The sequence below is a fragment of the Melioribacter sp. Ez-97 genome, assembly GCF_051488665.1.
In the GTDB taxonomy this organism is placed as follows: Bacteria; Bacteroidota; Ignavibacteria; order Ignavibacteriales; family Melioribacteraceae; genus Melioribacter.
In genome coordinates, this window is record NZ_JBPSEG010000004.1 from 115,344 (window position 1) to 173,014 (window position 57,671).

Genomic DNA, 57,671 nt, shown 5'->3' on the forward strand with positions numbered 1-57,671 from the left:
GACGTATGACGCCGTTCGGATCGATCAGAAATACCGCTCTTACCGTATTGGTTCCCTTGCCGGGATGCACCATGCCAAAGGCTTCGGCTACTCTTCCCATATCGTCTGCGATTATAGGGAAAGGAATTTTAACTCCTATTTTTTCTTCGATCCATTCGACCCATTTAATATGCGAGAAAACCTGGTCGATTGAAAGTCCGATTAATTCGGCGTTGAGTTTTTTGAATTCTTCGCTCCTCTTTGCAAAAGCTACGAATTCCGTCGTGCACACCGGGGTAAAATCCGCAGGGTGACTGAAAAGAACAATCCACTTGCCTTTGTAATCGCCGGGAATATTTTTAACGCCGTGCGTTGTTTGAACCGTAAGTTCGGGCATCTTGTCGCCGATCAAAGGGATTCCGCTTTTTACCTGTTCCATTTTTCCTACCTCCTTAATTGTTCATTAACGATTTAAGCATCCAAATATTTTTCTGGTATTTCTGCGCCAGTCCGTATAAAAGTCCCGCAGTGACTTCGTCTTTGTACTCGTTCTGAATTTTTGCCGCGCTTTCGAGTATCCTGTTTGTCGTTTGCTCGTAGTCATTTGTAAAAGTGCGAACCATTTCCTCTGCTTCGGGATAATAATTTTCTTTTTCGGAAATATTCGAAAGCTTAAGAAATTCGCTCAACGTTCCGGGTGCATAATCTCCCACGGCTCGTATTCTTTCAGCCACCTCATCGATATCGTCAGCCAATTCATCGTACAATTTTTCGAACAGTTCATGAAGTCGGAAAAAGTGCCCGCCTGTTACATTCCAGTGATAGTTTCTGGCTTTTGTGTAGAGCACAAACTGGTTTGCCAGGATTGTCTTGAGAGCTTCAGCGATTTCCACATTCACGTTGTTTGCCACTTGAGTTGTCATTTTTTTCCTCCGTTTGTTTGTTTATAAATAAAATCACTGTTATTTATGCAAGATGAGTGCCAGAATTTTCCATTTTATAACTCGTTTATTTACAACAAGTTATAATATCCCGCATTTTCTTTGTTGTCCCAACAACTATATTTAGTTATATTTACAAACGATATTTCGTTTTTCACTAATAATCGGTGTGTGCTTATGAACGATCTGAAACTAAATACTATCAGCTATTTAACGCCTGCGGTTACAATGGATATACTGCTGGAAGCCATTCAGGAGATAGTGCCATATGAACTCGCGGTTATATCGAGCCGCGAAGGAGAGGACAAATTGAAAGTGCGTTACGCAAAAGGACCTCTTGTAACCGACGAAATCTACAATTTCGAAATCGATCTTAAAAAAAGAACCGACATCAGGGATGTTCTGATTTCCGGGAACGTAAAATTGGTGGAAGAATCAAAGGATCCTCATCACGACGACACTTATAAAGGAGTTATCGATTTGCCGTTAGGTCATTCATGCATGCTGGCTCCCTTAAAAATTAACGGCGAAATACTCGGTTTGATGACGCTCGATCATCGACAGTGCGACATGTTCACTCCGATGCGGGTCAATCTCACTAATACATTGTCCAAACTGATCTCCCTCGCCCTTGCACAATCGATAATGAACGATTCACTGTTGAATGAAAAACAAACTTTGATTTACGAAAGAAATTCTTTATTGGGCGACGTATCGTCGATACTCGAAGGCTTGGTGGGAAAATCGCAAAAGTGGCTGCAAGTAATCGAAAAGATTAAACTGGTCGCTCCTACGGAATCTCACGTAATGATACTTGGCGAAACCGGAACGGGCAAAGAACAAGTTGCAAAAGCAATACACGCGCTTTCGAACCGGTCAGACAAGCCGTTCATCACGCTCAACTGCTCGGCGCTAAATTACAATTTGGCCGAGAGCGAATTATTCGGTCACGAAAAAGGCGCTTTTACCGGCGCCGTATCACAAAGACGCGGACGATTTGAACTTGCAGACGGCGGCACTCTCTTTCTCGATGAAATTGCCGACCTGCCTTTCGAAATACAGCCCAAATTATTACGCGCCATTCAGGAAGGCACTTTCGAAAGATTGGGCGGCGAAAAGACAATCAAATCCGACGTAAGGATTATTTGCGCTACAAACGCGGATTTGCTCGAAAAAGTTAAAGAAGGGAAATTCCGGGAAGATTTGTATTACCGCTTGAATGTATTTCCGATAAAACTTCCGCCACTCAGAGAACGAAAGGATGATATATTCTTACTCTCCAATCATTTCATCGAAAGATTAGGAAAGAAGCTAAACAAAACAAATATAGTTCTTTCCGAAGAAGCTTTAAACAAACTGAAGAATTACAGCTGGCACGGCAACGTTCGGGAACTTCAGAACACTCTCGAACGGGCAATTATTTTGTGCAATTACGGAGTAATAAAACCCGAACACATAATATTCGAATACGAAGAAACCGGTTTCGATGCTCCCGAAAGCGGCGATTCGATATCTTCGTTCGACGAAGAAGTAAAAAAGATTATAATCAGAGCGCTCCGAAAATCGAAAGGGAAAATATACGGCGCAGACGGCGCAGCCGCCATATTGAAATTAAAACCGACCACCTTGCAAAGTAAAATGAAGAAGCTCGATATTTCTTAATCGGCTATATTTAATTTGCTCAGTTTCGAGTGAAGCTCGGGAATCATCATAACCGCAGCGGAGCCGTACCACGGCTTTATTTCCATTTTGAGCGTTCCGGCTTTAACGGCAGGGTCGGATTCGGTCAGTCTCCTGGCTTCCTCCATCGACTCTACGTCAAAAATGAAAATTCCTCTCAGGTCGCCGTTATCCAGGAACGGACCAGCTAATATCAGCTTTTTTTCTTCGGCGAGTTTTGTGATGTTTTTAAGATGAGCTTTTTGAATTTCGTTTCGTTTGGATTCGTCTTCAATTTTTACATCGCCGCGGTAGAGAAACACCATTACATATTTTTTCATTCCGTATTGATCTGCTCCGAGCCGTTTTGCCAAAACGGAATCGTATGCGTTGTTTTGAGCCGTAGTTTTAACCGAAGCCACCGATAAAACAAGAGCGATTATTACCGGCAGAAGATTCGAATTTTTCATTGCGTATCCTTATAATGTTTAGCCGGCAATTTACGCAAAATTTCCGAACTATACTCCGGCGTAATGTCTCTTTGGGGTTCGGCAAGCATTTCGTAGCCAACCATAAATTTCTTTATCGTAGCCGACCTCAAGAGAGGCGGATAGAAATGCATATGGAAATGCCATTCTTTATGTTCCCTGCCGTCCGTTGGCGCCTGATGAAGCCCCGCCGAATACGGGAAAGAGACTTTGAATAAATTATCGTATTTGGTAGTAATTGTTTTGAGAATGTCTGCGAAATCTCTTTTTTCCTTTTTTTTGAACTGCAAAATATTGGAAATCGGTCTGCGGGATACAATCAGAGTTTCGTAAGGCCAGACAGCCCAGAACGGCACTAAAGCGACAAACGAATCGTTGCTATAAACCAAACGTTCCTTTTTACGTAGTTCAAGTTTCAGATAATCCTGCAGCAAAGTTCTTTCATGCTTTTTAAAATATTTCCTGAATTGTTTTAATTCTTTGAGAGGCTCGTTTGGAATATCTTCCTGCGCCCAGATCTGGCAATGAGGATGCGGATTGCTGTTCCCCATTATTTTTCCTTTGTTCTCGAATATTTGAACGTACTTTATAAACGGTTTGCTTCCGAGGAATTCAAATTCATTCTGCCAGACAGAAATTACTTTTTCGATATCTTCCTTATTCATCTCGGCCAAAGTTAAGTCGTGCCTGGGCGAGAAATTTACGACCCTGCAAATCCCTTTTTGACTTTCGGCTACGAGCAGATTTTTTTCGTTATGGTCAAACTTCGGGGCTTCTTCCAATAAAGCCGAGAAATCATTTGTGAAAACAAAAGTCGATTTATAATCCGGATTTCGTTCACCGTTTGCCCTTACGTTGCCCGGGCATAAATAACATTGCGGGTCGTATTGGGGTCTTTTGTCTTCCTGAGTTTCCGATTGCTCGCCCTGCCAGGGTCTTTTTGTTCTGTGCGGCGAGCAGAGCACCCACTCGCCCGTCAATATATTCAATCTTCTGTGCGGATAGTCAGTCAAATTTGTATTCTTCATAACTCGATAATTTCCGTTCCGTTGTTTATTGAAGTTACATAAACTTCGGCTTCGATACCGAATTTCTTTTTATAATTTTCTTTTACTAATTGCCATACGGAATCGACATAATTATTTTTGATCAGATTAATCGTACAGCCTCCGAATCCGCCGCCCATCATTCTGGCGCCGTATACTCCCTCCCGGCCGGAGACCAATTCAACAAGATAGTCGAGTTCAGGACAACTTACTTCGTACTCCTTACTAAGGCCCTGGTGCGAGCCGTACATGTATTGTCCGAATTCGCTTAGATTATTATTGTTCAAAGCTTCGCATGCATTCAACAGTCGTTGGTTTTCCTCAATCACATATTTACATCTTTTATAGATAACCCCGTCGAGTTTATCCCGGTTTTCTTCCAGCATAGCGGGAGTGACGTCTCTGAGCGATTCGACATGCGGATATTGTCGTTTAATAATATCTACGCCTGAAGAACATTCCTGCCTTCTTTGATTATATTCTGAGGAAGCCAATGAATGCGAAACATTTGTGTTAAAGAGCACAACCGAAACATCGTCGAATTCAAACGGGAAATATTCATAATCGAGGCTGCGGCAGTCAATTCTTAATACGTTGCCTTTTTTGCCGAAGATATTAATGTACTGATCCATAATTCCGCATTGAACGCCTACGAATTGATTTTCCGCTCTTTGAGCCAGCTTAACCAAATCCAGTTTATCGAATCCAAGATTAAACAAACTGTTGAGCGCAAAAGCCAGTCCGGCTTCAATTGCCGCCGAAGAAGAAAGTCCCGCTCCGATCGGTATATTCCCCCCGAACACACAATCGAACCCCATTATTTCTTTGCCGGATTTATTAATCTGGTCGACTACCCCGATTAAATAGTTAGCCCAGCTTTTTTCCGATTTGCCAATATTGTTAACTTCAAATTGCCATCCTTCATTTAAATCAAAGGCAAACAAATTTACTTTCTTGTCGTCTCTCGGTTTAATAGCATAATAAACCGCTTTATCGATTGCCGCAGGGAGAACAAAACCCATATTGTAATCGGTGTGTTCGCCAATGAGATTAACTCTTCCAGGCGATCTGACTATTACAGGTTCACCCTCGAAGAGCTCGTTGAATTTTTCTTTAATGGAATCAATCATTTTCAGACACTCTGATTTTTAGTTTTGAAAAACATTACAGCGCCGAATATAACCATCACTGCGCCCCACCAGAGAGAAGGGTGAGTTTCTTTCAGAACCGTATTGACCGTCTCCGGATAAAGAGCCTGATAAATACCGTTCAGAAAAATTATTCCGCCCATTATTAAAAGTATTAATCCAACAAAATACCATATCGGTTTCATGATCTGTCTCCTTGGTTTTTACCAAAAGATTACATTTAGAATAATCAAAACAATTAACGAAATGACTGCATAGAACTCGGGCTTTTTGGTAAGAGGAATATTTTTGTCAATTTTTTCCTCAGTTAATCCTTTTACCAGACCGACCAGTTCCTCTTTCGGTTTTTTCTTAGTAAACAAACTGATAACCACAGTCAGGACGGCGCAAATAAGCCATGCCCACCAGGCTCTCCAGAAATTTGCAGCCATATCGCTCTGAACGCTCGACATGGTTATTATACTTTCGTTGAACCAGTCGAATTTTACGCCCATATACATAAAGAAAGAAGAGAGCATTCCTACTACCAATCCCCAGAAAGCGCCGTTTGGGGTAATCCACCAGATAAACATACCGAGCAGCATAGTGGCAAAGAGAGGAGCGTTTACCCACGAAAAGATTGCCTGCATATAATCCATTATACTCGGAAAACTTTTTGCCCAATAAGCGGTTCCCAATGAAATGATAACTCCGACAATGGTCGATACTCTTCCCATCCAGAGCAGGTGTTTGTCGGAAGCGTTTTTATTCAGTACGGATTTATAAATATCGTAAGTCCAGACGGTATTGAATGCGCTGATGTTGCCTGCCTGACCCGCCATAAAACCGGCAAGTAAAGCGGTTACGCCGAGACCGACCAAACCGCTCGGATAATATCGGGCTATCAACAAAGGCAGAGCCGAATCGTAATTGACCTGTCCCCCGTCTTCCAATAATTTAAATCCGCTAGAAGGATCGCTTGACAGCGCAATAGCAACTAGACCTCCTAAAATTACTATAAACGGAAGCGCCATTTTAAAAAAGGAAGCTAAAATCGGAGTCATGCGGGCGGCTCTTAAATCTTTGGCAGAAAATGCTCTTTGCACTACGAGGAAATCCGTCGTCCAGTACCCGAACGACAAAACAAATCCAAGTCCCAGCACAATACCAGCCCAATGAATTAGCATACCGTTTTGAGTCGGATCGCCGGAAGTAGACCAGAGCGTATTCATCGATTCCGGCAGTCTGTTCAAAATATCGTTCACGCTGCCGATTTCAATTATTCCCATAACGGAAACAAGAAACAGTCCGAACCAGATCAAGAAAAATTGGATAATTTCCGTAAAAATTGCCGACATCAATCCGCTCAGCGAGACATAAGCGGCAACCGTAACGGCGGAAGCCCACATACTGACATCCCAGTTCCATCCCAGAAATGTATGAAGCACAAGAGCCATGGCATAAAGATTAATACCTGAGACGAGCAGAGTCATTATGGCAAAAGAAATCCCGTTAATGACTCTGGTTTTTTCGTCAAAGCGAAGCTTCAGATAACCGGGTATCGATTTAATTTTACTGCTGTAGTAAAAAGGCATCATATAGATACCGAGAAACAGCATAGCCGGGACAGCGCCAATCCAATAAAAATGAGCTACATACATGCCGTATTTGAAAGTATTGCCCGTCATGCCGAGCAATTCAAGGGCGCCGAGATTAGCCGAAAGGAATGCGAGTCCCGCAACCCACGAAGAATTTTTTCGTCCGGCAAGAAAGAAATCTTCTTCGCTCGTAGTAAATTTTTTCAGGTAAAAACCGATTCCGATAACGAAGACGAAATAGATAAGGATTATAATCCAGTCGATAAAGGAGAGCCCGATTGCTTCCATATTATTACCTTTTATTTATTAGAATATAAATTCCGGGAACAGATAAAGATGAAGAAAGAACAAATTCAAGAGTCAAAATAAAGTAATAAAAACGAATAATGCAAACGTTTGCAGAAAATGATAAAAATTTTTTATGTCGATTTTCTAACGATTAATTCAGCATCCAATACCACCAAGGAAGGCTTTATGACTTCTTTTGTGTTTTCAATCAGATCTATCAGAATTTCCGCCGCTTTTTTGCCCATTTCAAAAGACGGCTGGTCAATCGTTGTCAACGGAGGATCGACCAATGTAGTTATTTTGTTGTTCGAAAATCCGACAATACCGATATCGTCGGGTATTTTCAATCCTTCTTCTTTTATTCTTTGAAACGCTCCTACCGCAACCGGATCGTTTACGGCAAAAACCGCATCCGGTACGTTCCCTCTTTTAATTAATTCGTCCATCGAAGCATAACCGTCGTTTTCGTGCATTCCGCCGTGAACTATGTATTCTTCTTTAATCGGAACGTTTGCATATAAGAGCGCTTCCTTATATCCTTCCAGACGCGCTTTACAAATTTCGAGCGTTTTAGGACCGGCAAGATGAGCTATTTTCCGATATCCCCTTTCAATTAAGTGCATAACGGCTTTGAACGCGCTCTGCTTATCGTCGATAACTACTTTGAAAACGTCGAGCTCGTCGATTACGCGGTCAAAGAAAACAAGCGGTATTCCCCTGTCGATAAGCGCCTGAAAATGCTCGCCCGATTTTGTACTCTGCGATATCGACACAATCAAACCGGCTACCCGTTGTTGTACCAGAGCTGTAGTATTGACCACTTCCCTTTCAAAACTCTCGTTCGACTGCGATACGATAATGGTATATCCTGCATGATAGGCTACTTCTTCAATGCCGCTGATTGCCGAAGAAAAAAAGTCGTGCTTGATTTCCGGCACTATAACTCCGATTGCATTTGTTCGTTTGGTCTTCAGGCTCTGAGCAATCTGATTCGGAGTATAATTCAGCTCTTTGGCTGCTTTTCTGACTTTTTTCTTGGTCTCCTCTTTAACATCGGGATGATCGCTCAAGGCTCTCGAAACAGTCGAAGGCGAGATTCCTAATTTCCGGGCAATATCGTTTATTGTAGTATGTTTCATTGAAAACTTATTCAATCAATACTACAATAATATGCGTTATCGACTTTATTATCAAACGGGAAATTAAAAGAGTGGCTGCGGACACAATAATCCGCAGCCCATTGAAATGATTATTTTGCAAGGTTCATTTTGCGTGTGAACTGATATTGTCCGGCAGTCATTCTTGCAAAGTAGATGCCGCTTGTTACCTTTTTACCGAAATTATCGGTGCCGTTCCATTCAACTGTGTATTTGCCTGGGTTCAACAATTCGTGGTCAATAAGTCTTTTGACTTCCTGTCCCATAATATCGTAAACCACTACGGACACTTTTTCGTTTTTAGGTATGGCAAATTGGATTTTTGTGGACGGATTGAAGGGATTCGGATAATTTTGCGACAATTGATAATCCGAAGGAATCGAACCGTCTGATTCGATTAATCCCGTAACGCTGTGCGGATCGCCGTGGCACGGTTCGCAATCCATCTGAGTCATCACTGTACCTACCATAGCAGCCGGAGCGTGACATGTCTGACATTGAGCGGCGTATTCATTTGTAACGTATGTAGATGTAAAAGTACCGGCAAAATATGCGTTCAAAATCTCAGCTGTCTTGGCTGCAATATCGCCCGCTATACGAGCGCATCTTTCTTTTCTTTCGATGTCTCCAACTTTCTTCTTTGCAACCATACACCACTGAGAGACGGAAGCGTGACAGAGAGGACTTCCTCCCACGGATTGCGGAAGGGCTCCTTCGTATTTTTTATCGATATAATCGGCTTGATTTGCGGCGTCTGTCGGAAGATTTTCCGTACAGTACCAGCCCCATAACTCGTTAATTAATTTTCCTGAGTCGGCTTTTGAAACGACGAGACTTATAAGAGCGGCTCCGCCGTTTATAGTACCGCAAAGACTGCCCCAGCCGGCGCCTCCGCCTCGACCGAAAAGCATAACTTCGATCGGCATGTTTGTCCAGGGGTCGCCGATTTTTTCTCTTAGCGCTTCAACCAGACCGCCGAATACGCCGGAACAGCAGTCTTTGTCATTCCAGTAAAGATGATGAGCCCGGAGGCGTACATCTTCCGGATCCAACGCTTCATAAGGCCAGGGCCAGGTTGCGTCTTTGGGACTTGCTAAAATTTTTCCTCCCGAAAGCGCATTCAAACCGGCGACTCCTGCAATTGCTCCGATTGCATATTTGGAGGTGTTCGACAGAAATTCTTTTCTTGTTAATTCTTTCGGCATAACGTTTCTCCTTTTAATTGTTTAGTTTGATGTACGGTTCTATTATTTTTATTACGTGAAGCAGTCTGTTATCGGAATTCATCTTTAGTGCGTTTTTAAAATTTTTAATCGATTCTTTAGCATCGCAATAGAGCCAGAGCATTCCGAGCTGAAGATATTTTTCATACTGATTTTTTGTGGGTATTTCGTCTTTTTCGATTTTATTTACCAGATGCGGACATGGGCAATCTTCCCAATCGGGTCGCGTGTTAACGATAATTTCAACGTCTTCATTTATTAAAAAATAAAATTGGTTGAAGGCTTCTTCAACTTTTCCCACCTGGGTCAGACAAATAATCAGCTTTTTTCTGATTAATTTGTTGCCGGGATCTTTATCCAATGCTTTTTCCAGCTCGTTTAGAGCCGAATAGTAATCCCGGATCATAAAATGATAATTTCCAAGCATCTCACTCATGCCTAAAATCAATACAAAAGGCTTGCCAAAAAAACACCCGTTTAATACGATATTAAGATGCTTTTATGCCCGTGGATTGTGTTGCATTTGCAACACTTTTTAGTAAGTCTTTTTTATCGCTTGACTTATGCAATTGCAACAGAATGTTGCGTTTGCAACTCTTTTCAGGTAAGATTACTCTCTTTCATCCAGCGCCAGAGAGTTGTACGGTTGATTCCAAGAAGGCGGGCTACTTTCGACTTGTTCCAGTGATTTTCTTCCAAAAGTTGTAACAGACGCGCCGGACTTACATTCTGAGTTTGCTTTTTGCCGCATACGGTTTTACCGTCGAATATAAATTCGGGAAGCGAACAAATCGTTATCGATTCCTCGCTTTTCGTACGGATTACCGCATACTCGATTACATTTTCGAGTTCCCGGATATTTCCCGGCCAATGATACGCCATTAAAAGTTCGAGCGCGTCTTTATCGATTCTTTTAATCTCCTTTTTGTACAAAAAATCATATTTTTTAAGAAAATGAGTAGCCAGGAACGGAATATCTTCTTTACGTTCTCTTAACGGAGGAACTTCAATCGGAATTACATTCAACCTGTAATAGAGGTCTTCTCTGAATTTGCCGGCTTTAATAGCTTCTTTAATATCGACGTTCGTAGCGGCAATGATCCGCACATCTACTTTGCGAGTTATCGATTCGCCGAGACGCTCGAAAGTGCCTTCCTGTATTACCCTCAGCAACTGCGCCTGCATTTGGATCGGCATTTCGGCTATTTCGTCGAGGAAAATTGTGCCTCCGTCGGCAATTTCGAATCTGCCTATTCTGTCTTTTACGGCGTCTGTAAATGCGCCTTTGGCGTGCCCGAACAATTCGCTGGCAAGCAATGAGGGCGGCAATACGGCGCAATTTACTTTAATGTATTTTTCATTTTTTCTTTTACTCGTAGCCTGAATTGCATTTGCAATCATTTCCTTGCCCGTGCCGGTTTCGCCGGTAATCAACACGCTGGCGTCTGTATATGCAATCTCCTGTATCAAATTAAAAATGTTGGTCATAATATGACTGTTACCCACGATACCGTAGAAATGCTCGCAATTATCGTACTTGCTATCGAGAAGGTAAGAAAGGTCGCGAAACGTTACCACTCCTCCAACGGGGTTATTGTTTTCGTCTTTTAATATTCCCACGTTCAATTTAACGTTTACAAAAGCGCCGTCTTTTTTCTTAATTCTCGATTTCAAATCGAACAGGTTTCTTCCGCTCGATAAAGCTTCCGCTATGGGACATCTGCCCGTACACAGATCGGATTGAAATACCTGTTTGCACATTCTGCCTTTTACTTCATCCGTATTAAATCCGGTAATTCTTTCGGAAGCCTTATTGAAATAATTAATAACGAAATTTTTGTCGACGGTAAAAACGCCTTCTGCGAGGAAATCCAATATTTCTTCTTTTCTTCTCAGCATAAAATCACCCCTTCAAGCTTATAGATAAAAAGTGTCTTTTGTCTTTTTTTAACAAAAATATAAAATTCCCTCCTTGAAGTAAATAAAAATCGGTATGAAGGGATTCATTTTTAAACTAATGCGAATAACGTTCTGTCAAATGAACGAATATTTTCTTACCGCTGTTTATTTTTCTCGAAAGGAGCATAAAATGAAAAAAATAATAATTCTTCTGTTTCTGAGCATTACTCAGATTATTGCACAAAACGGGGGTAAATTAACCGGACAAGTGCTCGATGCGCAGACAAGAAATCCTCTTGAATTTGCAAATCTGGTTTTGTTCAACGCCTCGGATTCCACCCAGTATTCAGGAACTGTAACCGACAGGAACGGAAACTTTCTTATAGATAAAATAAAACCCGGGAAATATTATTTACGCATCAGTTTTATCGGCTACGACAATCGCTTCATAAACGACCTTACAATCAAACCGAATACCACGCTCGATTTGGGAATAATCGAAATTTCGCCCCGCACAGTCGGCATCAACGACGTTGTAGTAAGCGGCGAACGAGCTCCTATTTCTTACGAAATCGACAAAAAAGTTATTAATGTCGGTCAGAACATTGTTGCAGCTTCAGGCACCGCCGTGGATATTTTGGAAAATGTACCTTCGATCACTGTAGACGTAGAAGGCAACGTAAGTTTACGAGGAAGCACAAACTTTCGCGTTTTGATTGACGGACGTCCTTCGATATTGGATCCGAATGAAATATTACAGCAAATTCCCGCAAGCGAAATAGAAAACATCGAAATTATTACGAATCCCTCTGCTAAATACGACCCGGAAGGCACGGCAGGCATTATTAATATTGTTATGAAAAAGAATAAGAATATCGGTCTGAGCGGATTGGTCGAACTCAACGGCGGCTTGAAAAACAAATACGGCGGCGAAATAATAACCGATCTTAAAAGCGACAAACTCGATATAAATCTCGGATTAAATTATAACAAAAGAAATTTCGGAATCGACCAGAATCAAAACAACTGGACTAACCGAAACGATATTTATACGTATTATAACTCAATCGGCGCATCAAACAGAAACAGAGAATATTACGGAATAAGAGGTTCGATTTCTTACGATTTCGGCAATAAGAAAATTCTGACTTTAGGAGGCAGAGTCGGCAGCCGCTCGTTCGGAGGCAATTCTAATCTTTATTATACTCAGTGGAACTCTTTGAACACGATTCCGGAAAGCTATATTAGCAGTTCAAACAGAAAGAGAAGCGGCAATTATTATTCGCTCTTCTTTAATTACATCCATAATTTTGCGGAAAAAGGTCATCAGCTTACAGCCGACATCAGCTTCGACAGCGACGATTCCGACGAAGAATCCCAAAACAATCTCGTCCTCGAAAACAAAATAGTTGAAGGAAAAATCAATACCGAAGCCGGTCCGGGCAAAGAATTTACCGCTAAGCTCGATTATACTCTTCCGCTCGGCGGCGACAGAAAATTCGAAGCGGGATATCAGGGACAAATCGATATTTCTGACGAATCGATCGGACTGCTGAATTATAATCCGGTCACTTCAAATTATGATTTCATTGAGGAGTACAGCCATACCACCAAATATAACCGGAACGAATCGGCTATCTATTCGTTGTTCCAGGATAAAATCGGAACATTCGGATACCAATTCGGATTGAGAGCGGAATATACGGGCAGGTCTGTCGAAATTCCCGACAGCAGTCTTGAATTCACTCTCTACAGATGGGACTTTTTCCCGTCGCTTCATATTTCGTACGAAATTTTCGAAGGCAACGAAATTATGACAAGCTATACGAGGAGAATAAATCGTCCGAGAGGATGGGAATTCGAGCCGTTTTATACATGGATGGACGCATATAACGTTAGAATCGGAAATCCTTCCCTTCTGCCCGAATACATCGATTCTTACGAACTCGGTTATCAAACTTTGATCGGCAATACGGTATTCTCGGTTGAAACTTATTACCGCGTCGTAAAGAACAAGAAAGAACGCGTGCGATCGGCTTTTTCGGATAACGTTACTTTGATGAGCGTGCAAAATGTCGGCACGGATTACTCGTTGGGAACCGAACTCTTTTTCAATTTCGATTTAATCAAGAACTGGAATATAAACCTGATGGGCAATCTCTATAATTACCGGATTGAAGGAAGGCTGAACGACATACCATTCGAAAGGAGCAGTTTCAACTGGAATGTCCGATTCAACAATTCCATCAAACTTACTACGAGCACCACTCTTCAATTCAATTTGATTTACAACAGTCCGAGCGTTTCTTCGCAAGGCAGGCGCGAAGCTTTTATGTTTACCAACCTTGCATTGAAACAGGAGTTTCTCAATAAAATGCTGAGCGTAACGCTTCAGGTAAGAGATTTATTCGGCACCGCCGAATTTGAGATGCTGGAAGAATCCCATGATTTTTACAACTACAGCCATTTCAAACGGGAATCGCCTATCGTCATGCTCAATCTTCGTTTCAACATAAACAATTACAAAAACAACCGTCGCGAAAATCAGGGCGAAGACATGCCGCAAAACGGCGGAGTGTCGGATGATTTTTAGAATTCAGGCTGTCCCGTTTTGACGGGACAGCCTCATTCTATTCTTTCCAGTCGATTTTATAGAGATCGAGTCTTCTGTCGTTCCAATTCCTGGTAGTCCCCTGCAGCCTTGCTTTCCTGAGCAGTTCGATATCCACGTCGTGAATAACCACAGTTTCCACATTTGGCGTGCATTCGGCGGCAATGCCGTCGCGTGCAAAAACAAAATCCGAAGGAGTAAGAATTGCCGATTGAGCGTATTGAATATCCATATTTTCAACTTCCGGCAGATTTCCCACAGTTCCCGCCATAGCCACAAAGACTTGATTTTCAACGCAGCGCGCCTGGGCGCAATATCTTACGCGTAAGTACCCTTTTCTTTCGTCCGTACAAAATGGGACGAATATTATATCCGCTCCTTTTTCGGTGGCAATCCTGCCAAGTTCCGGGAACTCTACGTCGTAACAAATTTGGATTGAAATTTTACCGGCGTCGGTTTCGAAGACTTCAACTTTGTCGCCGGGTTCTACGCCCCACCATTTCCTTTCGTTCGGCGTTATATGAATTTTATATTGTTTGCCAATTTCTCCGTTTCGCTTGAAGAGAAACGAAACGTTATAAAGGTGATCGTTTTCATTTACAAAATGCGACCCGCCGATAATATTCACGTTGTATTTGATTGCCAGATTGGTAAAAAGTTCGAGATATTGCGGAGTAAAATTGCTAAGTTCGCGGGCGGCCAATCCCGGTCTTTTATTATCGATGAACGACAGGAGTTGAGTAGTAAGCAGTTCGGGGAATAAAACAAAATCGCTTTTATAACCCGACGCCACGTCTACGAAGTATTCGCACTGGCGGGCAAACTCGTCGAAGTTATTTATCTTTCGCATTCTGTATTGAACCACGCATATTCTTACAGGCTGCGAACTGTAATATTTCTTTTTCGACGTAGGCGAATAATTGAGATTCGTCCATTCCAGAAGAGTTGCGTAACCCGCCGATTCTTTATCCGTATTCAGGTATTCAGGTATCAGTCTTTTTAATACAAAGCCGTTTGATAATTGGGTGGTTAATACGGGGTCGTAAATCACCTTTCGCGATACCCTGTCGACGTATTCTTCGATTGAAATTTTATCTTTGAAATCATTGTAGCCGGGCACTCTGCCGCCTATAACGATTCTTTTAAGATTTTTTTGCCGTGCCAATTCCTTGCGCGCTTCGTACAAACGACGGGCTAATTTCATTCCCCTGTACGCAGGGTCTACCATAATTTCGATGCCATAGAGCGTATCGCCCTGCGGATTATGGTTGGTTATATATCCTTTGCTGCTGATATCGAACCAGCTGTGCTCTTCGTCGTATATATCCATATCGATAATTAAACTCGAAGAAGAAGCGATTAATTTTTTCTTGTACTCGATAACAATCTGTCCTTCCGGGAATATTCGCAGCTGACTTTCTATTTGTTCCTTTGTCCACGGCTTCATTCCCGGAAAAGATTTTTTTTCCAATTCAACCAGATTGTCGTAATCCTCCAACCTTAAATTCCGGATTATAATTTTTTTCTGAAATTGGTCAAGATTCTTTATAGTCATTTTTTCCTCCTTTATCCTGTATTTCTCAAACCTGAAGATATTCCGTTAACAGTAGCGCGGAGCAGGTTCAATATTTTTTTCTTTTTATCGCCTTGTAATTTTTTGTTTCTGTACAACTTTAAAAATCTGATTTGAATAAAACTTACCGGGTCAATATATGGATTGCGCAGCAGAATTGATTGCTGTAATATTTTGTTTGAACCGAGGAGTTCTTTTTCGCGCGTGATTTTCAATACGGCAGTCACGGATCTTTTATATTCTTCCTCAAAAGAATTAAAAATCTTTTGGTTGGCTTTGTTTTTATCGCATAGTTCGCCGTAATACTCGCTCGCTATCATCACGTCTGTCTTTAACAGAACCATCTCGATATTCTGAATCAAGGTTTTGAAGAAATTCCAAGAGTTATATATTTCCGACAATTCTTTCCAGGTGGTTAGACCTTCGTCGACCGCTTTGTTGATTGCATAGCCGAATCCGTACCATCCCGACAAAGTTTGGCGGTTCTGAGTCCATGCAAAAACCCAGGGTATTGCTCTTAGATTTTTAATGTCGTTTCCTTTTTTACGCGACGCCGGACGCGACCCGATTTCGATATTCTCTATTACGTCTATCGGCGTGGCGGTTCTGAAATACTCGATGAAGTTTTCCGATTCAATCAGAGAACGGTAGTATTCAAACGCGTAACCGGAAATTTTGTCGAACAGATTATTATATCTGAATAAATACTCCGGTTGTTTCTTTAATTCCGTATATAGAGTGGCAATCAAAACTGCCGACGAAAAATATTCGAGGCTTCTGATAGCCAGTTGAGGAACAAGGTACTTAAAAGAAATCATTTCGCCCTGTTCGGTAATCTTAAGTCTGCCGTTTACCGTGCCTCTCGGCTGCGAAAGAATCGATTGAAATACGGGTCCGCCTCCTCGCGAAATACTACCGCCGCGACCGTGAAACAGAATCAATTCGATATTGTTTCTGTCGCAAAGGGTTTTCAAATTGACCTGGGATTTGAACAATTCATAGTTCGAAGTCAATATGCCGCCGTCCTTGTTGCTGTCCGAATAACCGAGCATTATATATTGGACATTATTCCTGCATTCGAGATGATTTCTGTAAGCTTTGTTATCGAACAATTCTTTCATAATATTTGTCGACGACCTCAGATCTTCGATAGTTTCGAAAAGGGGCAATACATCCAGCTGAGAACTCAATATTTTATTATTCCTCACTTTAATAACGCCGGCTTCCTTTGCCAGCAGCAAAGCCGATAGTACATCGCTTACGCTGCTGCAATTGCTTATTATATAGTCCTTACTGCTATTTGCCGAAATATTCTCGTGCGACCATTTAATCAAACTGATTTCTCCAAGCACTTGTTTAGTAAGCTGCTTAAGCTCGGTATTAATCCCGATTAACGGTCTGTCGTTCAAAATTTCTGCGGTAAGGATTTCCGATTTTTCTTTATCGCTTAGGCGCAAGTATTTATTCGTAACACCGCTTCTTTTTAAAATGTCGTCGACGGCGTTTCTTATCAACGACGAGTTTTGTCTTATATCGAGCGTGGCAAGCTGAAATCCGAAGGTTTCAACACGTCTTATTACCGGCGTCAAAAAGTTTTCGGCAATCTCTTTACCTCTGTTATTTTGAAGGCTTTTACAGATTAAATAGAGGTCATCGAGGAGCTGCTTCTCGCTTTTGTACGAATACAACTCCTTGCTCAGCGTGCGTTTCAGCCTTTCTTTTATTATCAGAAAATACGCTCTGTATATTTCGCTCGGATTTCGGTCTATCGAATCACGAATTTCTTTGCCAAGTTTATTCTTAAACTTAAGCACGTTACTTATGAGAGCCGGCTCCGCGCCGGTAATCTTGTACGAAGCGCTGATTATTTCATACAATTTATTAATATCGTCTATGTACAAATTCAGTATTACCGACTTCTGGTAGTTGAAAGTATATTTTGTTACTTCTTCGGTTACAAACGGATGTCCGTCGCGGTCGCTTCCCACCCAGCTGCCGAATTTCAAAATAGGTTTAGTCGATAGTTTTTCGCCGAAATTTTCGTTTAATTTATAATCGAGTCGCGCATAGAATTCCGGCAGCACATTATATATGATATTTTTCAGAAAAAAGATTATTCTTTCTATCTCGTCATAAACCGTAATTTTGGAAGACCTGATTTCTTCGGTTTGCCAGAGCAATGTAATTGTCGTATAAATTTGCTTTTCAATTTTTTTGTATTCGAAACTGTCCCGGCTGACCTTTTCTCTCATCAAGAGAAGTTTTGTGATTTCAAGAATCTTTCTGAGAATTGTTTCGCGCGTCGCTTCAGTCGGATGAGCGGTAAATACCGGCGATATTTCCGTTTTTTCGATTACTCGTTTAAACAGTTCAATCTCAATATGTTCGTGTTCTATTACCTCGATTAATTTATTCCAGGTATCGCCGTTGTTTTCCTTTTCTCGCTTTAATATTTGGAACACCTCGTCGGCGGCGTTTACGATTAGAAAATAGATATAAAACGCCTTGACAACTTTGCGCGCTTTGCTTTCGTCCAGGGAGGCAACAATCCTCTTAATTTTTTTCTTTGCTTCGCGCGAATTGCCCGACCTGAATTCTTTCGACAACAGCCTCAAATTTTCGACGGCGTTAAATATTTCCCTGCCTTCCTGTTCTATTAAAATATTTCCGAGTATTGTTCCCAGCTCTTTAATATTGCGACGCAAATTATCGTCTATTATAATTTCTTCTTTCCTGAGCATGCAACTCCTGCTTTATTAATTTTGTTTTATAATTTAAAATAATTATTATGCAAATAAAATCGAGAGCGTACAAATGATCCCTATATCCGACAATATTCCTTCAAGGCATTTTCCCATTATAAACTGGACGTTAATAGCTCTAAACATAATAATTTTCTTCTTTACGTTAAGTTTAGGAAGAGACGCCGAAATATTTGTAAAACTCTTCGGCGTTATACCGTACCGCTTTATTAACGATTTTGATATATACGAAATTTCCACGATATATACATCAATGTTTTTACACGGGGGATGGGCGCATATTTTCAGCAACATGCTGGCGCTTTATATATTCGGAGACAACGTTGAAGACCGCCTCGGTTCTTTTCGTTATTTAGTATTTTATTTGTTGACCGGTACGGCGGCGGCTCTTCTTCACATCTATTTAAATCAGGATTCCGTCGTGCCGACCGTAGGGGCAAGCGGAGCCATAAGCGGCGTTATGGCGGCATATATACTTCTTTATCCCCGCGCCAAAGTAATTACTCTATTCCCGATTTTATTTATACCGTTTTTTATCGACATACCCGCGCTTGTTTATACGGGCGTTTGGTTCATCACGCAATTCTTCAGCGGACTGTTGTCGATTGTTTCGAACACCGCCGCTTTCGGAGGAGTGGCTTATTGGGCGCATGTAGGAGGATTTGTGGCAGGAGCGGTATTGTTGCCCTTTATGCTGAGGAACAGAAGAAAAAGAAGAACATATATAGACGAATTTTATCCATGGTAAGAAAGGAGGAATAAATGGATTTCCTTGCTCTCTTTTGGTTATTTTTAATCATCTCTTCAATCCAACCTTTAATAAGAAAAAAGATGCTCGATTCGGCGCGCATAAAACTGCTCGAATTAATCGAAAAACAACGGGGCAGCCGCGTTATAGCGCTCATTCATCGACAGGAAACTCTGAGCATGCTCGGCTTCCCGCTTATGAAATATATCGATATCAACGATTCGGAACAGATATTACGCGCAATTAAATTAACCGACAAAGACGTTCCGATCGATATAATACTTCACACGCCGGGAGGACTTGTGCTTGCCACCGAACAGATTGCAAACGCTCTCAAAAAACATCCTGCAAAAGTGACGGTCTTTATTCCCCACTACGCAATGTCGGGCGGAACGTTGATCGCTCTCTCCGCGGACGAAATAGTTATGGACGAAAACGCCGTACTCGGTCCGCTCGATCCACAGATAGGAACCAAACCTGCGGCGTCGATACTAAGCATTTTGGATAAAAAGCCGATCGATAAAATCGACGACGAAACATTAATTTTGGCGGACGTATCGCGTAAAGCCATCAATCAGGTCAAAAATGTAATCCTCAAATTGATCGAAGGCAAAATTAATAACGCGGAAGAAGTCGCGGAAAAATTATCGTCGGGAACCTGGACTCACGATTATCCGATAACAGTCGAGGAAGCGGTCAATCTCGGTTTGCCCGTTTCAACCGAAATGCCCAATGAAATTTATCAACTGATGGCTCTTTATCCTCAAACCGCACAGAGGAGACCGTCGGTCGAATATATTCCTTTGCCCAGAACAAAAAGCGAAAAAACTCCGGAATAATAATTTCATGGAGACATTTTCAATTTGACGCGTCTAACGTGTCACACTAAAAATAAAAAGAGGAACTATGAAAAAAATTACCCTGACATTGTTTTTAATGTGCGTTTTTTCGATTGCCGCATTCGCGCAGGTCGACGCACGCATGTTTCAAAATCCCGACGTATCGGAGAATCAAATTGTTTTTTCTTACGGCGATGATTTATGGATTGTAGATAAAAACGGAGGCACAGCTCACAAATTGACTTCCCCGAAAGGGATGGAAATGTTCCCGAGATTTTCTCCCGACGGAAAAGCAATCGCATTTATGGCAAATTATTTCGGCAACATCGACATTTTTATAATTCCCTCAACGGGAGGCGCTCCTGAAAGAATCACAAATCACGGGTATACCGACAGATTAATTGATTGGTATCCCGACGGCAAAAGTCTGATTTTTGCCTCGATGATGAACAGCGGGAGGGAACGATTCAATCAATTCTTCAAGGTGAGCAAAGAAGGCGGTTTGCCCCAACAGCTTCCTGTACCGTACGGCGAAATGGCTTCGGTTTCCCCCGACGGTAAAAAAATAGCGTACACTCCCCGTACGCGGGCATTCAGAACTTGGAAAAGATACAGAGGGGGAATGAACGCCGACATCTGGATTTTCGACCTCGAAAAGAAAACCGCCGAACTGATAATCGAAGGAGATTCGAACGATGAATTCCCGATGTGGCGCGGCGATAAGATTTATTTTCTTTCCGACAGAGGCAGCGAAAAGAGATTCAATATCTGGCAATACGACATTCCCACAAAAGCATTAAAACAAATCACCAAATTCAAAGATTTCGACATTCATTTTCCGGCGCTCGGTCAAGACGAGATTGTCTTTGAAGCCGGCGGCGCAATTTATCTCTTGAATCTGAACGACGAATCGACGCGAGAAGTTAAAATAAAAGTCGTTACCGATAATATTACGCTCCTGCCCAAAGAAGAAAACGTATCGAAATACCTGAGCAACGGCGATATCGCGCCCGACGGCAACAGAGTTCTTCTGGAAGCGCGGGGCGAAATCTTTTCTGCCCCCGTAAAAGAAGGCGTTACTTATAATCTTTCCAATTCTTCAGCATCCGCCGAAAGATATCCGGCATGGTCTCCCGACGGTAAATATGCCGCATACTGGAGCGATATAAACGGCGAGTATAATCTAGCGCTTTATGATTTTGAAAATCCCGGCAAGACTAAAATATTGACCGACTTCAAAGACGGTTACCGTTATAATATTTATTGGTCGCCTGACGGCAAAAAGTTGGCTTTCATCGACAAAGCGATGCAAATTTATATCTATAACATAGATAAGGACAAAACAATAAAAGTCGATAAATGCAATTACCTCTATCAGGGAGGACTCGACAATTTCAAATTAAACTGGTCGCCCGACGGCAAATGGCTTGCATATGCAAAAGATCTGACTAATAGGAGCAGCGCTCTGTTCTTATTTAATCTGGAAAGCGAAGAAACGCGGCAATTAACCTCGGGATTCTACTCTGATTTCAATCCCGTCTTCGATCCGGAAGGCAAATATCTTTTCTTTATGACCAACAGGGAACTGAATCCGATTTACTCCGACCTCGACAATACCTGGATTTATTCCAATACTACAAAACTTGCCGTAGCGGCTCTCTCAAAAGATACAAAATCTTTAATGGCCGCTAAGAACGATACTACTGCCATTAAAAAAGAAGAAAAAGATAAAAACGACAAAGAAAAAGACGACAAAAAGAAAGACGATAAAAAAGATGAAAAGTCGAAAGACGTAAAGATCGACCTTGCCGATTTTGAAAACAGGGTAGAGCTGCTGCCGGTCGAAGCGGGGAATTTTTCTAAAATCGCCGCTGTCAAAGGAAAATTAATATTCCATCGTTTCCCGAACACGGGTTCGTCTTCAAAAAACAAACCGCTTAAATATCTCGATTTGGAATCGATGAAAGAAAAAGATATAGTCGACGATGCGGACGATTTTAAAATAAGCGCCGACGGCAATAAAATACTCGTCGTTAAAGACAGAGGCATTTATGTTATTGACGCTAAAGAAAATCAAAAACTCAGCGACCGCGTTTCCACGGACAATCTTGTTATGAATATAAATCCGAAAGAAGAATGGAAACAGATATTCAACGAGGTCTGGAGATTCGAACGCGACTTCTTTTACGATCCGAATATGCACGGAGTAGATTGGGAAATGATGAAGGAGCGTTACGGTAAATTAATCGACAATTGCGTAACGAGAGGAGACGTAAATTATGTTATCGGCGAACTGATTTCCGAATTAAACGCCTCGCATACATACCGAGGCGGCGGCGATATGGAATATCCCGAGTCGAAAGACGTTGGGTATCTGGGCGTCGATTGGACGGTTGATAACGGCAGATTTAAGATAAAGAAGATTATCGAAGGAGCTCCATGGGACGCTGAAATACGTTCGCCGCTGAGTCTTCCCTCTCTAAAAGTTAACGAAGGGGATTATATCCTTGCGGTTAACGGAGTAGAACTCGACACTAAAAAAGCTCCGTGGGAAGCGTTCACCGGACTTGCGAATAAAACAGTCGAGCTTACCGTTAACGACAAGCCGACTTTCGAAGGTTCCAGAAAAATTTATGTTAAAACGCTTTCCGCAGAAAACCGGCTACGGCATCTTGCATGGATTGAATCGAATCGCAAATACGTCGACAAAAAAACAAACGGCAAAGTCGGTTATATCTACGTTCCAAATACAGGCATCGAAGGACAAACGGAACTCGTTCGTCAGTTCATGGCGCAATTCGATAAAGACGGTCTTATAATCGATGAACGCTTTAACAGCGGCGGACAAATACCGGACAGATTTATAGAACTGCTCAATAGAAAACCGTTGGCATATTGGGCGGTTCGCGACGGCAAAAATTGGAAGTGGCCTCCCATCGCGCATTTCGGTCCTAAAGTTATGTTAATCAACGGCTGGAGCGGTTCGGGCGGCGATGCGTTCCCGGATTATTTCCGTAAAGCCGGTTTAGGACCTCTGGTCGGAACTCGCACCTGGGGCGGTTTGATCGGAATTACCGGAGCTCCAAGACTTATTGACGGAGGCATTGTAACAGTTCCAACTTTCAGAATGTATGACCCTGACGGCAAATGGTTTAGAGAAGGGCACGGCGTAGACCCGGACTACGAAGTAATCGACGACCCTGCATTACTGTCGAAAGGTATCGACCCTCAACTGGATAAAGCTATTGAAGTGATTATGGATTTAATTAAGAAAAATCCGGACAAATTCCCCAAGCAACCGCCGTATGAAAAAAGATAATTTAAGAAAGGGCTGCTTAATTGGCAGCCCTTTTTCTTAATTTATTCTTTATCTTTTCTCCCATTCTTTCGAATACAATATAAAGAACCGGAATTACAATCAAAGTAAGAAGCGTTGTCGTTAATAAGCCGCCGATTACGGCCCTTGCCAACGGAGACCATGTCTCCGCTCCGGAACCGAGTTCGATTGCGAGAGGAACCATTCCCAATATAGTTGTCATAGCCGTCATCAAAACGGGACGCATTCTTGTCTTGCCTGCTTCTTCAACCGCTTCGAACAGTTCCATGCCTTCCTTTCTGAGTTGATTGATATAATCAACCAATACAATTCCGTTATTGACTGCAATTCCCACAAGCATAACAATTCCGACAAGAGCCATAACGCTCAACGACGTTCCGGTAATCGCAAGAAAAATAATAACTCCGATAATCGACAACGGCACGGTAAACATTATAATTAACGGGTCCACGAATGATTCGAATAACGACGCCATAATCATATAAACGAGTAAAATAGCGGCAATAAAGGCGAGTCCCAAATAAAAGAACGCTTCCTGTTGATCTTCAGCCGTACCGCCGATAATAACCTGGTATTCGGACGGGATCGGAGTACGTTGAATAATATCGTTGATTTTGCCGACGGCGGTGGAAAGATCGATGCCCGAGAGAGCGCATCCCACCGACACAAATCTGCTTTGATTTTCCCTGAATATCGTAGGAGTCGATTCTTCTTCGGTAATCTCCGCCACGTCTTTCAATTTGATTCTTCCGCCCGCTTGCAGCATTATTTCCATATTTTCAAGAGCGTCTTTCCTTTTACGATATTTCTTGTCGTATTGAACGTAGATATCGTATTCGTCGCCTTTCTCGCGGTATATCGCCGCCACTCTTCCCTGAATAGCAGTCGATATATTTCCCGCAACCATCAGATTTGTCAAGCCGAAATCATTCAGGATTTTTTTATTCAAATGAACCTGTAATTCGGGCGTGGTTTCTTTAGTATTTAAGGCTATGTCTACCAGACCGTCGATTTTTTCCATTTCGGATTTGATCTGATTGGCAATAGCTTTTGCGCCGTCAATATCGAACCCGATTATTTTCACTTCGATGTCTTTTTCGGTAGTAAAAGATCCGCCCTGTTGGAAAGCATAAGTAATGCCCGGAATTTCGTCGAATTTTTCTCTCAATTTGTCTTCGATTTCGAATTGGGATATTTTTCTCTCTTCAACGGGCTTTAATCTCACAAAGAGCTCAATTGTGCTGGCGGTTGTTCCGAAAGCGCCTATGCCTTCGCGGGTTCCGAAAAAGAGCGATACTGATTCGAGATCCTCAGGTGCAACCGTTTCTTTAATTATTTGTTCAATATTATGCGCATATCTTCTCGTTACTTCAATCGAAGTGCCGGAAGGCGATTCTATCAAAACATTAATCAAAGCTTCGTCGCTTCTCGGCAAAAATTCGCCGCCCAATAATCCTGAGATGGAAAGAGATAATACAAATAAGACAGTAACAGAAGCTAATACGGTTTTTCTATGATTGATCGACCAGTGAAGCCATTCTTTATATTTCATGGACAAATTTTCGAGCATTACTCCTACTTTATCTTTCCACCTCTTCCATATGCCGTTCTTTCCGGTATCAAGATTTATTTTTAATAGTTGAGAAGACATTAAAGGAACGAGCGTCAACGCCACAAGCAGAGAGACAACCAAACTGAATGTAATCGTTAAAACCATATCTTTAAATAATTGTCCCGTAATGTTGGGAACGAACAGCACGGGAAGAAAGACGCTGATGGTAGTAAGCGTGGAGGCTGTGATTGCAATTCCAACTTCTTTAGCGCCGAGTTCCGCTGAAGTTTCCGCGTCTTTGCCCAATTCCCTGTGACGGTAAATATTCTCCAGCACTACTATCGAATTATCCACTAACATTCCGACAGCCAGAGCCAGACCCGCCATCGAAATAATATTTAATGTCAGGTCGGCTGCATACATAACGGCAAACGTTGTTACTATCGACATGGGTATCGATATTCCCATTATTATACTGCCGCGCAAATTTCTCAGGAAGAAATAGATTACGATAAACGCCATAACGAATGCAATAAAAGCTGTATTCCTGAGATTGTTTACCGCCCTCAAAATAAAATCCGACTGATCCCACAAAACGGTGAATTTAGTTTCCTGCGGAAGGCGTTTTGTAATTTCCGGCAAAGCTTCGGCAATTCTCCTGCTTGTGAGAACCGTATTTGCGTCGGATTGTTTGTAAATCATTACCATAACGCCTTCGGTGTAGTCCGAACGCACTTCCGTAGCATTTTCTTTATAGCCGTCGATAACGTTCGCAACGTCTTTTACATAAACCGGCGTTCCGTTTTTGTATGTGACAATCGTATTTTTAATCTGATCTATTGAAGTGTACTCGCTGAATACCCGCAGGTTGTAACTTTTATTTTCCGTTTCGATATTCCCGGCGGGCTGCAATCCGCTGCTCGTTTGTATAGCCATTAAAACTTCGTTCGGCGATAGATTGTATGCCGACAAATAAACCGGATTCATATTGACATTGATCTGTCTGCGCAAGCCTCCCTGAGTAACAACCGAGGCAACTCCTTCCACTCTTTCGAGAAGCGGCTCGATAACATCCTCGGAAAGTCTGCGAAGCTCCGCCGGACCGAGATAGGGAGAGCTTATGTTGATAAAACTAACGGGCATCATCGAGGGATCGAAAACAAAAACGAGCGGTTCTTCCGCATCATCGGGCAAATATTCTCTTATATAATCGAGATTTTTCCTGATATCGTTTTCCGCCTTGTCCATATCCGTGCCGTACTTAAACTCGAGAGTTACTATTGAAGAACCTTTGAATGATTGCGAACTGACTTTCTCTATATTTTTTACGGAAGAAACCGTCTCTTCGATAGGTCTGGTAATTAAATTTTCAATATCTTCCGGACCGACGCCGGGGTAATTGGTAATTACACCCGCTATCGGAAAAGTAATATCGGGAAAGAAGTCGATTTTCAACTGCGAAAACGAGAAAAAACTAAAACCGATAATTACGCTGTAAATCATTACGAGCGTAACTTTTCTCTTTAATGAAAATTTTGTCAACGTCATTTGTAGTCCTTATTTAATTACATTAACTTTTTGACCGTCCTTAACAATATTCTGTCCTACAACAATTATCGTATCTCCTACGGACAAGCCTCCTGTTATTTCGGCTCTGCCCGCCTCTTCGATGCCTTTCGTAACTTCTTTTAATTTTGCCGTACCGTCTTCAACGATAAAGACAAAATACTTTTTAACCGTATTTTGCAAACCTGTTTCCAAATTTGTTTGAACAATTGTCTGAGGCAACAACGCCGATTGAGGAACCGTTATAGCGTCATCTTTCTTTTCCACTTCAATATTTATTTCGGCAAACATCCCCGATTTTAATTCTCCAGTACCGTTATTCAGTTCAACTTCCACTTCGACGCTTTTGGACAATTTATCGAGCGCATAATCGATCTTAGCGACAGTTCCTTTAAATTCTTTATCATCTAGAACGGGAACCGAAACCATTACGGATTGGCTCAATTTTACCCGGTAGATGTCTCCTCCCGTTACGAATACTTTCGATTTCATTTTATCCGGACCTATTACCCGCGCCAGCTGTTGACCCGCTCCGACCATCTGATTTTTTTCGACGTAGACGGAAGCTACTATTCCGTCGACAGGCGACTTGATATAACAAAACTGTAATTGTTCTTCGGCAAGTTTTGCCTGCGCTTCCGCTTGCTCCAGCAATAGCCTGGCGTTCTTAAAGTTTGTTTTAATCTGGTCGTACTGTTGAGAAGAAATTGCTTTTTCTTCATACAGTTTATTTTGACGCTCGAATTCCTTTTCGGTTAATTCAAACTGGGCTTTTGCCGAGTTCAGCGCCGCTGCAGCCGCATTATAATTTTGTCTTTGAATGTTGTCGTTTAATTTTATTAACAGATCTCCCTTCCGGACTTTTTGACCGGGTTTTGCGACAATCTCCTCGACGGTTTCATTCACTTTACTTATCAATACCGCGTCGTCATTTGATTCGAGAGTGCCTGTAACTTTTATATAACTCGATATCGATGAAGGCTTTGCAATATAGACTTTTACAGGAACGGATTTTTCTTCTGCAATTTGTTCTTCCTGAGTGCAGCTTACGCCCGCAAACAAGATAATTGCAGCAAATAATAATGATAGGTGTTTCATTTCATCTCCGAACTAATTTAATTTAATATCTTGGTAAGAATTCCCGCCGATTTCAAAATCGACAATTGACTTATGTTATACTTATAAATACCTTCAAGGTATTCCGTTTTGCTCTTGCTGTAGAGCAATTGGGCGTTTAAAACGTCGAGCTGATTGGACATCCCCTGTGAATAAAGGAGTCTTGCAATACGAAGCGATTCCCGCGCGTGTTCCAATGCGTCTTTAAGATTTTTCAGATTTTTTTCCGATTCGAGAAAATTATAATAGCTTTGTTCGACATCCAACTGCACGGCATACTCCGTCTGTTTTTTCAATATGTCAATTTTATCCGAGTTTATTTTCGCAATCTGCCAGTCGAGAATTCTTCTTCCGCCTTCAAAGAGAGGCACATCCACGGTCAGCACTATCGATTTCGAGCGGATATAATCTTTCCACCGAACTTTCGAGTTTTCCATCGGAGCCGCGTGATCGACGCTTGCGGCGAGCGAAACAACAGGACTGAATTTACTTAACGCCAATTTTTCGCCCACCGAACCGGCATCCGCCTGATAATTTACGATTTTCAGTTCAGTGCGATTTTCATTTGAAAGAGATTTTAAATTTTCGAGCGAAATATCTTCCAGTTCATTCAATACGTTTTTTATTTCGAGAGTATCTCCAATTACAAGCGAATCGGCAAGCGGAATATTCAAAAGACTTTTCAGGCGCTGTTTGGAAAGTTTATAACCGGTCAAAGCGGATTCAAGTGCAGGCAGAGTCGAAGAGTATTGGGAACGCGCCCTTTGCAAATCGAGTTCGGTAGCGGCGCCGACGTTATAAAATTTCTTTACCTGCTCAAGATTTTCGTAAGCGACTTTAACGGCTTCTTCCGCCGTATGTATCAATTCCTTTGCAAGCACAATAGAATAGTATGTCGCAACGGCGTCGTAGACAACCGATTCTTCTTTTCCCTTCAGCTCTTCTTTTAAAGACTTCCTTAGAGTTTTTTGCAAGTCGTAATTAAACCACCTTGCCCCTCCCGTAAACAAAGGCAGCGAAGCGACTATCGAATGTTGAAAATTATAAGGAGTGCCCACTGTGAATCTTTGACCCATAAAGACAAATACGGGCAATTCGATGTTACGCTGAAATATTCCCTGGTAGCTAAGCGATGGTAGAAAATTGGATAACGATTTCCATGTTTCCAGTTTCTGGATATTATAGTCGAGTCTTTTGTTCTGCAGTTCCAAACTGTTTTCTTTTGTAATTTCGACAACGTCTTTCCAGCTCAAATAGACTACATTTTTCCCGCCCTGCGCCAAAAGAACATCTGCCGATAAAAAGCCCAGCATTAATCCTACGACAAGGCATGTTACTTTTTTCATTCGTTTCTCCCTTTTAATAGGAAATTTCAATTCACAAAAGTTAGACGATTTACAGCATGAAGAGTTCGCATAAATTGACCAAATGGTCAGTCATAATTAAGTACATTTATTATTATTCTCAAGTACGTAAAAATTTATTGTTTTCGAGCGGGGAATAAAATATATTTTTGGTTGGAATATCGGTCAATTTAAAAAATGCCGCGCACAAAAGAACAAAACGAACAAATAAGAGCAAAAACGAAGCAACTGATTATCGACAAAGCATTGGAGCTTTTTTCCGAGAAAGGTTTTGCCGCTACTACGGTAGAAGACATCGCAAAATCCGCCGGCATATCGAAAGGGCTAATTTATAATTATTTCGAAAGCAAGGAAGCTATTCTCGACGCCCTGTGGAGCGAGGTATACAAAATTGCGGAGGTCATCGACTCCGAATTGAAAAAGTTTAAGAGCCCGTACGACAAAATAAAATATTTCATTAATTTTACATTCGATTTCCTCGTAAAAAACGAAAGCTTCTGGAAATTGTACGTTTCAATCGCCATGCAGCCCAATATGCTGAAAAAAGCCGAACGTATAACTATCGAAATTTCAAAAAAAATGATGCCAAAAGCTTTCGAAATATTCAAGGAAGCCGGATTCAAAAATCCCACGGAAGAAGCTTACTTCTTCAGCACTTCGCTTGACGGAATTGCGCTCAATTATTTCTTCGACAAAAAGAATTTCCCTCTCGAAGAAATGCGTAAATTTCTGCTGGATTATTATTCGGAAAAATCAATACGCAAAAGAAACCGGAATTAAAAGTAGAGGTTATAGATCCTTCCTATTTTGTCGCTCAATTCGTCAAGTCCTACAAATCTCGACATCCTAAAATTTTCTTTCCCGTCTACAAATAAAATTAACGTGGGCACTGCAAATACGTTCAGTTGGGCGGCCAGTTCCCGCGAGCTCGACACGTCTACATACAGAAATTTCACTTCGGGGAATTCCTTTTCGAGCAGCTCCATTACTTTTGGCTTTAATGTCTTGCAAACATTACAATCCGGAGTACTGAAATAACCGAGCGTCAAGCCGTTTTTGTCCGTCAATTTAATCTCTCCTGTTATCGTTTTTCCGAAATCATGATTTTGCTCCCGTGATAATTTCCGCCTCCCTGTAGTATAGGGGCTCGCCGTGATATAGATATACTTCTCCCAGATTTAAAAACCCAATGCTTTTATCGAACTCTTCATATTCCGCAAACAATCCAATTTTATCAAAACGCATTACTTCTATAATAAAGCAGATGTGATTTGTTCTGACATTATTAATATATTTTTCGAGCTTTTCGCTGCACCTTATTCTCAGATAACCTTTTTCGCCGTTTTTGTTATTAATTACGGCGTTCAAATATTTGGTATTGCAGATTTCCGAATAACCGATTACAGTGGTATCGAACAGCACTCTTTTCCCCAGATAATTTTCCGGCTCGGCTTCGCCGTAAATCAATTCATGAAATTGCAGCGCGGCAAATTTCGAGACCGGTTTTTCGCCGTTAGTCCGGTTCATATCCTCTGTGTTGAACAGCGATAGCATAAATAAAAGAACGACAGTTAGCGGCAATGAATATTTTTTTATCGCACTGCTCATTTAGAGATTACGCTCCTATTTTAAAACGAACTCTCAGCGTTCCGTCCTGATAACTTGTAGATACAATTCGAAAACTTTTAATTTCGCTCGTTGAATTAACGTGAACTCCGCTGCAAGGGCAGGCGTCGTATTCGCCTATTTTAATAATCCTGATCGTATCGCTTGCTTCTTCGGGCAAACGTTCGAGGTTGAATTGCTTTTCGGCTTCCGCTCTATTCATGAATTCTTCTCGCACAGGCAGGTCGTCATTAATTAATAGATTAATAATTTCTTCTATTTTTTTTATTTCTTCTTCCGTTAAATTCCTTTCGAATTTATAATCGCATTTGGACTTTTTCTTTTCGATATGAGCGCTGAAAGCTCTGCCGCAGTTATAAATTTTATTCATCGTGCCGTTCAAAAGGTGCTCAGCCGTGTGCATCGGCGGATAATATTCTTTGGGATTTTCGTTGTACAAAACTTTATCCTCCGTTTAATCTGTTGCGAGTTCTTTATTCAATAAATTTTCAAAGATAAATTCAGCTATCGTTTTTTGAGCGTGAAAATAGTGAGGGAATCGTATGCCGTGCCGTTGATTCGGATAAAACATCATTTCAAAATCTTTGTTTAATCGCTGCAATTTATCGATCAACTGAATTGAATTCTGCATATGAACATTGTCGTCCATCGTACCGTGAATAATTAGCATACCGCCTTTGTAATTTTCGGCATAATTTAAGACCGAAGACTTTTTGTAGCCTTCCGGATTTTCTTCGGGTGTATCCATATACCGTTCCGTATAAACATTATCGTAGAGCTTCCAGTCCATTACTCCGAACTCCGCAATTCCGTAGTTGAAATATTCGGGAGCCGAAGTCAATGCCAGCGCTGTAACATAGCCGCCGTAACTGCCCCCGTTGATAGCAATTTTAGTCGTGTCGACAAAGGGCAAACTCCTCAGCCATTTTACCGCTCCGATATAATCGTGCATCTCCCACTCGCCCAATTTTCTGTGCATTAAATCGGTTCCCGCTTTGCCGAAATGTCCGCTTCCTCTGTGGTCTACGCTAAGATAAATAATTCCGTTCTGAGCAAGAAAATGAGGCTCCAACCTGTACGGGAAAGAATTTCTAACGGTAGGCGCGTTCGGACCTCCGTAAATGCTTATCAAAACAGGATATTTTTTGGTTGAATCAAACTCTGTCGGCAAATACCACAAAGCCGGCAAATAATAACCGTCTTCCGTTTTTATTCTGAACAATTCCGCTTTGGGCAAATCGTACTCGTCGAATATATCGGATTTGGAATTGCCAAGTTCTCTAATTAATTCCCCCCTGGCGTTAAACAATAAAAGTTCCGGAGGCGTGTTAACACAACTGAATCTGTCAATGAAATACCTGCCGTCAGGAGAAAGGTTACATGCATGCGTACCCGGCTTATCGGTCAATTTTTTAATTTTATTATTGCTCATGTTTATAACAAACAAATGCCGCTCCGTGGAATTATCCGACCATCCTTCGAAATAGACCAAACCGTTTTTATCGTCTACCAATTCAAGCGACGTTACGTTAATATTCGAACCTTCGGTCAGTTTCTTGATCAGACTGCCCTTTCCGTCATAAAGATAAAGATGATAATAACCGTCCAACCCCGTTCGAATAATAAAACCGGGTTTGCTTTTCATAAAATAAATATCTTCGTACCATTCCACCCAGGTTTTCTGGTGTTCAGTATGAAGGAGCTCTTTTCCGCCGTCATTCAAATCGACGCGGTAAATTTTTATCGTATCCTGTTTGCGGTTCATCCATTGAACCGTAAGCTGTGAATCGTGAGTCCATACGGGCCAGGCTATATATTGATCGTTGTCGTCCGGGAAATCCGCCCATACAATGTTATTGTTTTCGATATTTGCTATACCGAGTTTTACAAACGGATTCGGGTCGCCCGCTTTCGGATATCTTTGTTTTTCAACCGAGCCGTGTTGTCCGTCGGCTTTAACCAGAATAAATTCGGGCACTGGAGAATCGTCGAATCTGAGAAAAGAGATTTTCCTAGAGTCAGGCGCCCACCAGAACGCAGCGTAATTTGTGGAGCGTCCTAAAATTTCTTCCATATAAACCCACGAAGCCCAGCCGTTATAAACCAAATCGCCGCCGTCGTCGGTAAGCCGGCGCTCTTTTTCATTTTCGATATCGTAATAATAAAGATTGTTTTCTTTGGTATATGCAACTTTTTTCCCGTCCGGTGAGAACTTAGGATTCTTTTCTTCGGCTTCGTCGTCCGTCAACTTTTTGAAAACATTATCAACCGTCGAAAGATAATAGAGATCGTTATCCCGTTCGAAGATAAACTTAGTGTAGTTTTCGTTATTGATTACCGCGTCGTTAAGATTAAATCCTTCGGGCAAATCGATCCGTGAATAATCCAGGTATATTTCCCTTTCATTGTTTTCCGCGTTTACTTTTTCAATAATATTTTTGCCGTCCCTGACTGACAATTCAAGATAATGTTCGTCGTCGAGCCATCCTTTAATTTGAGGCAGCGATTTTGTCAATCTGGGTTGCCCGAAATAGAACGCCTGTTGAAAAGTAAGCTTTTTATTTTGTCCGTAGATAAGCGAAGCGATAATTACAAAGAACAAAATTTTTATTGATTTCATTGTCGACCTCAGAATTTTATAATTGATTACCAGGCATAAGCTTCCGGCGCCTGGTTGCCGGGTCCCGGCCAGATTTCATCGAGTTTTTTCAGCGTCTCTTCATCAAGTTTAACATTCAGCGCGTTGTAATTTTGTTCAAGCTGTTCGACGGTTCTCGGTCCGATAATAGGAGATGTAACCGCGGGATTCGACAGCGTCCATGCCAGAGCCACATCCGCAGGCTTTTGTCCGATTTCCTTGCACAATTTTTCATATGCTTCCAATTGAGGTCGAAGTTTTTCCACCGACTTTTGGAGCGGCTCTCTGGTTCTCCTTCCTTCCTTTGCTTTTTCTAATACGCCGCATAGGATTCCTCCGCCCATCGGACTCCACGGTATTAAACCGATACCGAAAGCTTTACAAGCGGGAATTACTTCCAGCTCTATATTTCTATTGCGTAAACTGTAAATACTCTGCTCCGAAATTATACCCAAAAAATTTCTTTCTTTTGCTTTATAAAACGCCTCCGCCAAATTCCAAGCCGCAAAGTTCGAACTTCCAACGTAAATTATCTTACCTTCCCGTACAAGCTGTTCCATTGCCTGATAGATCTCGTCCCAGGGAGTGTTCCTGTCGATATGGTGCATCTGATACAAATCGATGCGGTCTGTTTTCAGCCTCTTCAGACTGTCTTCGCATGCTTTTTTGATATGATACGCGGACAATCCGGAATCGTTGGGACCGTCGCCCATTTTTCCGTAAACTTTTGTAGCCAGTACAATTTTATCGCGTCTTGAAGAATCTTCTGCAAGCCATTTTCCGATTAATTGCTCGGTATAGCCTGCTCCCTTGTCCCAGCCGTAAACATTTGCGGTGTCAAAAAAATTTATTCCCAATTCGAGAGCCCGGTTCATAATTCGAAAACTCTCTTCGTCGCTTGTATAAGGCCCGAAATTCATAGTGCCGAGGCATAATCTGCTGACTTTTAGCCCCGATCTTCCTAAATGAACGTATTCCATTATTCCTCCATTCGGATTCATTTAACTCTCATCTAATTTAATAAAGATTTTCTTTTTAGTACAAAAAAAATTATTTTCTTATGAATTTTTGAGGAAAATGAGATGGGTTCGTTCTCGTGCCAATATATCGACAGCGAAAAAGGCTACTGCCTTAGAATAAAAAAGGAATGCGTGCCCGGAAGACCTGGCTGCGTATTAAAAGGCAAATACGCTTTTGCCATACCGATCGAAGAGCGCTTGCCCGAAACTAAAAGGAAAAAGGATGACAAAGATAAAAATACCGGTAAATAGTCTGCTCTTATTAATTTTATTCTTTTCATGCACAAGCAATCAAAATTTATTGCCGGAGGAAATGTTTGGGCTGAAACTTCAGAAAAAATTGACGGGCAAAGCAGCTCTCGACTACGTAAACAAATTGCATTTTAACAAAGTGACGAATGAAGAAAATCTGATCGGATTTTATTCCGGACAAAAAGGAGACGCGGTAATCTACATAACGATTTACCCGGACAATAAAAAAGCGACAAACGCATTCCGTAAAATGACTGAAAAAATTTCGCCGCTTAATTCGGTCTTCTACGGCAGCGCTTTCGACAATATAAACGGCAAAGAAATTTATATTACATACGGCATGGGAGCAAAACATTTTGTATTTGTCGACAATAATAATTTATTCTGGATAACCGCAGAAAGAAAATGGGCGGACGATTTTCTCGAATATTATTTATCAACACTACAATAAAGAGGCAGTTATGGACGAATTCAACGACTTGAATATCGAAGAAACTCCGCAACCGGTAAGTTTATTCAAATTGAATTTCGAGAAGATGATACGCGACATGAGATTTGTAGGCGCTTTTGTGATTATTTACGGAGCTCTGACTTGCCTTTCGATTATCGGAGCGATTATCGGCGTGCCGATTATAATTATTGGTCTTAGAATACGGGAAGCCGCCGAGCAATTTGAAATTTATAAAGCGACCAATCAGGCGGCGGCTTTGCGAATGGGCTTCGAACTGCAGGGCAAATATTTTCGTCTTGCCAAGATAATAATTATTGTTTCCCTGGTATTAACACTTATCTGGTTCGTCTTTATATTCGGACTTCTAATATCGGGATTTCATACTCTCTATCAGTTGGACGGAATGGATTATAATTCGATCGGACTTTTCAGTTTGATGTGAGAACCATCGAAATTCGTTATATTTGGATGCGTGGTCTTAATTCATGGATGTAAATGAATAAAAATTATAAAACCGCCTTTTTATTAACTTATATAACGATCGGATATAATATTCTCGAAGGTTTAATTTCCGTTGTCTGGGGAATTCAAGACGAAACTTTATCCCTTCTGGGATTCGGAATTGATTCGTTCGTAGAAGTATTGTCGGGGATAGGGCTGCTGCACATGCTTTTGCGAATTAAAAACAATAACGGACAGACAAGCGATAAATTCGAAAGAACAGCGCTTAGAATTACCGGAGCGGGATTTTATATTTTATCCGTCGGCTTGATTGCCGGCTCTATTATTAATATTTATACAGGGCATAAACCGGAGACTACTATAGTGGGAATTATCATTTCCGTAATTTCCATAATCACCATGTCGGTTTTGATTTACAATAAAACGGAAGTCGGAAAGGCTCTTCAATCGGAAGCTATAATAGCCGATGCAAATTGCACAAGAACATGTCTTTACTTATCGATTATATTACTTGCCGCCAGCGCAGGTTACGAATTAACGGGTATAGGCGGCATCGATTCGATCGGCGCAGCTGCAATTGCATGGTTTTCTTACAGAGAAGGGAGAGAAGCTTTCGAAAAGGCTAAAGGAAATTTAATTTGTTCATGCGGGCATTAATTTTAATTACCGCATAACATTATTACATTTCAGATATAATATGAAAAAAGAACTGATAATCATATTAATTACGACCGTTTTTTTATTCAGGTGCGACGGAGGAATAGAACCGGAGCCGGTTAAACCGGACGGACCCACCGGTTTCAAAGGCGCCGTTACGTTCACGGGAGACTGGCCCGACGGAGTCAAGAGGACTCACCTGGTAGTATTTAAAAAGCCGATTCAAAAAACGGACGATTTTTTTCCGCCGAATCTGAGCTTTGTTTCCGATTCGATACCATACGGAAGTTCGGTATTCAATTACAACTCTCTGGAAAATAATTTCTTGCCTATTTTGCAATTGGGAGAAGGATCATACTCTTATGTTGTTGTAGCTCAATCGAAGACCGAAGAAATTTCATTCGAACGAAAAGACTGGTACGTGGTCGGAGTTTATTGCAACAACGGGGATCAATCGAGCCCAAAGGAATTAATACTGCGCGCCGGCGAAATCACGGAAGGAGTAAACATAAAAGTCGACTTTAATAATCCGCCGCCGCAACCTCCATATTAGAGAGGAATTTATGTACAGAGTTTTACTATTTATTATTGTCTCAAGTAGCATTCTGTCAGCTCAAAAGGGCATTATTACCGGTAGAATAGTTGAGGAAGATTCGCAGCCCGTCATTGGAGCCAACATTATTATCGCTGGCTCTTCTTTCGGAGCGGCTTCCGACGAAAAAGGAAGATATGTAATACGGGGTGTTCCGTACGGTCAATATACGATAGAAGTTTCGTGTCTCGGCTACGAAAAAGTCAGCAAAAAAATTACAGTCGACAAAGAGTTTACGCAAATTAATTTCATACTGCGGGAAACCGCCATTGAAACGGAACAAATATTGGTAACCGCTTCCAAGTTCGCGCAAAAGAAAGAAGACTTATCTGTAAGCGCGTTTGTAATTAAACCCGATTTAATATCCCACAAAAATTACCTCGCTTTCGACGAATTATTGAGGGACATTCCTGGAATCCAGGTAAATCTCGAACAAGTAAGCATACGCGGTTCGAGCGGTTACAGCAAAGGAGTAGGCGCAAGAGTGTTGGTTGCTATAAACGGTATACCGCTCTACGGTGGCGATAACGGCGATATAGTCTGGGAATTGATTCCCATGTCAGATATCGAGCGTGTGGAAGTAATCAAAGGACCGGCAAGCTCGCTCTACGGCACGTCTGCTATCGGAGGAGTAATTAACATCATAACTAAAGACGCTTCGACGATTCCCGTTACGTACGTTAAATCTTACGCCGGTTTTTATGATAATCCTTCTTACGACATCTGGAAATGGAACGACAACCTGCGTACGTTCTACGGTACGGAAATATCTCATTCTTCCTCGATCGGAAAGTTCGGTTATACCCTCTCTTTGAAGAAATTCGATAATATGAGTTATCGTCAAAATGATTACCGGAAAAATTATCTCGGATATTTCAAAATAAACAGGACAATCGACACAAATAAGTCGATTCTGCTTTTCGGCAATTACTTGTATATGGACAGAGGAAATTTTTTGTACTGGAAGGATTCCAGAAACGCGTTGGTTCCTAAGGACGAAGACAACGGCAATACGGTCAAATCGAATCGATTTTTTAGCGGACTGGTATATAACAATCGTTTTTCCGATAACCTGAATTCAACATTCAAACTGAGTTATTACTATACTCGCTTCGACGGCTACGGCATCGAAGTAACCACGTCGATTGCCAATCTCTACAGAGCCGAGGCGATTTTTAATTATGCTACAGGCGGCGACTTCAATCATACGGGCGGAATTGAAATTTCCGGTTCTACGGTAAAATCGAATATCTTTTCAGATACTCAATTCGGCGGCGGCGCGCTTTATTTTCAAACGGAATACAGAGGCGTCAAAAATTTAATTGCTACTTTAGGTCTTCGTTACGATTACATTAAACTCGACACAATTAAAGGCAAAAACGCCGTAACGCCCAGATTGGGATTGAATTACAAAATAACAAACGATCTAATCTTTAGAGCGTCGGCAGGCACGGGATTCAGAGCTCCGACGCCGGCGGAAGTTTTTACCACAGCGGGAATTGCCGGCGGCATCGACGTCGAACAAAATCCCGATTTGAAATCAGAAACAAGTTTTTCGTTCGAAAGCGGTTTGATATACAGCCCGACGGAATATTTCAACGTCGACGCTGCGTTTTATCAGACGGATTACAATAATTTTATCGAGCCGAATTTAACCAAAACCGGAGATATAAAATTCATTAATCTTACAAAGGCAAGAATACAGGGAGCGGAGATTCTTTGTAATCTTGCCGTTTTTCCGTCGTTGTTAAATCTCACATTGGCTTACAATTATATGTGGGCGAGGGATATCGAAAAAAAACGACCGATGAAATACCGCCCGCGCAATACAGTCAACCTACAAATCGGTTTTACCAAACAGCCGTTCGAATTAAACGTCGATTTCAGATATTCGAGCAAAGTCGAAGAAATAGATTTCGAACTGACCGAACCGCCTCTTGCGCTAATAAAAGACGGATACAAACGCGTTCCAGTATACGTAATCGACCTGGCAGGCGGTTTTAATTTTGTTTTCAGCAATATTGCCGCTAAAATTAAATTGAACGTAAAAAACCTTCTCAACTATAATTACGTTGAGTTCATCGGCAATCTCGCGCCGATACGAAATTATTCGTTAAGCGCCGAAGTCTATTTTTAATATCAATGCCTTCCGTGGCTGCAAACGTTATCCTCTCTTTCGGTCAATTCGCCAGACAGATATTTTTCAACGGCGCGGTCGGCGAATTCCTCATCCGTCATAAACGGTTTGATTCCGTTGGCTTCGAGGTCTTCAATCAATCTCCAGCCGCCGGAAGTAAAAATCAAAACCTCGGCTCCTTTTAAAGCTTCTATCAGTCGTTCGTGACCGTGTCTGTGACCTTCGCCGTGATGATGTTCTCCCCTGTTGCCGCGACCGTGATTGGTAAAATTATTTTCCAGATATTGTTTGCCGAGAATTTTACCTTCGGAGCATTCATAAATAATAAAGCCGTTAACGCGTCCGATATGTCCTGATACGCGCAAATTGTCGTCCGAGGCTACCGCTATTTTCATTTTATTCCTCCGCTAATTTTTTAAAATAATCCTGATTTATTCTAAGAGCTTTGCCGTTGATAAGAGCGTCCGCTATTTTATTTCTTGCAGCTTTTAGAATTCGACCGAACGTAGGACGGGATATCTGCATCTTTTGCGCGCCGGTTTCATGGTCGAATCCTTTAAAGTCAGCCCAATAAATTGCTTCAACTTCGTCTTCGGCAAGAATATTTTCCAGAAGCTCGCACATTGGAATCCCGCGCGGCTTGAAATAATACGCCGTCGGGCAGCATTTTATTCTTCTATGTTTTTTGGGTCTTGGCATTGCATTGTTATGAGCATATGTTCATAACAAAATTATAAAATTATTTTTAATTAATCCAGTCGTGAGACATGCTATAATTGATAGAATTCAGCGGGTTGAACTTCAGAAGCGATTATTCGGCATCTGATACGTTATTCTCTCTTTTAACAACTTCCAGGGTAAAATTTGCCGCCATTCCGGCAAGCGCTCCCACCGCCGCCAGAACGGGCGCAAAGAGAGCTCCAAGCACGGCTATAGTAACAGGTATTTCGATATACGTATTTCCTTTTTCGTCTTTTATAATAATGCGTCTTACATTGCCTTCTTTGATCAACTCTTCGATTTTACCCAGCAGCTCTTTTCCTTTGACTTTGAATTCATTAATCACAATTCCTCCCAAATTTTAATACCTGAGACGCATTACGGGAGCAATAAGTTCCGCCTATTTCAGACCGAGTTCTTTGCACATCCTGTAAAAATTGGAAGGAGCCAATCCGAGTTTTTCTGCGGCGGCGGAATCCGAGCTTGAAATGCTCCTCACATATTTGAAATAACGGATCCTGAATCTCCTTTCCACTTCTTTCAACGGCAGCACCTGTCCCTCGTACAAATCTTCGAAACCGGATTCTTCTTTCGATACAATGCTGTTGCCAAGTATCATCGGATTGCTAACGTCTTTAGCTGTAATTCGATCCGGGCAATTCAGCACCAAACGTTGAACTACGTTTCTGAGTTCTCTCACATTGCCGGGCCATTTGTAGTTCAACAAAATTTCCTTTGCGCTTTCTTCAACAACCGGCTTTGTAAACCCGAGGTCCTGACTGAAATAGTCGAGAAAATGATCGAACAGCAGGAGTATATCGTCGCCGCGCTGCCTTAATGGTACGATTTCGAGCGGTACGACATTCAATCGGTAATACAAATCTTCACGGAAGCGGTTATTGTTTACTTCGTGAGCAAGATTCTTATTGGTAGCCGCTATTATTCTCACATTGACGGATATTTTGCCCGTCCTTCCGATTTTTTCGATTTCCCCCTCCTGTAGCACTCTCAATAATTTTACCTGAGCTGTGGGCGAAAGCTCGCCGACCTCGTCGAGGAAAAGAGTTCCGTTATTAGCCACTTCGAAAAGTCCGGGCTTTTCTTTATTGGCGCCAGTGAAAGAACCTTTTTCGAATCCGAACAATTCGCTTTCAAGCAAATCGCTCGGTATGCTTCCGCAGTTAATCGGGACGAAATTTTCGTATTTTCTCTTACTCCTCAGATGAATATTCCATGCGACCAGTTCCTTGCCTGTCCCCGACGGTCCGTTTATCAGAATATTTACATCGCTCTTTGCGTATTTTTCTATATTTTCTTTCAATTGAATCATCGGTTTCGATTCGCCGATAATCTTCTTTGCCTCCAGCAGATTTTCAATGTTTTTCTTAAGCCGTTTATCGGATTTAAGCTTTTGCTTTTCGAGTTTCTTTTTTTCATACGCATTGAATATACTGAGTATGAAATCGGTCGGCTGATAAATATATTCTTCAATATTGCCGGGATATTTGGTGCAGTACCAGAAAGCGCCCGCCTGAAGTAAATTATTGGCGAAATCGTAATTGGTAATATTTATTGTCATCTTTGTTACGACAATGATTTGAATGAACGGGTCGTAACTTTTCATTTTGGCAATCAATTCCTCGCCTTTTAGACCGCCCGAAATCTGATAGTCCATTATAACCACGTCATATTTATCCGGATTCTCTCTGATCAACGAGAGAGCCGCCATTCCGTTTGAAACAGTGTCGAGCAATTTTATTCTCGAATTGTAATAGTCGAGCGTGTTTTTAACTCTTCTTACGTCGAATTCTTCGTCTTCCACAAGCAAAATATTAATCATATCTTGTTTCTGCATACTGCTTCTTCCTTAATTTTTTATTTTAATAGTAAACCGGCAGCCGCCTTCTTTTAAATTTTCAACGTCGAGTTCCCAGCCGCATTTTTCGACAGCCATTTGATAAGCTATGTAGCAGCCGTACCCGGAATTAGTGGCTTCGAGTCTTTTTGTGGAAATATTCTCCAGGAATATCTTCTTAACCCCTTTCGAATCGACCTCGAGCAGCTCGCTTTTAATTCCCACGCCGTCGTCTTCGATCGTTATAATGGTGCGGTTGTTATTCTTATCGTATTTTGTCGTTATTTTTATTTTAACAGATTCTTTCTGACTGTGATCGATGCTGTTTTGTATCAACGGTTCGAGTATTTCCCACACTACAAACTCGTTGACGTTTACCGGAGGAATGTCGTCGTCGAGCAGCAATTCGAAACTGAACATATCGTTTCGACTCGATATTCTGAGAAAAATATTTTCCACAATAAACTTAATTACTTCATTAATGTTTGTATGGAACATCGGATTAATTATCGTATTGATTTCCTGGTCGTACCATTTCATGTCGTAAATAATTCTCGAAATGAAGTTGGAATAAGTCAGAACTCTTTTTTTAAGTTCGTCGATTCCTTCGCTGTTCATTTTCCGGACGTCTTCTTTTATAAAGCCGATAATCTTTTCCGCTTTGTGGTGCGTATGATAAATTCTTTTTGTAAAGAGGGATTCCTTTTCGAGTCTGATTTGTTTTTTGATGTTTTCTTCGTGCTCCTGGAAAAATTTTCTCTGGGCTTCGTTTCGTTCTTTAACCGCCTGCGACGAGATGTAAAAGATTATAACAAGTCCGAGAAAAATTAAGGAAGTATAGATAACCGCTACTTTATCGAAATTCGCCGTAACTTCTTTTGTAAGAAAAGTGAAGTCTGGCGTAATTTTCATATACATTACGCCGAGATACTCGCCGTCCGGCACAAAGGGAACAAGAATTTTAAAAGTCTTGTTGTTTTCTAAAATCGAATAGATAGTTTCCGACGCTCTTATTTCGTCTCTGTACCCGAGAAAAAGTTTAACCGCTTCGGAATGTCCGTTGGGACCGGTCTCGTAGGGTTCGAGCTTGTCGGTAAGAAATGCATAAAGTTTTTGACCGCTGTCGATAACATAAATACGGTGATTTTTAAGAAGTATCAGACTTATATCTTCCACGCTTTTTTGTATTAACTGCTGTTTAAAGATCACGTTGAACGAGTATGTGATTTTCCTCTGGTCAAATTCGGACATCGGCTTTTCCATAAAAAGATTTTCGTAAAGAAGTTCCATACTCGTTGTCGTAATGATAGCCAGGCGCTCCGCCGAATATTTTTGATACCAATCCTGAGTCTCGTTCAAAAAATCGCTCAATGAAGATTTCTGAACAAAAGCCATTACAAGTTGAAAAATAATAAGGACGAACAGAAACGCCGAAATGTGCCGGATTTCGAATCTGTATTTGGAAAATTTATTTTTTAATTTTTGCCGTACCATAAAACTCCGCTCATCTCTCCTGTAAAATATTTTTTTCAAGTTGAATTGCGTTTGTGGCTTTGTTCAAAGCTTCTTTTACAGGCAGTCGTTTCTTCAAAGCCTCGTCGATATAGTACGACATTATTTTTGAAAATCTCGTATAGTCGGGGTGCGCGGGTCTGTGCTTAGCCGTTTTCAAATATTCTTTTATCTTTGGAATTTCAGGGTACTTATTCAAATAGAGCGTGTCTTCATAAAATCTTTTTATGACGGGATAATGCCCGCTTAATTTGTAGAAAATTTCCTGAGCTTCGTCGCTCAATAAAAATTTCAGGAAATCGATTGTTTCTTTCTTCTTGGTCGAAAATTTGGATACCATCAAATCCCACCCACCAACAATCGACGTGGGAACGCCGCCCTTAAAATACGGTATCCGCATTTTCTTCAGTTTAGACTGCTTTTCTTTGTCATAAGGTTCGTTAATAAAATCCATGTCGTAGGTAGGCCAGCCGTGTATAACAAATCCGTCATTTTTAATAAAGTATTCGTAGCTCGAAATCTCCGTAAATTTGGTTACAACCGGCGGCGTCGCTTTATATTTATAAATAAGATCTACCATAAATTGCAAAGCTTTTTCGGCTTCGGGTCTGTCGAGATTAAAACCGTATTGCTGAAAGTAATTCGGATTCTGGCTTAAAAGGAATTCCATAAAGTTACATATCATGCCTTCGTAATCGGCGGCTGGAAAGATATAAAACGGCTTGTCGCCTTTGTATTCGTTTCTGTAGCTCAAAAATTCTTCCCATGTAATATTGGAGCTGTCTAACTTTTCTATCAGTTCTTTACCATTTGGGAGAGTCTCTGCCAGGTCTTCCCGGTAATAACAAATACTGTTTACAAGCACAAGAGGAACGGCGACCAATTCGCCGTTAAAATAACACGATTCCACGGCTAAAGGCAGAAGCCGTTTTTTTTCCTCTTCGGTCAAATATTTGTCGAGCGACTCGCCCCATTTTGCAAATCTCTGCACCCAGATAATATCGACCGCAAAGAGATCAATGCCGTCGCCTGTGCCACGCAGCGAACGCGCCAGGACTTCCTTTCTTTCATTTGTACTAAAATCGAAATTGGGAAAGTCGATCGGAATTACGCGTACTTTACCTTTGTTTCTCTCGTTATAAATTTCTATTAACTTTTTATGAGCCGCCGTAATTCTGTCGGCAAAATAAATTTCGACGACCTTGTCGCCCTCGCTCCGGTTAACGAAAAAGTTAATCGCATAATAAGCGAAGACAGACACAATCAGAATGCCGAGCGCCCATTTGAATTTAGTATTCATAAATAATTCGTTCGGTTCATTTTACAAAAATAGCCATCGAATTCTTTTTATTCATTGTATTATTTTTTCCCTTCCATTACTGCTTTATAAAACTTGCCGCTGTCGGTAAGTTTATACGTATCCCACGATTCGAACATTTTCGGATGCCATTCCGGGTCGAATACCCACCAGACCCAGCTGATGCCTTTTGATTCGAGATAATTAATAATCGCCTCTCCGTATTCTCCGTTTGAATTGATCGATTCGTCGCCCATAGTAAATCCGATTTCCGTTGCGATTACCGGATACTTCCGAGCTGCAAAGCCGAAATTTTCTTCCCATTTGGGCTCCCACGGCTTTGTGCGTTTATGCGGATACGGATGCGTTACGTAGCCGATATTTTCGGCTTCAACGGGTTCGATAAGCAAGGGAGTTAAATCGTAAGCCCAGTCGAATCCGGCAACCAGCGGAATTGTTTCAGCATCGTAAGCCCTGATTAAAGCAATCATCTTTTCGTTCAATTCTTTCCATTCCGTCCACGACATTATACCGAGCTGATTAAAATAGAGCGTCGGTTCGTTGAATAGCTCATAAAATGCGACCGTATTGTTTCCGCTGTATCTCCTTGCGATTGTCCGCCAGAATTCGAACGTCTCTTTTTTGGTAGTTTCATACATCGGGTCCTGGAACAATTCCATTCCGAGATTTCCTATTGTGTGCCAGTCGATTATAATATACATTCCGAGCTCCGTACACCATTCTACCGCCTGGTCGAGCAATTTCAAATAATTTTTCTCGCCTCTTTCGCGCCATGCTATCGGATGAACGGGAATGCGCACAATCATCGTTCCGAGTTCTCTTACTTTTTCGAAATGCTTTTTATTCCAATAACCTTGATTTGCAATTTTATCGGGGTCGGAAATAGAAACGCCCCTGAACAAAACAGTGTCTCCGTTTTCATTCACGAATCGATTCCCTTCCACTTTAATTAGAGGCAGTTTCTTTTTATCAGGAGTTTCGAACGATTCTTTCAAATACGAGTCGTGCCACCATGCATGATACTTGGTTTCCTGAGCGTTTGTAAAACTGATTTTCGAGGCAAATAAAAACAATATGATTAACTTAATTATGTTTTTCATTTTTATTCCCTTTTTTAATCCCAATTGTCCGTTCTGAACGAAGAAGCGGGAAGCCCGGCTTTATTGAAAAGCGTGCCTTCCGAAATGTTATCCCAGCAATAACGTACGGCTGCGGGTTTCTCGACGCTATCGGAATAGACAATTAATTTATCGTCTTTGATTTCCACTTTGGCTTTTTTAAATACTTTATCTTTCCCGGCAATAAGGAAATTATTTTCTCCGTTGATTTCTTTAATTACCAATCCGCCGTCTGTATAGTCGAATGTAAGAATTATTTTATTGCCTTCTATTTTCATCGATTTATAGATGGGTCCGGAAAATTCGATTTTCTTGCCGTAATTTTTAGCCAGAGCCCATCTTGCAAGCCGTTCTCCCACATCCTTTTTGTTCGCGGGATGAATGTTATTCGGATTGCCGATGTCGAGAGTTACAGCCATGCCTGTATTGGGCACGGAAAGCGTCATGAGCTGAGCTTCTCTCAATTTCTGAGATTCAACGTTCGGACCGTAATTGTAAGGCGCAATTTGTACGTAATAAAACGGGAAATCGCCCAGCCCCCATTCTTCTCTCCAGTTTTTAATCATTAAAGGAAAAAGCGTTTTATACAATTCGGGATTTCCCGCGTTCGACTCGCCCTGATACCAGATAGCTCCTTTAATGCCGTAAGGTATCAACGGGGCAATCATGCCGTTAAAAAGGAGAGTCGGAGTGAACGACGAATATTCAACGGACAATTTCGGACGTTTATAATATTCGGCATTTTTAACGTCGAACAGATACAACTTGCCGCCGTAATATTCGGCGACAGGCAAATATTTCCACGCGCCTGCCAGAGAAATCGACTCGTTCGAATCGGCGGGGCGAATTTTCATTTTTTCGGACGAACCCCAAATTCCTCCGCCGCCTTGCGTGTCGATAACCCGAACGGCAATCATTATATTTTTATCCTTCACTAATTCGGCGGGAATTCTATAAATCCGGTCTGTCTGCCAATAGCCTCCTTCTTCGTAACCTCCTAATTTTACGCCGTTAACGTAAGTAACGTCCATGTCGTCAATCGGTCCGAGTTCCAAAATCAATTCTTTATTAACCCATTCATCTTTGATAGTCGCGTTTTTTCTGAACCAGACTACGCCGTCGAAATTGCCGATTTCCGTCGATTCCCATTTAACGGGCAGGTCCATCGTTTTCCAAGCCGAATCGTCGAAGTCGGGTTTTGCGCATTCGGAATCGTTCAAGTCAAGACCTTTCCACGGAGTCGGCGATTTAATCGAATTGATATCGACAGTCGGTTTTTCTGCAAGCCAGGCTTTAAGCCGGTCGATTTCTTTACGCGCATCCTTCAGCTTTTCGACAATATCTTTATATTCGTCGACGGTGGAAATATATTTGGCGCCCGTCCAGGCTTCTACCGGCGTTCCGCCCCAGCTCGAATGAATTAATCCCACGGGAACATTCAATTCTTCGTACAATTTTTTCCCGAAGAAGTAAGCCGTTGCGCTGAACTTTGCCGCCGATTCCGGATTCGATTCTTCCCAATGCCCCACGCAATCGAATTCCGGTTTTTCGGATATTGCTCTTGTGACAGTAAAGAATCTTATATTTTTATTCGTCGCATTCGCAATAACTTCCTTGCTGTGGGCAACCGTATCTGTAGGAGGCCATCCTTCAAGCGGCATTTCCATATTCGACTGCCCCGAACAGAGCCACACCTCGCCAATCAATACATTCTTGAATTCCATTTCCGATTTGCCGTCTGTAACGCTTAGTAAGTAAGGACCGCCTGCGGATGGAGTTTTCAAATGAGCAATCCACTTTCCGTTTTGATCGGCTGTCGCTTTTGCCGATTCATTCCACGAAGCTTTAACGGTAATTTCGGCGCCGGGATTGCTCAAGCCCCAAACGGCAACTTTCGAATTTTGCTGCAATACCATATTGTCCGAAAAAATCGAAGGCATTTTTAATCCTTTTCCGTTTTCAGCAAACAATAAAGATGCGAACAAAAAGAACATTAAAATTCTCATAAATTTCCCCCTTATTAAGTAAAATTGTTTAAAAGATACCGTTTAATTCAATCTATTTATAGCAAAAACTACGCCTAAAGAATCGATTTTTTTATCGTCAAAATTAAGTGATAATTTACTCCTTTTTTATCATTTTGATAAAAATATATCATTATTGTAAAAACAAATATAGTTTTTGAGCCGATAACAAACGAAAAAAATAGCATAATTTTTGTACTGATAAGTTATCAGTCAATTAAACGTTAAAGTGACAACCAGATGGGAATACAAAAAGAGATGCTTAATGAATTAAAAAGCAATTTAATCTATAAATGGTATCCGCTTGTCATCGACAAGCAATACGGCGGATATTTTACGAATCTGGCATACGATCTCAGTTTAATGAAAGAGCAGGAGAAAATGATCGTTACGCAGTCGCGCCACATGTGGACTACATCCAAAGCGGCAAAATTTTTGAACAGCGACATGTTGTACGAATCGGCATTGCACGGTTTGGATTTCCTGAAGAATCGGATGTGGGACGAGCGTTACGGCGGCTTTTTCCAGATTCGGAGCAGAGAAGGTAAATTATCCGATGCGGAAGGCTGGTTCGAAGAAAAAAGAACGTACGGCAATGCGTTTGCAATTTACGGCTTATCGGCTTTGTACGGACTTACGAAAAATAACGAAGCGCTCGAGCTTGCAATCGAAACTTTCAACTGGCTGGAAGAGCATGCATACGATCCGCTTTACAAAGGATATTTTCAATTTCTGACGCGCGAAGGAAAGCCGTTCGGCAAAAACGATTCGTACAAAACAAAAGCCACCGACGCAGTTGAAGCGGGCTATAAGGATCAGAATTCGTCCATACATCTGCTGGAAGCCTTTACCGAACTCTACGGAGTGTGGCGCGATGAAAAAGTTCGCCAGCGGTTAGAAGAGTTGTTAATTCTAATCAGAGACACGATTACCCACCCGAAAGGATATTTGCAATTGTTTTTTGAGCGCGACTGGACGCCCGTTTCGTTCAGATACGCCGCGCCGGAAATACGGGACGCAAATTATCGACTTGATCATGTATCGTTCGGGCACGATTACGAAACTGCTTTTCTGATGCTCGAAGCTTCTTATAAACTCGGTTTGAAAAACGACGCCGCCACTTTATACGCGGCTAAAAAAATGCTCGACCACGCCATCGAAAACGGATGGGACGCTTCGAGCGCAGGATTCTTCGACGAAGGCTATTACTACTACGCAGAAGGAGAATGCAAAATCATTAAGGACACCAAAAACTGGTGGGCGCAGGCTGAAGCTTTGAATGCCCTCTTACTCTTTTCGAAAATATTCCCGAATGAGAAACGCTACTATAAACTTTTCCTTCAGGAGTGGGAATATGTAAAAAAATATCTGATTGACCATGAGCACGGCGACTGGTATTGGGGAAGCCTTGAAAAAGAACCGCACTATAAAACAGCTCCGAAAGGGACAATCTGGAAAGCTACTTATCACAACGGCAGAGCGTTGATGAATTGTATATTGATGCTTTCCGACGAGGATTCTGAATTGTATCAAAGCAACGATCAATTCAGAGAATTAAAATCGGAATTCGATGATTTCATAAACCACTGGCAAAAAGCGGCTGTTCAAATGGCGGAAAAATAAAAAGCCATGCTAAACCGAAATTTTAAATTAGCATGGCTTTTTAGGAGGCGCTGAAGCCGAAAAATCAGATTTTAAGCTTTTTCATTATCCGCAGATTTTTATCTATCAATTCATATCTCTGTCTTACGCATTCGGCGCTTCTCAATCCGTCTTCGGGCGTATTCATTACATAATCGAGCAGTCTGTCGACGGTCGAATACGCAACGTGCATACGCGTGTCGGAAGAAGCGTAATAGATTAAAACGTCGCCGTTTTCTTTTTTAACCCAGCCGTTGCTGAATACTACGTTCGAAACGTCGCCTATTCTCTCTTCGCCTTCCGGAGCGATAAAATATCCCCCCGGTTTTGCAATTACTTTCGACGGGTCTTTCAAGTCAGTCAAAAACAGATAAAGCACATATCGCAATCCTGCTGCGGTATTTCTGACTCCGTGAGCCAGTTGCAGCCAGCCTTTTTCGGTTTTTATTGGTGCGGGACCCAATCCGTTTTTAACCTCTTTAATAGTATGGTACACTCTTTCGTCAATTATCTTTTCCTCTTCAATGACCGGATTTTCAATCGAGTCCGTCAATCCCCATCCGATACCTCCTCCTGTACCTGTGCTTATAAAACCGTCTTGCGGTCTGGTATAAAAAGCGTATTTCCCGTCCACAAACTCGGGATGCAGAACCACGTTTCTCTGTTGCGGAGATTTTGTTTTCAAATCCGGCAGTCTTTCCCAGTTAATCAAATCTTTTGTTCTGGCGATGCCGGCTTGAGCGACAGCCGCCGAAGTATCGGTCGGAGGCGCGTCGGGGTCTTTTCGCTCGGTGCAGAATATTCCGTAAATCCAGCCGTCTTCGTGCTTAACCAAACGCATGTCGTAAACGTTTGTATCGGGATTGTCCGTTTCCGGCATTTTGACCGGATAGTCCCAGAATTTAAAATTGTCTATACCGTTTGGCGATTCGGCAATTGCAATAAACGACTTTCTGTCGGCGCCTTCAACTCTGACTGCCAACACAATCTTACCGTTGAATTCCATTGCGCCCGCGTTAAATGCCGCGTTAATTCCCATTCTTTCCATCAGATAAGGATTCGTTTCATAATTCAAGTCGTATCTCCAGAACAACGGCGTATGCTCCGCAGTGAGAACCGGGTATTTATAACGATAAAAAACGCCGTTTGTTTTGGGCAGTCTCGCGTTTTTTCTTTTTATCAATTTTTCGTGTTCTTCGAAAAGCTGTTTCAATCTCTTATTAAAAGCGTTTTTGGTCATTTTATCTCCTCGTTGTTGTTCCTTTTTTGATCAAGTTCGATTTCTATTTTTTTCATAAAATCTTCGGAAAGCGGATAGAAGAAAATAAACAGAGCTGCAAGAAGAGCGCCTATGCCGGCAAATACGCTGATTATCAGACGAATGCCGAGCAACGATTCCGAAGTTTGTTCGATATTTGCCTGGAATCCGAACAAAGCCAGCAGCCATCCCGTTAATGCCCCGCCGAGCGTCCATCCGAATTTTTGCGACATAGAAGACGAAGAAAAGATTAATCCCGTAGCCCGTCTTCCGTTTTTCCACTCGGAATAGTCGGCAATATCCGCATACATCGACCAAATCAAAGGCAGTACAATTCCCGCGCTTATGCCTATAAATATATTAAGCGCGAAAATCGGAATGAGTTGATCGGGCTTCAAAAAATAGAGCAGAAAACTGAGTATTGCGGATAATAGCGCGGCTATCATAAAAGTTTTTTTCTTTCCTATTACAGAAGATACCGGTTTTGCAAGCACAACGCCGATTATATTCGTTGCCAGCCAGAGAGTCATATACGCCGAAGCAAGCTCAGCCTGTGTAAAATTATAGCTGGCGCCGAATATTTCAAGCGACCGGTCTTTAATAAAATATTTAAAGTAATAAAGGATTGAACCGTCTCGCAGGGAATTAAAAATTAAAATCGATATTCCGGCGGCAAGCATTATAAACCACGGACCGTTCTTCGAAATATCTTTCAGATCATCTTTTAAAGAGGAACGTTTAACTCCGGCGGGTTTAAGCCGTTCTTTGGTTCCGGCAAACGTGAAAAGGAAAAAAAGCGCGGCAAGTAGGGCATAAACGCCCACGGTCCATTGATATCCTTGCGCAGGATTTTCCTTGCCTCCGAAATATTCCACAAGATAAGTTGCCGTCGCGGTTACCAGAATACCGCCTGAAAAAGCTCCGACAAACCGGAATGAAGCAAGCGAAGTCCTTTCCTGCGGATCGTTTGTCATTACTCCCATAAGAGACGAGTAAGGCACATTAACAACTGTATAAATCATCATCATCAACGTATAGGTAACATAAGCATAGACCAATTTGCCCGTAGGACCGAAATCCGGGGTGCTGAAAGTAATTATACCGATTACGGCAAACGGCACGGCGCCGAAAAGCAAGTACGGACGGAATTTACCCCATCGCGTTTCCGTTCTGTCGCATATTACTCCCATCATAGGATCGTTAATTGCGTCCCATATTCTCGTAACCAGAAACATCGTACCTACAGCAGCTGCTGATATTCCGAATATATCGGTATAAAAAAAGAGCAGAAACATCGAAAAGAGTTTCCAGAACATTGAAGATGCAAAATCTCCGCAACCGTATGCTACTTTTTCTTTAAACGGTATTTTAATGCCTTCATTATTATTCATATTTCTCCCGGAATATCATTCAATTTTCGAAGCGATTTCTCTATATATTTTTTCCGTTTCTTCCCCGCAAATTTCATCGAGTTTGTTCCACCATGTAAATTTGAGTATTATTGAAGTAACGGCCGTTACTCCGAGAGTAATCGCAAAGTAAGTATATTCATGAATTACCAGATAAATCGGCGCCGCCAAAAGAGTCGTCTGCCATACAATACCGATTATAACATTAAACAAATCCCTTTTGAATCCGAGATTCGGATTGAATTCCGGAAAGCGGGCTTTAACTTTCTCATGAACCGGTTTCCACAATCCCCAGGGGCGAACGGTTATATAAAATTTCATTAATACATTGTCGGGCTCGGGCTCTGTTAAATAGCTGCCCAATACCGAACCGAGCACTGAGATTGCCAGCACATACGGAAATGCGTTGAGAGCGGGGAGCGACGGGAAAAGCACCGGCATTATCAAAGCCGCCGCTATGCCGATTACCATTCCCCAGAAATAACCGTATCCGTTCATTCGCCACCAATACCATTTCAATACGTTTGCCGCTGTATATCCGCCCCATAATCCGTTAACAATCCAGAGCGTTATCTGATTGACCGACTGCGCCATTATGCCGAAAACGAATCCGAGTATCACAAAAAATATCGAAACGGCAATGCTCATATGAACGTATTTTTTCGGATGGGCGTTCGGATTAATAAATTTCTTATAAATGTCGTTTACCACATATGCCGGAGCGGCATTGATCGTAGCCGCATACGTCGACATAAAAGCTGCAAGAAGACCCGCCAGCAGCACTCCGACCAATCCGACAGGTATCAAATCTTTGAGAGCCAGAGGCAGTATCATTTCGAAATCGACATTCGGACCCATTGCTTTTAATTCCGGCATCAGAAATACAAGAGCCAGAACCGTGAGACCGGCAATCATCATATATCTTGGAAAAAAGAGAACTAGGGACACCAGCCAGCTCATTTTGGAAGCTTCTTTGGGATTCTTAGTAGCCAAAATACGCTGCATGTCGTAATTCGGAGCCGGGCCTGCCGCGCTGACAAGTATTCCCTTAAACAATACCATCATCATAAAAATCATAAACAATTCATAACCGTCTTCGGCTATTTTAGCGTTGACTGATTCCATTATACCCGACCAATCGAGATTCAAATGCCATCCGAAAAAGAGTTCTTTCCATCCGTGAGGGATTACTGCGTTTAATGCGTCGGGAGCGACCGCATTCATGGCAACAATACCGACTGCAATCGAAGCGACAGTCATCACGAGAAACTGAAGCACTTCAGTCGCCACTACGCTTACCATCCCCCCTTTGACCGCGTAGATTGCCGTAATGCTCATTAAAATAATTGCATAGGTATCGGGCGACAGATCCCACGGCAGGAATATTTTTGCAAACTTCCCGATTCCTTTAAAGTCGTAAGCAATAAAACCGACTACGCTGACAAGCGCGAAACACACAACAATAATATGAGCAAGTCGGGCGCCTTTGCCGTTCCCGAATCGCGTTTCGATCCATTGCGCTCCCGTCATAACGTTCGACCGGCGCAGCCAGATAGAGAGATATGCAAAAAGGAATACCTGATTGAAGATAGGCCAGAGCCACGGTATCCAAACGCTTTTCATACCGTAAACAAACAACAGATAAACAAGCCACATGGTGCCGGTTATGTCGAACATACCCGATGCGTTTGATATTCCAAGCATCCACCATGGCAATTTATTGCTGCCCAGAAAGTACGAATCGATATCTTTGATCGACCTTTTAGACACTAGTATTCCGATGGCGAGCACTATGGCAAAATACAATATTATTATTGCCAGGTCTACAATGTGTATCTGCATATTTTTCCCGTAGATTTATTTTTTAATTTTTGTTCCGTCAATTATCATTTTTATTTCTTCGTTTTCAATTTGCAATTACCGGATACGCCAATACGTCTTTCAACAGTCGTATCCTTTGATTAAGATTTATTTGATTAATTGTCGTTTCATTAATCGGTCTTGAATACAAATCGGGCAAATCTCTTTCGAGCAATATTTTTTCTGTCAAAGTAAATTCAACAAAGTTCCTTTCGCTCGGATGCCCTTTATACGGAGCGTAATGATGTTTCTTGTTTGCATTTCTCCATACCATCAGATATGCTATTCGGACAGAATCGCCTTCGATGGTTTTGTAGAGTTTTTCAGTCCACCAATTGGAATCGACAATTCCTTCCAAACCGGTTTCGGTAAATGCGGCAATTTTGTTTTTACGCTCTGCCAACGAAGTCACAATGGCAAGTTTTTTTTCAATCCATTGAATTCCGTCGCCGTCGGGCATAAAATCGTAATAGTCGTCCATGCCGAGGATATCGACGTAATCGTCGCCCGGATAGCGCTCAAGATAATCTTCCTCGGAATAAAAATTCCTGTCGGGCGAATATGCGTAGAGAATATTTCTCAAGCCTCTTTTGTCCCTGAGATATTCAACCGTCGTTCTCCATAACTTTTTAAATTCTTTGGGACTGCAAAAATTCTTTCCCCACCAGAACCAGCTTCCGTCGAATTCGTGAAAAGGACGAAATATGAGAGGTATCGGATTTCCAGAAGAATCTTTCAGCGTTTCGACAAAATCCGCAATTTGGTCGAGCATTCTCAGATACTTCAGATAATAACCACCGCCGGGTAAGATTTTCGGAACCGCTATTGTAGTGTCGTAAAACGATTTGTCGGTTACCGGATTGGGCGCATGCCAGCAGAAAGCATTCACTCCGCCTCTCGAGTAGGCTCCCCGCACGAGTTGAGTTATACGCTTTTCTTCATTCGGCACGTTCGGCTCCCATGTCAACACTCCGAAGTCCCATCCGTATAAACCGGGATAGGAACCTGTAACGTCCTTTACGTCAGACCTTCCTTCTTCGCCGCGCCAGCCTACGCCGTATGCCGTTGCGTCGTGATGACCGAAAATCGTATTCGCGTTCGATATCATTTTCAAGTTATAAAATAGCAATAGAGTTTCCCTTGTCGCGTTGGAATCCGCCAGTCTAAAGTTTTTCTCTTTTTGAAATTCGAGCACATTGAATTCCGAAACGCAAGCGTTTATTGAAATAATTATTATCGTTAAAAGACAGTATTTACGAATCATAATAAATCGAATTAATTGCGCGTAATGAATTTTCTTTTCCCAAGCCGGTTCATATCCGCCGCATGTCCGGATATAATTTCGAGAGTCGACTTGTCCGATATAAAAATCGAATTAAGCCCCTGCGGTTCCTGAGGCGGATCGCCTGTAAACGGATCGCCTTTTTGCCAGATATAATTGTCGTCGACGCTTTTTCCTTCGCCGCCCCAAGCCCAGAAATTAGTGCCTGCAATCGGAGCCCCCGCCTTGGCGCTGTCGGCTGCCAATTCGAACAATTTGGAAAAATACCTGTCCCTTGCAGTAACGGGCGATCCGGGATTATACTCTTCATTATCCCTGGGCATACCGAATTCTTCCAGCGTTATCGGTTTATTCAACTGCCGCGCAAGCTTCATATGCTCGTTGAAATAATCGACAGCTTTCGATTCTGTCGAAGGATAAGTTCCTTCAATATTTTTGGCGTCGAACCAGCCCCAATTTTTTGCCCACAAGTGAAAAGTGGCATAATCGATATTCGGACTTTTATGAGCGTTAATAAAAATCGTATCCGAATTAAGACACCCGCCCAAGCCCTCGTTCCCCGTTGTAATCAGATGATTGGGGTCAATTGAGCGGATAAACGCCGCGGTTTCGTCGATCCATTTATAAAAATTTTTGGCGTTACGGAAGCCTTCTTTGCCCCAGCCGGGTCTCGGCTCGTTAGCAAGCTGCCACGCCATTATGGCCGGGTCTTCATAATAATAATCACCCGTGTATTTATTTTTTCTGGTAATAATTTTCAAAATGAAATTCCGGTAATATTCGTTTGCCTTTTCGTTGGTGTAAAATTTAGCCGAATAATTCATAAACTCGGTCCATCCCTGAGTAGGGTTATGCGGGTCGACGTAATTCGAATCGCCCGACCATCTGTTGTATACGGCAAATCCGCCTGACCATTCCCAATAATTACTCAAAAACACGACAGCGAACATCCCCCGTTTACGTATTTCCGAAAGGAGATAATCGAGCCCGTCCAATAAATCTTCATTATAACTTCCGGGTTCGTCTTGAAAAGCAGGGTCGAGCGAACCTTTAATGTACGATTTTTCCGACGCCGCCAGTATCCTCAAATTAGTTATTCCGAGTTCTTTCAGATAATCGAGTTCGCGTTTGAGCCTTTCACGGTCTCCCCCCTGCTCGCCGCTGCGTCCCAGATAACAGCCGTACCATAAATTCGTCCCGGCAAAATAGTACGGCTCGCCTTTGTATTCAAAATGCGAGTCGACGACCCGCACAAAATCGGTTTTATTTAGTATAGACCCGCTGCACCCCGAAAACAAAATGAGAAATACCGAAAACAGCGCAATTTTTTTCATCAATATGCAGACTCCGACTTAAGAATAGAGTTAGTAAAGTTATAGTACAGAAATTATGCCACTTAATAATCCCTTTATCCCTCTGTTAATCGATTATTTCGATTACATTTATTTATAAGGATAATAAAATTTTATCAAAATGATAAACGCCATAAGAACAATAAATTTCATACCGTATTTGAATTCGATAATTTTTACGGATATTTTAGTCGGGATTAAATCGGCGCCAGATGAAAATAAAATCCGGACAAATAATAAAAACGGTTATTTTCTTACAGTTTATACTGTATCTGTATCTTTACCTGCATTATGACGTAGTTTCTTACGCGTATGTTACTATAATTTCCTCGATTCTTTTTGCGCCTTTTGCCATAGCGCTTGTTAAAGACGGAACCGATCGAAAAACCCTTTATATGGGATTGGCTGTAGCTTTTATAATTCGTTTGTTATTTATAAATCATTTCCCGATCGGGAGCGACGACATTTACAGATATATTTGGGACGGCAAAGTTCAGTACAACTGTATCAATCCTTATTTATATCCTCCCAATGCAAGCGAATTAAATCATCTTTCGAGCGAGATAATACCGAGCAAAGTTAATTTTCCGGATATGAAATCGATCTATTTCCCGCTTAGTCAGTGGCTTTTTTATCTGGGATATTTAATCGGCGGGGAAGCCGTATGGGGATTAAAACTCCTCATGCTGCTGTTTGAAATGATTACCGTATCGGGAATTTTATTGCTTTTGAAAATCAGAGACATGAACGCAGGCAATGTTTTGCTATATGCGTTGTGCCCTCTAATTTTAAGTCACATTGGAATTGACGCTCATCTTGACGGATACGGATTTACGTTTTTTATCTTCTTTCTTTATTTCTATCTTAAGTCCTCGGATAATGACGCGATAAACAAAATAATTTCCCTAATATTTCTGGGATTTGCTTTGTCGGTTAAACCCGCTTTCCTGATTGCTCTGCCGGCAGTTTTTCTATATGAACCGGATATCAAAAGAAAAATCGTATTTCCGTTAATTCCCGCGTTTGTGCTGGCAATTCAATTTATACCGTACTTAGATACTCCCGATTTATTTCAGGCGCTATTAAAATTCACGAAGAATTGGACGTTTAACGGAAGTATATTCAGCCTGATTAACGCGTTCCTGGAACACAACCAGAAATCAAGATTGATTTGCTTATTCTTATACGCGGCGGTATTCATGATTTATTACATTTATACGAAACGAACGCGCATTGAGATCGACCTTTATTATACATACCTTTTAATGTTGCTGTTTTCACCGGTAGTGCATCCGTGGTACGCAGGCTGGTTAATAATATTATTGCCCGTAGCGCCGAAGCAAAGCGGAATTTTCTTTGCCGCGCTCATAAGCGTAACGGCAGTTACAATAATGAATTATCAGCTTTACGGAGTATGGAAGGAATATCCTTTGTTGCTTGCAGTCGAATATCTGCCGGTGGCAATATTGCTTATACGCGAATTAATCGTCGACGGCGGGAAGATACACGTTAAAAATTGAACCCTCGTTTTTCCGGCTTTCGAGTTCTATGTAGCCTTTCATATATTCAATCATTTTTTTTGAAAGCGTAAGACCGAGACCGGTGCCTTCGTAAT

At 41.7% G+C, this 57,671-nt stretch carries 49 protein-coding genes (2 of these 49 cut by a window edge); 14 read left to right on the top strand and 35 right to left on the bottom strand.

The window, feature by feature from the left end:
• Positions 1 to 418: the 5' portion of a peroxiredoxin gene (locus ACSSWA_RS06930; protein ID WP_437355832.1), read on the bottom strand. It extends 233 nt beyond the left edge of the window; 418 of the gene's 651 nt are visible here — the first part of the coding sequence; the start codon lies at positions 416 to 418; the stop codon falls past the left edge of the window.
• Between the two features lie 13 nt (positions 419 to 431).
• Positions 432 to 902: a Dps family protein gene (locus ACSSWA_RS06935; protein WP_437355833.1), complete on the bottom strand. Its 471-nt coding sequence runs from the start codon at positions 900 to 902 to the stop codon at positions 432 to 434.
• A 195-nt stretch (positions 903 to 1,097) separates the two neighbouring features.
• On the opposite strand from ACSSWA_RS06935, the gene ACSSWA_RS06940 reads away from it, so the two are divergent.
• Positions 1,098 to 2,582: a sigma-54-dependent Fis family transcriptional regulator gene (locus tag ACSSWA_RS06940; protein WP_437355834.1), complete on the top strand. Its 1,485-nt coding sequence runs from the start codon at positions 1,098 to 1,100 to the stop codon at positions 2,580 to 2,582.
• Here the strand turns inward: ACSSWA_RS06940 and ACSSWA_RS06945 are convergent.
• The 9 genes from ACSSWA_RS06945 to ACSSWA_RS06985 all read right to left on the bottom strand — a co-directional run bounded on the left by ACSSWA_RS06945 (position 2,579) and on the right by ACSSWA_RS06985 (position 11,405).
• Positions 2,579 to 3,049, bottom strand: a complete 471-nt coding sequence (locus tag ACSSWA_RS06945; RefSeq protein WP_437355835.1) for a YciI family protein — start codon at positions 3,047 to 3,049, stop codon at positions 2,579 to 2,581. The genes ACSSWA_RS06940 and ACSSWA_RS06945 overlap by 4 nt on opposite strands.
• Positions 3,046 to 4,095: a UDP-glucose--hexose-1-phosphate uridylyltransferase gene (locus ACSSWA_RS06950; protein WP_437355836.1), complete on the bottom strand. Its 1,050-nt coding sequence runs from the start codon at positions 4,093 to 4,095 to the stop codon at positions 3,046 to 3,048. Before ACSSWA_RS06950 ends, ACSSWA_RS06945 begins: the two co-directional genes overlap by 4 nt.
• Positions 4,092 to 5,243, bottom strand: coding sequence for a galactokinase (locus ACSSWA_RS06955; RefSeq protein WP_437355837.1), 1,152 nt, complete (start codon positions 5,241 to 5,243; stop codon positions 4,092 to 4,094). The genes ACSSWA_RS06950 and ACSSWA_RS06955 overlap by 4 nt, the downstream gene beginning before the upstream one ends.
• A gap of 2 nt (positions 5,244 to 5,245) precedes the next feature.
• On the bottom strand, positions 5,246 to 5,446 hold the full coding sequence (locus ACSSWA_RS06960; protein WP_437355838.1) for a hypothetical protein: 201 nt from the start codon (positions 5,444 to 5,446) through the stop codon (positions 5,246 to 5,248).
• An 18-nt stretch (positions 5,447 to 5,464) separates the two neighbouring features.
• Entirely contained in the window at positions 5,465 to 7,126 is a 1,662-nt protein-coding gene (locus tag ACSSWA_RS06965) for a sodium:solute symporter family protein (protein WP_437355839.1), read from the bottom strand.
• Positions 7,127 to 7,257: 131 nt separating this feature from the next.
• Positions 7,258 to 8,265, bottom strand: coding sequence for a LacI family DNA-binding transcriptional regulator (locus ACSSWA_RS06970; RefSeq protein ID WP_437355840.1), 1,008 nt, complete (start codon positions 8,263 to 8,265; stop codon positions 7,258 to 7,260).
• Between the two features lie 110 nt (positions 8,266 to 8,375).
• Positions 8,376 to 9,488: a C-GCAxxG-C-C family (seleno)protein gene (locus ACSSWA_RS06975; protein ID WP_437355841.1), complete on the bottom strand. Its 1,113-nt coding sequence runs from the start codon at positions 9,486 to 9,488 to the stop codon at positions 8,376 to 8,378.
• 13 nt (positions 9,489 to 9,501) lie between these two features.
• Entirely contained in the window at positions 9,502 to 9,942 is a 441-nt protein-coding gene (locus ACSSWA_RS06980; RefSeq protein ID WP_437355842.1) for a tetratricopeptide repeat protein, read from the bottom strand.
• A 164-nt stretch (positions 9,943 to 10,106) separates the two neighbouring features.
• Positions 10,107 to 11,405, bottom strand: a complete 1,299-nt coding sequence (locus ACSSWA_RS06985) for a sigma-54 interaction domain-containing protein (protein WP_437355843.1) — start codon at positions 11,403 to 11,405, stop codon at positions 10,107 to 10,109.
• Positions 11,406 to 11,595: 190 nt separating this feature from the next.
• Here ACSSWA_RS06985 and ACSSWA_RS06990 point away from each other — a divergent pair, with 190 nt between their 5' ends.
• Positions 11,596 to 13,998: a TonB-dependent receptor domain-containing protein gene (locus tag ACSSWA_RS06990; RefSeq protein ID WP_437355844.1), complete on the top strand. Its 2,403-nt coding sequence runs from the start codon at positions 11,596 to 11,598 to the stop codon at positions 13,996 to 13,998.
• A gap of 37 nt (positions 13,999 to 14,035) precedes the next feature.
• Here the strand turns inward: ACSSWA_RS06990 and ACSSWA_RS06995 are convergent, their stop codons facing one another.
• Both ACSSWA_RS06995 and ppc read right to left on the bottom strand, forming a co-directional pair.
• Positions 14,036 to 15,571 (bottom strand): GNAT family N-acetyltransferase, encoded by a 1,536-nt coding sequence (locus ACSSWA_RS06995; protein ID WP_437355845.1) that lies wholly within the window; start codon positions 15,569 to 15,571, stop codon positions 14,036 to 14,038.
• Positions 15,572 to 15,582: 11 nt separating this feature from the next.
• Positions 15,583 to 18,330: a phosphoenolpyruvate carboxylase gene (gene ppc, locus ACSSWA_RS07000; protein WP_437355846.1), complete on the bottom strand. Its 2,748-nt coding sequence runs from the start codon at positions 18,328 to 18,330 to the stop codon at positions 15,583 to 15,585.
• 73 nt (positions 18,331 to 18,403) lie between these two features.
• On the opposite strand from ppc, the gene ACSSWA_RS07005 reads away from it, so the two are divergent.
• The 3 genes from ACSSWA_RS07005 (at position 18,404) to ACSSWA_RS07015 (ending at position 23,257) form a co-directional block, all read left to right on the top strand.
• Positions 18,404 to 19,099 (top strand): rhomboid family intramembrane serine protease, encoded by a 696-nt coding sequence (locus ACSSWA_RS07005; protein WP_437355847.1) that lies wholly within the window; start codon positions 18,404 to 18,406, stop codon positions 19,097 to 19,099.
• A 14-nt stretch (positions 19,100 to 19,113) separates the two neighbouring features.
• Positions 19,114 to 19,938, top strand: a complete 825-nt coding sequence (locus ACSSWA_RS07010; protein WP_437355848.1) for an SDH family Clp fold serine proteinase — start codon at positions 19,114 to 19,116, stop codon at positions 19,936 to 19,938.
• Between the two features lie 67 nt (positions 19,939 to 20,005).
• Entirely contained in the window at positions 20,006 to 23,257 is a 3,252-nt protein-coding gene (locus ACSSWA_RS07015; RefSeq protein ID WP_437355849.1) for a S41 family peptidase, read from the top strand.
• Between the two features lie 16 nt (positions 23,258 to 23,273).
• Here ACSSWA_RS07015 and ACSSWA_RS07020 read toward each other — a convergent pair whose 3' ends face one another.
• From ACSSWA_RS07020 to ACSSWA_RS07030, 3 genes are read right to left on the bottom strand one after another with little or no spacing between them, the layout of a single operon-like run.
• Positions 23,274 to 26,375, bottom strand: coding sequence for an efflux RND transporter permease subunit (locus tag ACSSWA_RS07020; protein WP_437355850.1), 3,102 nt, complete (start codon positions 26,373 to 26,375; stop codon positions 23,274 to 23,276).
• A gap of 9 nt (positions 26,376 to 26,384) precedes the next feature.
• The gene (locus ACSSWA_RS07025; RefSeq protein WP_437355851.1) at positions 26,385 to 27,491 is read right to left on the bottom strand and encodes an efflux RND transporter periplasmic adaptor subunit; all 1,107 of its coding nucleotides are present in this window, start codon (positions 27,489 to 27,491) and stop codon (positions 26,385 to 26,387) included.
• A gap of 17 nt (positions 27,492 to 27,508) precedes the next feature.
• On the bottom strand, positions 27,509 to 28,855 hold the full coding sequence (locus tag ACSSWA_RS07030; protein WP_437355852.1) for a TolC family protein: 1,347 nt from the start codon (positions 28,853 to 28,855) through the stop codon (positions 27,509 to 27,511).
• Positions 28,856 to 29,050: 195 nt separating this feature from the next.
• Between ACSSWA_RS07030 and ACSSWA_RS07035 the strand changes: the two genes are divergently transcribed.
• The gene (locus tag ACSSWA_RS07035) at positions 29,051 to 29,653 is read left to right on the top strand and encodes a TetR/AcrR family transcriptional regulator (RefSeq protein ID WP_437355853.1); all 603 of its coding nucleotides are present in this window, start codon (positions 29,051 to 29,053) and stop codon (positions 29,651 to 29,653) included.
• Here the strand turns inward: ACSSWA_RS07035 and ACSSWA_RS07040 are convergent.
• From ACSSWA_RS07040 to ACSSWA_RS07060, 5 genes are read right to left on the bottom strand one after another with little or no spacing between them, the layout of a single operon-like run.
• On the bottom strand, positions 29,650 to 29,940 hold the full coding sequence (locus ACSSWA_RS07040; RefSeq protein WP_437355854.1) for a thioredoxin family protein: 291 nt from the start codon (positions 29,938 to 29,940) through the stop codon (positions 29,650 to 29,652). The two genes, ACSSWA_RS07035 and ACSSWA_RS07040, sit on opposite strands and share 4 nt — an antisense overlap.
• Before the next feature lie 31 nt (positions 29,941 to 29,971).
• Positions 29,972 to 30,481: a hypothetical protein gene (locus tag ACSSWA_RS07045; protein ID WP_437355855.1), complete on the bottom strand. Its 510-nt coding sequence runs from the start codon at positions 30,479 to 30,481 to the stop codon at positions 29,972 to 29,974.
• Between the two features lie 7 nt (positions 30,482 to 30,488).
• Positions 30,489 to 30,938 carry a hypothetical protein gene (locus tag ACSSWA_RS07050; protein WP_437355856.1) on the bottom strand — a complete coding sequence of 150 codons (450 nt, stop codon included), beginning with the start codon at positions 30,936 to 30,938 and terminating at the stop codon, positions 30,489 to 30,491.
• Positions 30,939 to 30,953: 15 nt separating this feature from the next.
• The gene (locus ACSSWA_RS07055; RefSeq protein ID WP_437355857.1) at positions 30,954 to 33,119 is read right to left on the bottom strand and encodes a S9 family peptidase; all 2,166 of its coding nucleotides are present in this window, start codon (positions 33,117 to 33,119) and stop codon (positions 30,954 to 30,956) included.
• Positions 33,120 to 33,145: 26 nt separating this feature from the next.
• Positions 33,146 to 34,117, bottom strand: a complete 972-nt coding sequence (locus ACSSWA_RS07060) for an aldo/keto reductase (protein ID WP_437355858.1) — start codon at positions 34,115 to 34,117, stop codon at positions 33,146 to 33,148.
• Between the two features lie 102 nt (positions 34,118 to 34,219).
• Between ACSSWA_RS07060 and ACSSWA_RS07065 the strand changes: the two genes are divergently transcribed.
• From ACSSWA_RS07065 to ACSSWA_RS07090, 6 genes are all read left to right on the top strand, one after another.
• A complete protein-coding gene (locus tag ACSSWA_RS07065; protein WP_437355859.1) occupies positions 34,220 to 34,408 on the top strand; it encodes a hypothetical protein in 189 nt (62 codons plus the stop codon).
• Between the two features lie 61 nt (positions 34,409 to 34,469).
• Positions 34,470 to 34,859: a hypothetical protein gene (locus ACSSWA_RS07070; RefSeq protein ID WP_437355860.1), complete on the top strand. Its 390-nt coding sequence runs from the start codon at positions 34,470 to 34,472 to the stop codon at positions 34,857 to 34,859.
• A gap of 10 nt (positions 34,860 to 34,869) precedes the next feature.
• The gene (locus ACSSWA_RS07075; protein WP_437355861.1) at positions 34,870 to 35,301 is read left to right on the top strand and encodes a DUF5362 domain-containing protein; all 432 of its coding nucleotides are present in this window, start codon (positions 34,870 to 34,872) and stop codon (positions 35,299 to 35,301) included.
• 53 nt (positions 35,302 to 35,354) lie between these two features.
• A complete protein-coding gene (locus ACSSWA_RS07080) occupies positions 35,355 to 35,978 on the top strand; it encodes a cation transporter (RefSeq protein WP_437355862.1) in 624 nt (207 codons plus the stop codon).
• A gap of 40 nt (positions 35,979 to 36,018) precedes the next feature.
• A complete protein-coding gene (locus ACSSWA_RS07085) occupies positions 36,019 to 36,531 on the top strand; it encodes a hypothetical protein (RefSeq protein ID WP_437355863.1) in 513 nt (170 codons plus the stop codon).
• A gap of 10 nt (positions 36,532 to 36,541) precedes the next feature.
• Positions 36,542 to 38,707, top strand: a complete 2,166-nt coding sequence (locus ACSSWA_RS07090; RefSeq protein WP_437355864.1) for a TonB-dependent receptor — start codon at positions 36,542 to 36,544, stop codon at positions 38,705 to 38,707.
• Between the two features lie 2 nt (positions 38,708 to 38,709).
• Here ACSSWA_RS07090 and ACSSWA_RS07095 read toward each other — a convergent pair whose 3' ends face one another.
• The 8 genes from ACSSWA_RS07095 to ACSSWA_RS07130 form a co-directional block, all read right to left on the bottom strand.
• Positions 38,710 to 39,102, bottom strand: a complete 393-nt coding sequence (locus ACSSWA_RS07095; protein ID WP_437355865.1) for a NifB/NifX family molybdenum-iron cluster-binding protein — start codon at positions 39,100 to 39,102, stop codon at positions 38,710 to 38,712.
• 1 nt (position 39,103) lies between these two features.
• Positions 39,104 to 39,406: a DUF134 domain-containing protein gene (locus ACSSWA_RS07100; protein WP_437355866.1), complete on the bottom strand. Its 303-nt coding sequence runs from the start codon at positions 39,404 to 39,406 to the stop codon at positions 39,104 to 39,106.
• A gap of 112 nt (positions 39,407 to 39,518) precedes the next feature.
• A complete protein-coding gene (locus ACSSWA_RS07105; RefSeq protein ID WP_437355867.1) occupies positions 39,519 to 39,773 on the bottom strand; it encodes a DUF4342 domain-containing protein in 255 nt (84 codons plus the stop codon).
• 54 nt (positions 39,774 to 39,827) lie between these two features.
• Positions 39,828 to 41,282: a sigma-54-dependent transcriptional regulator gene (locus ACSSWA_RS07110; protein ID WP_437355868.1), complete on the bottom strand. Its 1,455-nt coding sequence runs from the start codon at positions 41,280 to 41,282 to the stop codon at positions 39,828 to 39,830.
• Between the two features lie 12 nt (positions 41,283 to 41,294).
• Complete coding sequence (locus ACSSWA_RS07115; RefSeq protein WP_437355869.1) at positions 41,295 to 42,776, bottom strand: ATP-binding protein; 1,482 nt, start codon at positions 42,774 to 42,776, stop codon at positions 41,295 to 41,297.
• Between the two features lie 10 nt (positions 42,777 to 42,786).
• Positions 42,787 to 44,094, bottom strand: coding sequence for an extracellular solute-binding protein (locus tag ACSSWA_RS07120; protein ID WP_437355870.1), 1,308 nt, complete (start codon positions 44,092 to 44,094; stop codon positions 42,787 to 42,789).
• A 59-nt stretch (positions 44,095 to 44,153) separates the two neighbouring features.
• The gene (locus ACSSWA_RS07125; protein WP_437355871.1) at positions 44,154 to 45,212 is read right to left on the bottom strand and encodes a glycoside hydrolase family 5 protein; all 1,059 of its coding nucleotides are present in this window, start codon (positions 45,210 to 45,212) and stop codon (positions 44,154 to 44,156) included.
• Positions 45,213 to 45,226: 14 nt separating this feature from the next.
• Positions 45,227 to 47,236 (bottom strand): sialate O-acetylesterase, encoded by a 2,010-nt coding sequence (locus tag ACSSWA_RS07130; protein WP_437355872.1) that lies wholly within the window; start codon positions 47,234 to 47,236, stop codon positions 45,227 to 45,229.
• A gap of 258 nt (positions 47,237 to 47,494) precedes the next feature.
• Here ACSSWA_RS07130 and ACSSWA_RS07135 point away from each other — a divergent pair, with 258 nt between their 5' ends.
• Positions 47,495 to 48,877 carry an AGE family epimerase/isomerase gene (locus tag ACSSWA_RS07135; RefSeq protein ID WP_437355873.1) on the top strand — a complete coding sequence of 461 codons (1,383 nt, stop codon included), beginning with the start codon at positions 47,495 to 47,497 and terminating at the stop codon, positions 48,875 to 48,877.
• A gap of 64 nt (positions 48,878 to 48,941) precedes the next feature.
• Here ACSSWA_RS07135 and ACSSWA_RS07140 read toward each other — a convergent pair whose 3' ends face one another.
• The 5 genes from ACSSWA_RS07140 to ACSSWA_RS07160 all read right to left on the bottom strand — a co-directional run bounded on the left by ACSSWA_RS07140 (position 48,942) and on the right by ACSSWA_RS07160 (position 56,038).
• Positions 48,942 to 50,135 (bottom strand): glycoside hydrolase family 130 protein, encoded by a 1,194-nt coding sequence (locus ACSSWA_RS07140; protein ID WP_437355874.1) that lies wholly within the window; start codon positions 50,133 to 50,135, stop codon positions 48,942 to 48,944.
• On the bottom strand, positions 50,132 to 51,544 hold the full coding sequence (locus ACSSWA_RS07145; RefSeq protein ID WP_437355875.1) for an MFS transporter: 1,413 nt from the start codon (positions 51,542 to 51,544) through the stop codon (positions 50,132 to 50,134). Before ACSSWA_RS07145 ends, ACSSWA_RS07140 begins: the two co-directional genes overlap by 4 nt.
• Positions 51,545 to 51,559: 15 nt before the next feature.
• The gene (locus ACSSWA_RS07150) at positions 51,560 to 53,404 is read right to left on the bottom strand and encodes a sodium:solute symporter family protein (protein WP_437355876.1); all 1,845 of its coding nucleotides are present in this window, start codon (positions 53,402 to 53,404) and stop codon (positions 51,560 to 51,562) included.
• A gap of 64 nt (positions 53,405 to 53,468) precedes the next feature.
• Positions 53,469 to 54,617, bottom strand: coding sequence for a glycoside hydrolase family 26 protein (locus ACSSWA_RS07155; protein ID WP_437355877.1), 1,149 nt, complete (start codon positions 54,615 to 54,617; stop codon positions 53,469 to 53,471).
• Between the two features lie 80 nt (positions 54,618 to 54,697).
• Complete coding sequence (locus ACSSWA_RS07160) at positions 54,698 to 56,038, bottom strand: glycoside hydrolase 5 family protein (protein ID WP_437355878.1); 1,341 nt, start codon at positions 56,036 to 56,038, stop codon at positions 54,698 to 54,700.
• Positions 56,039 to 56,268: 230 nt separating this feature from the next.
• On the opposite strand from ACSSWA_RS07160, the gene ACSSWA_RS07165 reads away from it, so the two are divergent.
• Positions 56,269 to 57,576, top strand: a complete 1,308-nt coding sequence (locus tag ACSSWA_RS07165) for a hypothetical protein (RefSeq protein WP_437355879.1) — start codon at positions 56,269 to 56,271, stop codon at positions 57,574 to 57,576.
• On the opposite strand, the gene ACSSWA_RS07170 is transcribed toward ACSSWA_RS07165, so the two are convergent.
• Positions 57,538 to 57,671: the end of a sensor histidine kinase gene (locus ACSSWA_RS07170; protein WP_437355880.1), read on the bottom strand. Its footprint extends 1,915 nt past the window's final position; only the last 134 of its 2,049 coding nucleotides appear in the window; its start codon lies off the right edge, out of view — the gene reads right to left on this strand; the stop codon is at positions 57,538 to 57,540. The genes ACSSWA_RS07165 and ACSSWA_RS07170 overlap by 39 nt on opposite strands.

Excerpts from the sequence above, each read along its gene's own strand:
- ACSSWA_RS07015 (WP_437355849.1), top strand. The coding sequence starts at position 20,006 with ATGAAAAAAATTACCCTGACATTGTTTTTAATGTGCGTTTTTTCGATT.
- ACSSWA_RS07145 (WP_437355875.1), bottom strand. The coding sequence starts at position 51,544 with ATGAATAATAATGAAGGCATTAAAATACCGTTTAAAGAAAAAGTAGCA.
- ACSSWA_RS07080 (WP_437355862.1), top strand. The coding sequence starts at position 35,355 with ATGAATAAAAATTATAAAACCGCCTTTTTATTAACTTATATAACGATC.
- ACSSWA_RS07005 (WP_437355847.1), top strand. The coding sequence starts at position 18,404 with ATGATCCCTATATCCGACAATATTCCTTCAAGGCATTTTCCCATTATA.
- ACSSWA_RS07135 (WP_437355873.1), top strand. The coding sequence starts at position 47,495 with ATGGGAATACAAAAAGAGATGCTTAATGAATTAAAAAGCAATTTAATC.
- ACSSWA_RS07085 (WP_437355863.1), top strand. The coding sequence starts at position 36,019 with ATGAAAAAAGAACTGATAATCATATTAATTACGACCGTTTTTTTATTC.
- ACSSWA_RS06945 (WP_437355835.1), bottom strand. The coding sequence starts at position 3,049 with ATGAAAAATTCGAATCTTCTGCCGGTAATAATCGCTCTTGTTTTATCG.
- ACSSWA_RS07165 (WP_437355879.1), top strand. The coding sequence starts at position 56,269 with ATGAAAATAAAATCCGGACAAATAATAAAAACGGTTATTTTCTTACAG.
- ACSSWA_RS06960 (WP_437355838.1), bottom strand. The coding sequence starts at position 5,446 with ATGAAACCGATATGGTATTTTGTTGGATTAATACTTTTAATAATGGGC.
- ACSSWA_RS07150 (WP_437355876.1), bottom strand. The coding sequence starts at position 53,404 with ATGCAGATACACATTGTAGACCTGGCAATAATAATATTGTATTTTGCC.
- ACSSWA_RS07070 (WP_437355860.1), top strand. The coding sequence starts at position 34,470 with ATGTTTGGGCTGAAACTTCAGAAAAAATTGACGGGCAAAGCAGCTCTC.
- ACSSWA_RS07030 (WP_437355852.1), bottom strand. The coding sequence starts at position 28,855 with ATGAAAAAAGTAACATGCCTTGTCGTAGGATTAATGCTGGGCTTTTTA.
- ACSSWA_RS07075 (WP_437355861.1), top strand. The coding sequence starts at position 34,870 with ATGGACGAATTCAACGACTTGAATATCGAAGAAACTCCGCAACCGGTA.
- ACSSWA_RS07025 (WP_437355851.1), bottom strand. The coding sequence starts at position 27,491 with ATGAAACACCTATCATTATTATTTGCTGCAATTATCTTGTTTGCGGGC.
- ACSSWA_RS07045 (WP_437355855.1), bottom strand. The coding sequence starts at position 30,481 with ATGAGCAGTGCGATAAAAAAATATTCATTGCCGCTAACTGTCGTTCTT.
- ACSSWA_RS06970 (WP_437355840.1), bottom strand. The coding sequence starts at position 8,265 with ATGAAACATACTACAATAAACGATATTGCCCGGAAATTAGGAATCTCG.
- ACSSWA_RS07020 (WP_437355850.1), bottom strand. The coding sequence starts at position 26,375 with ATGACGTTGACAAAATTTTCATTAAAGAGAAAAGTTACGCTCGTAATG.
- ACSSWA_RS07060 (WP_437355858.1), bottom strand. The coding sequence starts at position 34,117 with ATGGAATACGTTCATTTAGGAAGATCGGGGCTAAAAGTCAGCAGATTA.
- ACSSWA_RS07110 (WP_437355868.1), bottom strand. The coding sequence starts at position 41,282 with ATGCAGAAACAAGATATGATTAATATTTTGCTTGTGGAAGACGAAGAA.
- ACSSWA_RS06965 (WP_437355839.1), bottom strand. The coding sequence starts at position 7,126 with ATGGAAGCAATCGGGCTCTCCTTTATCGACTGGATTATAATCCTTATC.
- ACSSWA_RS06955 (WP_437355837.1), bottom strand. The coding sequence starts at position 5,243 with ATGATTGATTCCATTAAAGAAAAATTCAACGAGCTCTTCGAGGGTGAA.
- ACSSWA_RS06950 (WP_437355836.1), bottom strand. The coding sequence starts at position 4,095 with ATGAAGAATACAAATTTGACTGACTATCCGCACAGAAGATTGAATATA.
- ACSSWA_RS06995 (WP_437355845.1), bottom strand. The coding sequence starts at position 15,571 with ATGACTATAAAGAATCTTGACCAATTTCAGAAAAAAATTATAATCCGG.
- ACSSWA_RS06990 (WP_437355844.1), top strand. The coding sequence starts at position 11,596 with ATGAAAAAAATAATAATTCTTCTGTTTCTGAGCATTACTCAGATTATT.
- ACSSWA_RS07095 (WP_437355865.1), bottom strand. The coding sequence starts at position 39,102 with ATGAAAATAGCGGTAGCCTCGGACGACAATTTGCGCGTATCAGGACAT.
- ACSSWA_RS07125 (WP_437355871.1), bottom strand. The coding sequence starts at position 45,212 with ATGAAAAACATAATTAAGTTAATCATATTGTTTTTATTTGCCTCGAAA.
- ACSSWA_RS06980 (WP_437355842.1), bottom strand. The coding sequence starts at position 9,942 with ATGAGTGAGATGCTTGGAAATTATCATTTTATGATCCGGGATTACTAT.
- ACSSWA_RS07055 (WP_437355857.1), bottom strand. The coding sequence starts at position 33,119 with ATGAAATCAATAAAAATTTTGTTCTTTGTAATTATCGCTTCGCTTATC.
- ACSSWA_RS07100 (WP_437355866.1), bottom strand. The coding sequence starts at position 39,406 with ATGCCAAGACCCAAAAAACATAGAAGAATAAAATGCTGCCCGACGGCG.
- ACSSWA_RS07065 (WP_437355859.1), top strand. The coding sequence starts at position 34,220 with ATGGGTTCGTTCTCGTGCCAATATATCGACAGCGAAAAAGGCTACTGC.
- ACSSWA_RS06935 (WP_437355833.1), bottom strand. The coding sequence starts at position 902 with ATGACAACTCAAGTGGCAAACAACGTGAATGTGGAAATCGCTGAAGCT.
- ACSSWA_RS07010 (WP_437355848.1), top strand. The coding sequence starts at position 19,114 with ATGGATTTCCTTGCTCTCTTTTGGTTATTTTTAATCATCTCTTCAATC.
- ACSSWA_RS06975 (WP_437355841.1), bottom strand. The coding sequence starts at position 9,488 with ATGCCGAAAGAATTAACAAGAAAAGAATTTCTGTCGAACACCTCCAAA.
- ACSSWA_RS07140 (WP_437355874.1), bottom strand. The coding sequence starts at position 50,135 with ATGACCAAAAACGCTTTTAATAAGAGATTGAAACAGCTTTTCGAAGAA.
- ACSSWA_RS07090 (WP_437355864.1), top strand. The coding sequence starts at position 36,542 with ATGTACAGAGTTTTACTATTTATTATTGTCTCAAGTAGCATTCTGTCA.
- ACSSWA_RS07115 (WP_437355869.1), bottom strand. The coding sequence starts at position 42,776 with ATGGTACGGCAAAAATTAAAAAATAAATTTTCCAAATACAGATTCGAA.
- ACSSWA_RS07120 (WP_437355870.1), bottom strand. The coding sequence starts at position 44,094 with ATGAATACTAAATTCAAATGGGCGCTCGGCATTCTGATTGTGTCTGTC.
- ACSSWA_RS06940 (WP_437355834.1), top strand. The coding sequence starts at position 1,098 with ATGAACGATCTGAAACTAAATACTATCAGCTATTTAACGCCTGCGGTT.
- ppc (WP_437355846.1), bottom strand. The coding sequence starts at position 18,330 with ATGCTCAGGAAAGAAGAAATTATAATAGACGATAATTTGCGTCGCAAT.
- ACSSWA_RS06985 (WP_437355843.1), bottom strand. The coding sequence starts at position 11,405 with ATGCTGAGAAGAAAAGAAGAAATATTGGATTTCCTCGCAGAAGGCGTT.
- ACSSWA_RS07035 (WP_437355853.1), top strand. The coding sequence starts at position 29,051 with ATGCCGCGCACAAAAGAACAAAACGAACAAATAAGAGCAAAAACGAAG.
- ACSSWA_RS07130 (WP_437355872.1), bottom strand. The coding sequence starts at position 47,236 with ATGAGAATTTTAATGTTCTTTTTGTTCGCATCTTTATTGTTTGCTGAA.
- ACSSWA_RS07160 (WP_437355878.1), bottom strand. The coding sequence starts at position 56,038 with ATGAAAAAAATTGCGCTGTTTTCGGTATTTCTCATTTTGTTTTCGGGG.